The organism is Halobacillus litoralis (assembly GCF_009856415.1).
Lineage (GTDB): Bacteria > Bacillota > Bacilli > Bacillales > Halobacillaceae > Halobacillus > Halobacillus litoralis_C.
The window spans coordinates 1-57,671 of record NZ_WMEZ01000008.1 but is presented as its reverse complement, the minus strand read 5'-3'; the positions used below and the strand labels follow the sequence as shown (position 1 = coordinate 57,671).

Annotated in this window: 52 protein-coding genes (1 of these 52 running past the window's edge); 11 read left to right on the top strand and 41 right to left on the bottom strand. The window is 43.0% G+C overall.

Annotation, left to right across the window (positions count from 1 at the left end):
- A protein-coding gene (gene abc-f, locus GLV98_RS16520) for a ribosomal protection-like ABC-F family protein (RefSeq protein WP_160917176.1) crosses the window boundary here: on the bottom strand, positions 1–258 show its beginning. The gene continues 1,323 nt to the left of window position 1, outside the view; only the first 258 of its 1,581 coding nucleotides appear in the window; the start codon lies at positions 256–258; its stop codon lies beyond the left edge, outside the window.
- A 283-nt stretch (positions 259–541) separates the two neighbouring features.
- Here abc-f and GLV98_RS16515 point away from each other — a divergent pair, with 283 nt between their 5' ends.
- On the top strand, positions 542–1,075 hold the full coding sequence (locus GLV98_RS16515; RefSeq protein WP_160917175.1) for a dihydrofolate reductase family protein: 534 nt from the start codon (positions 542–544) through the stop codon (positions 1,073–1,075).
- Complete coding sequence (locus GLV98_RS16510) at positions 1,072–1,695, top strand: class I SAM-dependent methyltransferase (protein WP_202410111.1); 624 nt, start codon at positions 1,072–1,074, stop codon at positions 1,693–1,695. Before GLV98_RS16515 ends, GLV98_RS16510 begins: the two co-directional genes overlap by 4 nt.
- A gap of 15 nt (positions 1,696–1,710) precedes the next feature.
- On the opposite strand, the gene GLV98_RS16505 is transcribed toward GLV98_RS16510, so the two are convergent.
- Entirely contained in the window at positions 1,711–1,890 is a 180-nt protein-coding gene (locus GLV98_RS16505) for a hypothetical protein (RefSeq protein WP_160917174.1), read from the bottom strand.
- A gap of 129 nt (positions 1,891–2,019) precedes the next feature.
- On the opposite strand from GLV98_RS16505, the gene GLV98_RS16500 reads away from it, so the two are divergent.
- Positions 2,020–2,997 (top strand): S66 family peptidase, encoded by a 978-nt coding sequence (locus GLV98_RS16500; protein ID WP_160917173.1) that lies wholly within the window; start codon positions 2,020–2,022, stop codon positions 2,995–2,997.
- A gap of 32 nt (positions 2,998–3,029) precedes the next feature.
- Here the strand turns inward: GLV98_RS16500 and GLV98_RS16495 are convergent, their stop codons facing one another.
- Positions 3,030–3,788: a (S)-benzoin forming benzil reductase gene (locus GLV98_RS16495; RefSeq protein WP_160917172.1), complete on the bottom strand. Its 759-nt coding sequence runs from the start codon at positions 3,786–3,788 to the stop codon at positions 3,030–3,032.
- Between the two features lie 139 nt (positions 3,789–3,927).
- Here GLV98_RS16495 and GLV98_RS16490 point away from each other — a divergent pair, with 139 nt between their 5' ends.
- Positions 3,928–4,563 (top strand): YczE/YyaS/YitT family protein, encoded by a 636-nt coding sequence (locus tag GLV98_RS16490; RefSeq protein ID WP_160917171.1) that lies wholly within the window; start codon positions 3,928–3,930, stop codon positions 4,561–4,563.
- 20 nt (positions 4,564–4,583) lie between these two features.
- Here GLV98_RS16490 and GLV98_RS16485 read toward each other — a convergent pair whose 3' ends face one another.
- The 6 genes from GLV98_RS16485 to GLV98_RS16460 form a co-directional block, all read right to left on the bottom strand.
- Positions 4,584–5,021 carry a hypothetical protein gene (locus GLV98_RS16485; RefSeq protein WP_160917170.1) on the bottom strand — a complete coding sequence of 146 codons (438 nt, stop codon included), beginning with the start codon at positions 5,019–5,021 and terminating at the stop codon, positions 4,584–4,586.
- Positions 5,022–5,298: 277 nt separating this feature from the next.
- Positions 5,299–6,189: a D-amino-acid transaminase gene (dat, locus tag GLV98_RS16480; RefSeq protein ID WP_160917169.1), complete on the bottom strand. Its 891-nt coding sequence runs from the start codon at positions 6,187–6,189 to the stop codon at positions 5,299–5,301.
- 105 nt (positions 6,190–6,294) lie between these two features.
- On the bottom strand, positions 6,295–7,035 hold the full coding sequence (pyrH, locus tag GLV98_RS16475) for a UMP kinase (RefSeq protein ID WP_160917168.1): 741 nt from the start codon (positions 7,033–7,035) through the stop codon (positions 6,295–6,297).
- Positions 7,036–7,159: 124 nt separating this feature from the next.
- On the bottom strand, positions 7,160–7,696 hold the full coding sequence (locus GLV98_RS16470) for a hypothetical protein (protein WP_160917167.1): 537 nt from the start codon (positions 7,694–7,696) through the stop codon (positions 7,160–7,162).
- Positions 7,697–7,869: 173 nt separating this feature from the next.
- Complete coding sequence (locus GLV98_RS16465; protein ID WP_160917166.1) at positions 7,870–9,279, bottom strand: SpoVR family protein; 1,410 nt, start codon at positions 9,277–9,279, stop codon at positions 7,870–7,872.
- An 84-nt stretch (positions 9,280–9,363) separates the two neighbouring features.
- Entirely contained in the window at positions 9,364–9,861 is a 498-nt protein-coding gene (locus GLV98_RS16460) for a GNAT family N-acetyltransferase (protein ID WP_160917165.1), read from the bottom strand.
- 203 nt (positions 9,862–10,064) lie between these two features.
- Between GLV98_RS16460 and GLV98_RS16455 the strand changes: the two genes are divergently transcribed.
- Positions 10,065–10,778, top strand: coding sequence for a class I SAM-dependent methyltransferase (locus GLV98_RS16455; protein ID WP_160917164.1), 714 nt, complete (start codon positions 10,065–10,067; stop codon positions 10,776–10,778).
- Between the two features lie 19 nt (positions 10,779–10,797).
- Here GLV98_RS16455 and GLV98_RS16450 read toward each other — a convergent pair whose 3' ends face one another.
- A complete protein-coding gene (locus GLV98_RS16450; RefSeq protein WP_160917163.1) occupies positions 10,798–11,340 on the bottom strand; it encodes a YhcN/YlaJ family sporulation lipoprotein in 543 nt (180 codons plus the stop codon).
- A 125-nt stretch (positions 11,341–11,465) separates the two neighbouring features.
- Entirely contained in the window at positions 11,466–11,936 is a 471-nt protein-coding gene (locus GLV98_RS16445) for a hypothetical protein (RefSeq protein ID WP_160917162.1), read from the bottom strand.
- Between the two features lie 184 nt (positions 11,937–12,120).
- Between GLV98_RS16445 and GLV98_RS16440 the strand changes: the two genes are divergently transcribed.
- Positions 12,121–12,357, top strand: coding sequence for a YhdB family protein (locus GLV98_RS16440; protein WP_160915315.1), 237 nt, complete (start codon positions 12,121–12,123; stop codon positions 12,355–12,357).
- Positions 12,358–12,413: 56 nt separating this feature from the next.
- On the opposite strand, the gene GLV98_RS16435 is transcribed toward GLV98_RS16440, so the two are convergent.
- Positions 12,414–13,139: an SDR family NAD(P)-dependent oxidoreductase gene (locus tag GLV98_RS16435; RefSeq protein WP_160917161.1), complete on the bottom strand. Its 726-nt coding sequence runs from the start codon at positions 13,137–13,139 to the stop codon at positions 12,414–12,416.
- 14 nt (positions 13,140–13,153) lie between these two features.
- Positions 13,154–14,716: a GNAT family N-acetyltransferase gene (locus GLV98_RS16430; RefSeq protein WP_160917160.1), complete on the bottom strand. Its 1,563-nt coding sequence runs from the start codon at positions 14,714–14,716 to the stop codon at positions 13,154–13,156.
- Positions 14,717–15,409: 693 nt separating this feature from the next.
- Here GLV98_RS16430 and GLV98_RS16425 point away from each other — a divergent pair.
- Positions 15,410–16,027 carry a TetR/AcrR family transcriptional regulator gene (locus tag GLV98_RS16425; protein ID WP_160917159.1) on the top strand — a complete coding sequence of 206 codons (618 nt, stop codon included), beginning with the start codon at positions 15,410–15,412 and terminating at the stop codon, positions 16,025–16,027.
- Between the two features lie 51 nt (positions 16,028–16,078).
- On the opposite strand, the gene GLV98_RS16420 is transcribed toward GLV98_RS16425, so the two are convergent.
- The 8 genes from GLV98_RS16420 to GLV98_RS16385 form a co-directional block, all read right to left on the bottom strand.
- Positions 16,079–17,500 (bottom strand): dihydrolipoyl dehydrogenase family protein, encoded by a 1,422-nt coding sequence (locus tag GLV98_RS16420; RefSeq protein ID WP_160917158.1) that lies wholly within the window; start codon positions 17,498–17,500, stop codon positions 16,079–16,081.
- Complete coding sequence (locus GLV98_RS16415) at positions 17,490–17,891, bottom strand: DUF1499 domain-containing protein (RefSeq protein ID WP_160917157.1); 402 nt, start codon at positions 17,889–17,891, stop codon at positions 17,490–17,492. Before GLV98_RS16415 ends, GLV98_RS16420 begins: the two co-directional genes overlap by 11 nt.
- Positions 17,892–17,962: 71 nt before the next feature.
- Complete coding sequence (locus GLV98_RS16410) at positions 17,963–19,177, bottom strand: anti-sigma-I factor RsgI family protein (RefSeq protein WP_160917156.1); 1,215 nt, start codon at positions 19,175–19,177, stop codon at positions 17,963–17,965.
- Positions 19,174–19,911, bottom strand: a complete 738-nt coding sequence (gene sigI, locus GLV98_RS16405) for an RNA polymerase sigma factor SigI (protein ID WP_160917155.1) — start codon at positions 19,909–19,911, stop codon at positions 19,174–19,176. Before sigI ends, GLV98_RS16410 begins: the two co-directional genes overlap by 4 nt.
- Positions 19,912–20,278: 367 nt before the next feature.
- Positions 20,279–21,112, bottom strand: coding sequence for a S1C family serine protease (locus tag GLV98_RS16400; RefSeq protein ID WP_160917154.1), 834 nt, complete (start codon positions 21,110–21,112; stop codon positions 20,279–20,281).
- A 32-nt stretch (positions 21,113–21,144) separates the two neighbouring features.
- Entirely contained in the window at positions 21,145–23,172 is a 2,028-nt protein-coding gene (locus GLV98_RS16395; RefSeq protein ID WP_160917153.1) for an ABC transporter ATP-binding protein, read from the bottom strand.
- Positions 23,169–24,917 carry an ABC transporter ATP-binding protein gene (locus GLV98_RS16390; protein ID WP_160917152.1) on the bottom strand — a complete coding sequence of 583 codons (1,749 nt, stop codon included), beginning with the start codon at positions 24,915–24,917 and terminating at the stop codon, positions 23,169–23,171. Before GLV98_RS16390 ends, GLV98_RS16395 begins: the two co-directional genes overlap by 4 nt.
- 856 nt (positions 24,918–25,773) lie before the next feature.
- On the bottom strand, positions 25,774–26,793 hold the full coding sequence (locus GLV98_RS16385) for a TIGR00341 family protein (RefSeq protein ID WP_160917151.1): 1,020 nt from the start codon (positions 26,791–26,793) through the stop codon (positions 25,774–25,776).
- Between the two features lie 129 nt (positions 26,794–26,922).
- On the opposite strand from GLV98_RS16385, the gene GLV98_RS16380 reads away from it, so the two are divergent.
- Genes GLV98_RS16380 through GLV98_RS16370 form a run of 3 tightly spaced genes read left to right on the top strand, consistent with a single transcriptional unit; the run spans position 26,923 to position 30,634 of the window.
- On the top strand, positions 26,923–28,404 hold the full coding sequence (locus GLV98_RS16380; RefSeq protein WP_160917150.1) for a spore germination protein: 1,482 nt from the start codon (positions 26,923–26,925) through the stop codon (positions 28,402–28,404).
- Entirely contained in the window at positions 28,401–29,507 is a 1,107-nt protein-coding gene (locus GLV98_RS16375; RefSeq protein ID WP_160917149.1) for a GerAB/ArcD/ProY family transporter, read from the top strand. The genes GLV98_RS16380 and GLV98_RS16375 overlap by 4 nt, the downstream gene beginning before the upstream one ends.
- Entirely contained in the window at positions 29,504–30,634 is a 1,131-nt protein-coding gene (locus GLV98_RS16370; protein ID WP_160917148.1) for a Ger(x)C family spore germination protein, read from the top strand. Before GLV98_RS16375 ends, GLV98_RS16370 begins: the two co-directional genes overlap by 4 nt.
- A 120-nt stretch (positions 30,635–30,754) precedes the next feature.
- On the opposite strand, the gene helD is transcribed toward GLV98_RS16370, so the two are convergent.
- From helD to GLV98_RS16350, 4 genes are all read right to left on the bottom strand, one after another.
- Positions 30,755–33,037: an RNA polymerase recycling motor HelD gene (gene helD / locus GLV98_RS16365; protein WP_337193767.1), complete on the bottom strand. Its 2,283-nt coding sequence runs from the start codon at positions 33,035–33,037 to the stop codon at positions 30,755–30,757.
- Positions 33,038–33,283: 246 nt separating this feature from the next.
- The gene (locus GLV98_RS16360; protein WP_160917147.1) at positions 33,284–33,637 is read right to left on the bottom strand and encodes a hypothetical protein; all 354 of its coding nucleotides are present in this window, start codon (positions 33,635–33,637) and stop codon (positions 33,284–33,286) included.
- Between the two features lie 5 nt (positions 33,638–33,642).
- The gene (locus tag GLV98_RS16355; RefSeq protein ID WP_160917146.1) at positions 33,643–34,065 is read right to left on the bottom strand and encodes an ATP-binding protein; all 423 of its coding nucleotides are present in this window, start codon (positions 34,063–34,065) and stop codon (positions 33,643–33,645) included.
- Between the two features lie 197 nt (positions 34,066–34,262).
- Positions 34,263–35,339 carry an undecaprenyldiphospho-muramoylpentapeptide beta-N-acetylglucosaminyltransferase gene (locus tag GLV98_RS16350; protein WP_160917145.1) on the bottom strand — a complete coding sequence of 359 codons (1,077 nt, stop codon included), beginning with the start codon at positions 35,337–35,339 and terminating at the stop codon, positions 34,263–34,265.
- A gap of 110 nt (positions 35,340–35,449) precedes the next feature.
- On the opposite strand from GLV98_RS16350, the gene GLV98_RS16345 reads away from it, so the two are divergent.
- Positions 35,450–36,811 carry an MATE family efflux transporter gene (locus GLV98_RS16345; protein WP_160917144.1) on the top strand — a complete coding sequence of 454 codons (1,362 nt, stop codon included), beginning with the start codon at positions 35,450–35,452 and terminating at the stop codon, positions 36,809–36,811.
- Between the two features lie 629 nt (positions 36,812–37,440).
- Here the strand turns inward: GLV98_RS16345 and GLV98_RS16340 are convergent.
- The 16 genes from GLV98_RS16340 to yhbH all read right to left on the bottom strand — a co-directional run bounded on the left by GLV98_RS16340 (position 37,441) and on the right by yhbH (position 56,934).
- Positions 37,441–38,865, bottom strand: coding sequence for an aldehyde dehydrogenase family protein (locus GLV98_RS16340; RefSeq protein WP_160917143.1), 1,425 nt, complete (start codon positions 38,863–38,865; stop codon positions 37,441–37,443).
- A 132-nt stretch (positions 38,866–38,997) separates the two neighbouring features.
- Complete coding sequence (locus GLV98_RS16335; protein WP_160915352.1) at positions 38,998–40,185, bottom strand: NupC/NupG family nucleoside CNT transporter; 1,188 nt, start codon at positions 40,183–40,185, stop codon at positions 38,998–39,000.
- A gap of 268 nt (positions 40,186–40,453) precedes the next feature.
- Entirely contained in the window at positions 40,454–41,446 is a 993-nt protein-coding gene (locus tag GLV98_RS16330) for a FecCD family ABC transporter permease (protein ID WP_202410110.1), read from the bottom strand.
- Positions 41,443–42,453 carry an iron chelate uptake ABC transporter family permease subunit gene (locus GLV98_RS16325; RefSeq protein WP_160917283.1) on the bottom strand — a complete coding sequence of 337 codons (1,011 nt, stop codon included), beginning with the start codon at positions 42,451–42,453 and terminating at the stop codon, positions 41,443–41,445. Before GLV98_RS16325 ends, GLV98_RS16330 begins: the two co-directional genes overlap by 4 nt.
- 111 nt (positions 42,454–42,564) lie before the next feature.
- Positions 42,565–43,521, bottom strand: a complete 957-nt coding sequence (locus GLV98_RS16320; protein ID WP_160917142.1) for an ABC transporter substrate-binding protein — start codon at positions 43,519–43,521, stop codon at positions 42,565–42,567.
- 126 nt (positions 43,522–43,647) lie between these two features.
- On the bottom strand, positions 43,648–44,271 hold the full coding sequence (safA, locus tag GLV98_RS16315; RefSeq protein ID WP_423785019.1) for a SafA/ExsA family spore coat assembly protein: 624 nt from the start codon (positions 44,269–44,271) through the stop codon (positions 43,648–43,650).
- A 144-nt stretch (positions 44,272–44,415) separates the two neighbouring features.
- Positions 44,416–44,913 carry a hypothetical protein gene (locus GLV98_RS16310; protein WP_160917141.1) on the bottom strand — a complete coding sequence of 166 codons (498 nt, stop codon included), beginning with the start codon at positions 44,911–44,913 and terminating at the stop codon, positions 44,416–44,418.
- A gap of 81 nt (positions 44,914–44,994) precedes the next feature.
- Positions 44,995–46,116 carry a Ger(x)C family spore germination protein gene (locus tag GLV98_RS16305; protein ID WP_237417170.1) on the bottom strand — a complete coding sequence of 374 codons (1,122 nt, stop codon included), beginning with the start codon at positions 46,114–46,116 and terminating at the stop codon, positions 44,995–44,997.
- Complete coding sequence (locus GLV98_RS16300) at positions 46,113–47,279, bottom strand: GerAB/ArcD/ProY family transporter (RefSeq protein WP_160917140.1); 1,167 nt, start codon at positions 47,277–47,279, stop codon at positions 46,113–46,115. The genes GLV98_RS16305 and GLV98_RS16300 overlap by 4 nt, the downstream gene beginning before the upstream one ends.
- Positions 47,203–48,843, bottom strand: a complete 1,641-nt coding sequence (locus GLV98_RS16295) for a spore germination protein (protein WP_237417169.1) — start codon at positions 48,841–48,843, stop codon at positions 47,203–47,205. Before GLV98_RS16295 ends, GLV98_RS16300 begins: the two co-directional genes overlap by 77 nt.
- A gap of 769 nt (positions 48,844–49,612) precedes the next feature.
- The gene (locus GLV98_RS16290) at positions 49,613–50,908 is read right to left on the bottom strand and encodes an NCS2 family permease (RefSeq protein ID WP_160917139.1); all 1,296 of its coding nucleotides are present in this window, start codon (positions 50,906–50,908) and stop codon (positions 49,613–49,615) included.
- A gap of 128 nt (positions 50,909–51,036) precedes the next feature.
- On the bottom strand, positions 51,037–52,533 hold the full coding sequence (locus GLV98_RS16285) for a PH domain-containing protein (RefSeq protein WP_237417168.1): 1,497 nt from the start codon (positions 52,531–52,533) through the stop codon (positions 51,037–51,039).
- Positions 52,526–53,005 (bottom strand): PH domain-containing protein, encoded by a 480-nt coding sequence (locus tag GLV98_RS16280; protein WP_160917137.1) that lies wholly within the window; start codon positions 53,003–53,005, stop codon positions 52,526–52,528. Before GLV98_RS16280 ends, GLV98_RS16285 begins: the two co-directional genes overlap by 8 nt.
- A gap of 91 nt (positions 53,006–53,096) precedes the next feature.
- Complete coding sequence (gene proC, locus GLV98_RS16275) at positions 53,097–53,912, bottom strand: pyrroline-5-carboxylate reductase (RefSeq protein WP_160917136.1); 816 nt, start codon at positions 53,910–53,912, stop codon at positions 53,097–53,099.
- 214 nt (positions 53,913–54,126) lie between these two features.
- Positions 54,127–55,632, bottom strand: a complete 1,506-nt coding sequence (locus GLV98_RS16270; RefSeq protein WP_160917135.1) for a potassium/proton antiporter — start codon at positions 55,630–55,632, stop codon at positions 54,127–54,129.
- A gap of 138 nt (positions 55,633–55,770) precedes the next feature.
- Positions 55,771–56,934 carry a sporulation protein YhbH gene (gene yhbH, locus GLV98_RS16265; RefSeq protein ID WP_089653080.1) on the bottom strand — a complete coding sequence of 388 codons (1,164 nt, stop codon included), beginning with the start codon at positions 56,932–56,934 and terminating at the stop codon, positions 55,771–55,773.
- Positions 56,935–57,671 lie beyond the last annotated feature (737 nt).

The following is a 57,671-nucleotide window of genomic DNA, read 5'->3' as shown; positions in this document are numbered from 1 at the left end:
TTTTTCTCCACCACTCATTGTGGAAGTTTTCCATTCATCTTCATTCATCTGTTGCAGCCATCCGTATGAAGTGTGCCATTCCACTTTCGGCTCTATGTCAAGTTTCCCTAACAAGTATTGCAACAAAAGACTTTTTCCTTCTCCGTTTCTACCTACTAGACCAATCCGCTCCCCTTCATGAATCCTCAATTCTTTAATATCAAGAATATCCCGGCTCCCGATTTGATACTGTATATTGACTGCACGCATGTTCAACATAAATAAACCTCCCTGAACCGTTCCAGAGAGGTTTGAGCCTGCCATCGCTTTTGGGTACACCACGACATAGGTAAAGGGTGAAGTTAAAAGCAATAAAATCCTTTTTTAAAAAAGGACAGACCAATCCTGTATCTGGAACGAGTGTTATTTCTTATTCTCATACTCGTTTAGCAACAGGATTAGTACTTCATTGCTTTAAACGTCAGTCCCTTCTTTTTTTGTTACGTTTATTATATGATGAAGTGGCTTGGAAATACAAGACAAAAACGAACGGAGGAGTCTTATGGGTAAAGTCATTTTATTCATTGCTCAAAGTGCCGATGGTTATATCGCAAGAGAGGATGGCAGCATTGACTGGCTGCGGGATGGTGCAGATGAAGATTATGGATACGAAGAATTCTACCACACAGTCGATACCGTATTTTTGGGGAGAAAAACATATGATCACATCTTCGAATTAGCTGAAGAATTCCCTTACAAAATGAAGGACGTTTACGTGGTCAGTAACACGCGCGAAGGCCATGACGATTATGCGACATATCTACAACCTGAACAAATCCTCCCTCTCGTGAACATGCTGAAGAATGAACAGAACAAAACCATATGGGTCGTCGGAGGAGCAAGTCTGATTCACTATTTTATTTCCGCTGGATTGATTGATGAATACCGGATCTTCATGCAACCAACGTTGATTGGCAGAGGCATTCCACTTTTTCAAAAACATGACCACGAAGAAGAACTGCAGCTTACAAAAACCAATACCTATGAAGACGGCATGCTCGCGATTACTTACCAAAGAAAGGAGCAGAGCCATTGATTCCAGAAGATCTAAAAAAGAATCTCTCTGAAGCGTATGACCGGCAATCGACACAACGTAACCAAACCCAGACACAAGATTGGAAAATTCATGAACGGGAAGCTTTTCTACAAAGATTGAAGGGTGAGAAAAAACAATCGCTGCTCGAAATCGGGTCCGGGCCGGGAAAGGACAGTCTTTTCTTTTCACAAAAAGGATTCGACGTTCATGCAACAGATTTATCTGAGGAAATGGTACAACGCTGCCGTGAAAAAGATTTAAAAGCAGACGTCATGAGCTTTGATGACTTACAATTTCCAGAAGAACATTTTCATGCTGTCTGGGCATTAAATTGCCTGCTCCATGTACCCAAAAAGAACCTTCCTGAGATTCTCAGAGGTATTCATAGTGTTCTAAAAAAAGATGGACTTTTTTATTTAGGTGTTTATGGCGGTATCAACCACGAAGGAATTTGGCAGGGAGACTTTCATGATCCTAAACGCTTCTTCTCTTTTTATGAAGACGATACTCTTGAATCCATCCTAACCAGGGAATTCAAGCTCGAAACGTTTCATAAAATTCCAATGGAGCAAAGTGAAGATGGACCCACTCATTTTCAGGGAGTCATTTTAAGAAAGTGAAGCAGGAGACCCGATTCACTCTCCTCCCCCATCTCCACCGCCATCCGAATGGTCGAACTGATGAAATCCAGGCTGCCACGTTGTGTCATCTTTTTTAGAGGCTATACTGCGACTGCTCGTTGATTGTCCTACGAACCTGAAGACAAGAGCTAAAAACACAACGACAAGGATCAGACCAAAAATCGTTGGGAACATACCATACCTCCTTTCTCATACATACGAGTGAATTTGAAAATAGTTTCGGAATTTTCTTAAAGTCATAGACGAAAACATGCTTATTTGGTATAGTGATGTAATTTACCAAATAAGGCAGGAGGTAAGCCCATGATACCCGATAAATTGAAAAAGGGAGATGAAATTCGAGTGATCTCTCCCGCTAAAAGTTTAGCGATTGTCGCACCTGAACAGCAGGATCTTGCAGTAGCGCGATTAAATCAGGCGGGATTCAACGTCACATTCAGTACATATGCTAGAGAAAGCAGTGATTTCATCTCGAACCCCGTCCATCACAGAGTGGCTGATATTCACGACGCTTTTTCTGATCCTCATGTCAAAGCCATCCTGACTACTCTCGGAGGATATGACAGCAACCAACTGTTGAGCCATCTGGATTTTGATCTTATCCAAAAGAATCCAAAAATCTTCTGTGGCTATTCTGACATAACGGCTCTGTCTAACACGATCTATAAAAAGACAGGTTTAGTCACCTATAGTGGTCCTCACTTTTCCTCTTTTGGTATGGAAAAAGGAATCGGCTATACGTTCGACCATTTTATAAAAGTGTTCACTGAAAAAGAAAGGCACAGTATTCACCCAGCAGGTGATTGGAGTGACGATCGCTGGTATTTGAATCAACAGGAACGACAATTCCATTCCAACCCCGGCTATGAAGTGTTCCATGAAGGAGTGGCTGAAGGAATCTCCATAGGTGGAAATTTGTGTACATTGAATTTACTCCAGGGGACGGAATTTATGCCATTTCTAATGGATTCAATCCTATTCCTTGAAGATGACCTATTATCAGATCCCTCTACCTTCGACCGTGATTTACAATCATTGATCCATCAACCTGCCTTCAACGGCGTGCGGGGAATGGTCATCGGCCGCTTCCAAAAAGAATCGAACATGGATGACGCTACTCTTCTACAGATTCTCAAATCTAAAAAGGAACTCGAACTTATACCGATCATTTACAATGCAAGCTTCGGTCATACCACACCGATCTTTACTTTTCCTATCGGGGGTAAGGTAAGAATGGAAGCAAACAAACAATCCCCAACGATTGAACTTTTGGAATATTAAAAGGAGCCCTGTACATCACTGGGCTCCTTTCATCACTTTCCTACTAAATCATAAAGCTTATACACCTGACCATTTTCGATTTTATCCTGTTTCTCTAATAGGGTCATTAATACACTTGCTACCTCATCAGGCGAGCGTAACTCCCCTTCTTCTTTCAATTTCCGGAATTTCTCCACATCGGCAAAAGCGTCTTCTGAAGAGGAACGGATTTCCCCCTGCATATCTGTGTCAATAACACCAGGACTATAGGCAAGAATGGTGTGACCCTTCCCTTCCTGCTCGAGAGCCAGCGTTTGTGTAAAACGGTTAATGGCTGCTTTGGAGCTGCTGTATGTACTCCAGCCATGAATCGTCTTCTCTGCCGCACCTGAGGTAATGTTGATGATACCAAGGGGGAGGTCTCTTTCATTCGCTTCTTTCACAAAACGGTTCACGATAAGAATAGGTGCCGTTACATTGACTTGCATATGCTTTTGCACAGCGTCTGCTTCCAACTGACCAACGGTTTCAATAGGATCGATGACACCTGCATTATTGACGAGATAAACATAATGAGTGTCCTTGTGAAAAACAAGACCCACGATTTGATTGAGCCCTCGATTTAAATCGTCCATATCACTCAAGTCACAGTTGACATGATGAAAATCTACTCCTTTTTCATCTGCCAATGCTTTCAATTCTTCATTACCTGAGCGCGAAACGGCCACCACATTCACATTCTTTAAAATGTATTGACGTGCAATTGCTTCTCCTAAGCCACGAGAAGCCCCTGTTACAACGGCATATTGCATACCTATCATCCTTTCTTTCATTCTCTATTTTGCTTTCCCTTTTGAACAATCGGCAAACGCTCTGTTCAGAAACTTTACATCAAAGAACCCAAACGATATGATTAACGGAGCACAAGTGGACACATAAAGGAGTCTACCTATGAAATATTTATTTCTGTTTATCATCTATGTTGCAGGACTTGTCGTTTCAAGTCTTGGCCTTGCGCTGATCATAAAATCTGGTTTAGGAGTCGGTCCAGGAGACAGTATTGCTGTCGGCCTCTCCATGCACTTTCCTGTCACTGTCGGAAGCGTCATGATCGTCGCTTTTGTCATCCTATTACTTGTCAATGCCAAGTTGGAACATAAGCGCCCCCAATTCGAATCACTAATTCCGATTATCATCCGTGGAAGAACGTTGGATATCTTCCTTTACGGAATGCTTGAGAATATGGAGTATGAAGCATGGTGGGCTCAATGGGGCATTTTCTTAATCGGCCTTTTAGCCACAGCTGTAGGAATCTCTGTTTATTTACGAACTCCATTTCCACGTATTCCTCTGGATCACTTCATGATGATCATGAATGAAAAAACGAACCAATCAAAAAGTACAGTGCGCATTTTCTCCGAATCCGGAATGGCTCTCATCGGATTTTTGTTAGGAGCCCCCGTCGGCTTTGGAACATTGATTGTCGCCTTGCTATTAGGGCCGCTCATTCAATGGTCGTTCCAGTGGGCCCGGCCGATTGCAGCACTTTGGACAGAACCGAAGAAAAAAATGACTCAAAAAGCGTGATGCTTCCATCACGCTTTTTTTCATTCCTCAAAGGAGAGCTTTGTCACACCTGTCTCTTCAAGCTTTCGACCGATTTCTTCCTCTACGGCCAGTCGTTTTTCCATTTGTTCTTCTGTCAGCTTCCCATCGATGGGACCATAAATTTCCGTCATCTCTTTTTCAGCGAGTTTCTCGACCAGCTTATCCCAGAAGCTGAACTCATCGTATTCTTCTACGTGTGTATCTAATAGTTTCGATTCATAATCCACATCAAGATCATGGACACCGATTTGTTCCTGATAAGAAACCTTGTCCTCAAGATTCCCTTCCTTATATTTTGACAACACAAGTTCCCGGACATCTTCGAATTGTTCATCCAGCTCCAACTTTGTCGAATTGACCATCCATGTCCCTAAAAACACCATCTCAACCAGTGTTTCATATTGTTCTTTTGTCATTTCAAGTTTTACATTACCCATAAAAGACCGCTCCTTTCCTCTTTTCCTTAGCATTATAGCATATCCCCGAGCCTCTATTTATTATCCCGCTTGCTCCCATTTTCGTGATGTCCCGCACTATGGCTTACCAGGTACAACGGCCTTCCTTTTCGGTACCTGGTACTTCAGGCGGAGACTTGTCATCACTTTGGTACCTGGTACTGCCTGAAGTCTTACGGGTGTCGGTTATGATGCTCACTATTTCATAAAGTAGCGATTAATAAAAAAACCGGTAGCTATATAGCTACCGGTCTTCCAGTTATTCAGCTGCTGTCTGGCTTGTAAAGATCGAGTCTTCCTCGTTAATATGAGCATCTGCTTCATAACATTTTTGCAATTTTCGTGTAAGGGCACCAGGACGGCCATCTCCAATCGTTTGCCCGTCAACCCTAAGAATAGGCATAATTTCTGAGGTGCTGCTGGATAAAAACAGTTCATCCGCATAAGCAAGGTCTTCTACTTGGAAGGCTTCCTCAATAAAATCAATATTCTCTCTTTTACAGAACGCTTCCACCCTCATTCTTACACATCCATGCAAAATGTTCTTCTTCGCAGGATGGGTGTACACTTTCCCCTGGCGCACAAAATAGACGTTGGAAGAACTGCATTCTGTGACTTCTCCATTTTTATGGAGGATCGCCTCATAACACCCATGTTCTTTGGCTGTCTGTTTAGCGAGTACATTCGGAAGCAAGTTTAAACTTTTGATGTAGCACCAGTCCCAGCGGACATCTTCGTGAGTAATGGCACTTACGCCATCACGTAAGAATGTATCCGGACGAGGAAGGTCTTTCACATAGGCATATAAATTGGCTTGTGTTTGATCGGGAAAGGCATGATCCCTCGGTGCAGAGCCTCTGGTAATTTGCAAGTACACTTTGGCATCTCCATCGATCCCATTTTTTTGGAGCAGATCATCCAATCGTTCATACATGTCTTCCTTTTTATAAGGAACATCGATTTTAACAGCCGCCGCTGAACGGTACAGCCGATCAATGTGTTCATCGATTAAGTAATAGTTTCCATTATACACGCGGATGACTTCATATATCCCGTCACCGAACTGAAGCCCCCGTTCCTCAAATGGGTATTTCAATGTATCCTGTTTCACAAAATCATTTTCTGTCAAAATGTGGTCATGAATCGTCATTGCTTTGCCTCCTCAGGTCATCTCTAGGTTTAACGAATAGTTTATCAGAAAAAAGGCCTGGGATGGACCCTCCGTTCGAAAACTTTTTAAATGGCGTCGTTCGACCTACTCCAATGTTTGAAGCTTGGAGGGTCTATGTGAAATCAGAGTACCCTCATCTGTCCCCGTACAAACCCTCTTCATAAGCCCCGGATGGTCAAAATTGAAAATGTGGACGGGCAGCTTAAAATCTCGTGCAAGAATGAGAGCGGACTGATCCATGATCTGAATGTTATGAAGGAGAATATCATCATAATTTAACCGGCCGTACATTTTTGCTCCTTTATGTTTGGCAGGATCTGACGTGTACACACCATCCACTCCCTGCTTAGCAACAAGGATGGCATCACAGTCCAATTCAATAGCCCTTTGTACCGCAGGATAATCGGTCGTCACGAACGGCTGCCCGTTCCCTCCCGCCAAAATGAGAACCATTCCTTTAGCTAGGTGGTGCAAAGCCTTCAAACGAATATATGGCTCCGCTACACTTGCCACCGGAATAGAAGTCATGACCCGTACTTCTTTTATTGATTTTTTCTTCAGCACACCTCTTAACATCAGACTGTTGATAATCGTGCCGATTGTCCCTATGTTGTCGGCCTCTACCCTCTCTATCCCCCAGTCTTCAGCGGTTCTACCTCTGAAAATATTGCCTCCTCCGACGACGACCGCAACCTCCAGTCCACTTTCAAGAAGGGAGAAGATTTCGTTTGCGATATGCTCCAGCCGTTGATTGTCGAAGCTGTCCCTGCTATCTCCTTTCAAGGCACCACCACTAATTTTAAGTAAGACACGAGAATATCTCATTAGGAGTCCCCTTTTCATCGACCATTGTTTATTAGAAAAAAAGAGCCTAGACCTGTGTCTAAGCTCAAAACGAACCTTACCTCTAACTTTCTTTCCTGTTATCTTATGCTCTGGCAAGCTTTGTTCATTCCACTTCCACCGTGGTTTCTAACCAGGGATGCTCGTAGGGGACGCCCCCCTTGCCGTCATCCATCATAGGATAGAAAGCCAACTCAAGCTCGTCCAGTTCCTTGTCAAAGCGGAAGTCATCAAATTGGATATAGCGAAAAGTAGTGAACGTCCCTTCCTTGGTGCCAATTGTGTGTCCATTATAGGTAGTGCCATTGGAATCGACAGCTTTAACTAAAAATTCGATGTGACCTTTCTCTCTCAGCCAATCCTCTTCCTTATTTTTCATCACAGCATTTCTGTCTCCATACCACATTCCGAGATACAGTCCTTTTGCATCGTTCCGGCTGTAAAGCTTGGTCAAATGGACTTTGGTGTTCCCAATTTCCTGAGAAGAAACCGTAATGGGTTCGGGGTGTTGTCTGGGATCTTCCACCATCGGATAGGTTTGATTGTTTTTCAGTGCGTTGACTTCCTTGTTATCCACATAAAAAAAGACAGCGGCAATCAATACAGCAACCAAACTGAATATAGCCGTGCGCACCTTTTTCATCCGTCTCACCTCTTTGTTATAGGAAGGTTAATCGTACCGCCATTATATCAAATTCCTTTTCCCAACATTGTCAAATGAGGGGAGAGTTTTTGTCGATTTCTTACCGATTACGTCTCTGACATTCTTAAATGCACAAAAAAACTGCTCTTTCTTTTAAAAGAGCAGTTTCCATCCTATAAATACTTCTTCTGTACTTTTTTACCGCCATAGCTGAAAACTACATCCCGTCCCTCGACTTTCGTTTCTATGTGAACATTCCGTCCCCACAACTGATAGACATATGGCAATGTTTTCTCCAAATACCCGACATCGAGTTCAACGTCTTCGTAGTGGTGTTTCAAATAAAGTTCTCCGCCCTTCACATAATCACCATCTTGGACAGTGATATACGGGAAGCCCCCATTCACCCTCATGGTGACAAGCTGATCGCGGACCGCTTCATGATCTTTATCGGTAATTTTATATTTTTGCCCTTGTTTTTGGAAAAGGTATAAATCCTCTCTCCGAGCTAGTTCTTTCGTTAAATAATTGCGGATGAAGCTTTGATCGGATTCGATTTCCCGGACTTCGAACATTTTCTCTCTTCCCGAACCTGGTTCGACCCCATGTTTGATCATTTCTTCCGTCGGGTTGTCATACCGATCTTCAATATCCTCAAAAATCTTCAACCCTAGATAATACGGGTTAAGCTGGGTCTTACTTGGCTGCACAACGCTTGCATTCAGTTTGGCGAATTCAATGGACTCATCGCTCGTCAAATCCATTTCCCTTAAAATTCGCGCGTGCCAGTAAGAAGCCCATCCTTCGTTCATGATCTTCGTTTCCAACTGTGGCCAGAAATACAACATTTCCTCCCGCATCATCGTCAAGATATCCCGCTGCCAGTCCTCAAGTTCACGGCTGTACTGTTCAATAAAAAGCAATAAATCCTTCTCAGGCCTTGGTGGGAATTTCTTTTTCTTTCTAAACCTTGGTTGTTCTTCGGAAGATGATTCATCGATCTTCCAGATATCATCATATTCTGTTTGAAGCGGCTTTTCTTCACTTTCTTCTTCGTCCATGGACCAGGCAAGCTTAGGGCGGACCAAAGATGGATCAATATGTTCCTGAATAGCAAGGACAGCATCAAGGAATGATTCGACCTCATGTTTGCCATATATTTTATCGTAAGTAGCGATTCGTTCTGCCGTCGCCGCCATACTTTCAACCATGTCCCTTTTCGTATTTTGGAAACGGGCATTATTCTTAAAGAAATCACAGTGAGCCAGGACGTGAGCAACAATCAGCTTATTTTGAATCAAGCTGTTTGAGTTCAGCAAAAAGGCATAACAAGGATTCGAGTTGATGACGAGTTCATAAATCTTGCTTAATCCTAAGTCATATTGCAGCTTCATCTTGTAGTATTGCTTTCCAAAGCTCCAGTGGGAAAAGCGTGTCGGCATCCCGTACGCTCCGAATGTATAAATAATATCATCAGGACAGACTTCGTAACGCATTGGGTAGAAATCAAGCCCGAAACCTTTAGCGATTTCAGTTATTTCTCTGATCGCATATTCGAGCTTCTTTTGGTCATCTGGTCTCAAAGATGCCCCCTCCTTCGATTTCGCTTATTTTACTATATGAGGGTAAAGCAGCGAACATGAAGGTTCAGACCATCTTCTTGTCCTCTATACTAGAATTTTAGCCATGAGGTACTCATCGACGGGCCTTCTATTGATGATGAGGGACTGTCTCTTTACTCCTTCTTTTTCAAAACCCATGCGTTCATAAAAGTGGACGGCCCTTTCATTATGGACCATAACCGTAAGTTCAAGCCTCGTCACTCCTTTTTCTTCCGCCCATTCGAATAGATGAAAGAAAAGCTCTCTAGCGACTCCTTGGCCGTGGAAATCCTTCAATACTCCCGTAATAACGCTAGCTGTATGTAAAACTCTTGGTGCACCGCCGCCAAAGACGGTCACATGTCCATTAACTTTTCCGTTTAATTCGGAAAGGAAGATCGAGGAGTTTTCCTCCTTTTTCACCTTTTGAATCAATCCTTCCACTTGTTCTACAGTGGATTTCCTTTCCCCTTTACCAAACAATAAATAATCGGATTCTGCCTCCAGTCTCTCAATGAGATTTTGATAGTCTGCTGCATCAAAGACCTCCGCTGTTCTAATCATCGTGGCTCCCCTCCCCTTTTCCCACATTTTATCAAAATACTAAGTGCCTATGTATGAAGTGAAAGTTATCCCATATTTATACTCTTTTTAACCAACCAAAAATAAGTATGGGTCTACTTCAAATGAATGAAAATGGATTTTTGTTAGAGTTGAACCATTTTCTGGGGTACACTGAAATACATAAGAAAAAAAGGAGTTTTTAAATGAAAAAGAATGTACTTCACTCCTATGAGCATTTATCTTCGCACTATGAGTTCGATGTCGACCGAAAGCCGTACAATGCTTACCTTGAACGTCCCGCTATGGTCGATCTCCTACCTGATCTTCAAGGAAAAAAGGTGTTGGATGCTGGCTGTGCAGCAGGATGGTATGCACGCTACATGGCTGATCAAGGATCAGATGTCACAGCGATCGACCTCAGCCCTTCGATGATTGCCGCAACCAAGCGGAGAGCAGGAAATGCCAAGGTTCATGCTTTCGTTCACGACTTGATGGACCCTTTGCCAATGAATGATGAATCTTTTGATATCATTATCAGTTCACTCACTCTGCATTACATAAAAGATTGGACTCCTATTTTTGAGGAGTTCCATCGCACATTAAAACCAGGAGGCACCCTTCTCTTCTCTACCCATCATCCGTTCATGGATTATATGAACCATGATGTGGATACTTATTATGGCTGTCAGCAAATTCAGGAGGAATGGACGGTGGACGGAGAAAAAGTTCCAATGACTTTTTATAGGCGTCCGCTTGAGGAGATTATTTCTGCTGTGACGGATCGTTTTCGTTTCATTCAACTTACTGAACCAAAACCAACCCCGGAATTTGAAGAAGTACATCCAGTAGGATTTCATAAAGTTTCAACAAAGCCGAATTTCATGATTCTAAAAGCTGAAAAGCCAGGACCTAAATAAAAGGTCCTGACTTTTTTTATTATGAACGTTGGTCAGGGAAAATCCGGTCAACCATTTCTCCGAATTCACGGAAAAATCCTTCGACAGGTTCGCCATTTTGAGCATCTTCCACATAATTGTTCGTCAAATCAACAAAATCTGGATTTGTTGAAATGTAAACATTATTTATATCTTGATCCGATGCTTTGACCGCTTTTTTGATTTGCTTTTCCATTTCATCAGAGACTTCGTTCTTGTCTCCTTTTGGATTATCTAGCTCTGCCGCTACATAGGCATTATCACGTGTTTTCAACACGTATACATTATCCACGCCATCGACATTCTTTTCGATACGGTTAGCTGCATCTTTGGCCACTTTATAATTCGTGTTATGAACCATTCCGCGATCATTGTCATACTGGTTCGCATTTTGACCATTTTCGGACATGTCATCAGCTGTACGTTCGAAGCTTGTATTTTCTACTCCATTGTAATTGCCATTGTCCCCAGCTTCTTGTTCTGCCTGGCAGGCAACAAGAGATCCAGCTGCTAAAAGACCGATGGCTAATACTTTGATTTTCATGATGTTCTACCTCCTTCCATCCATGTTTACGGTTAGTATGTGTGGTTGGAAGGCAAATATGCGATTGCTAAAAACAGGAAAAGTCTCGGACATAAAGAAAATCCTCAGTCGAAAAGAACTGAGGATTAACGATTCAGAAACGGGATGCTCCACCATATTTGAATGAAAATTAAATAAACGAAAAAAATAGCGTTAATAAATAAAAGGAAAGCAGAAACAAGTTTATAATGACCTTCCACTTTTTTATAACCGATCCGAATAAAGATAAAGCCAGCGATAAGAAGAATATACAAGCAAATAAACCATATCCAAGTATAAGGTGTTGCAGCATCAAACCCTACTTCGTACCCGATCCCATACAACAACCAGGGAGCTAAAAAACATACGATGGATAAGGGGAGATACCGTTGATCACTTTTTATGTAAAAAAGAGAAAGAATGGCAGCAACCAGGGTTATTCCTCCGATGATTTCCGAAATAAGAATCATCACCTGTTGGGCGCCATCAGCTTCGGCTGTTACAAAGCTGAGGAATAGTAACAGCCCAAATGAGATGACACACCCCACGTTTGCATAAAGAAGATTTTTTTCAGACATCACGAAGACTCCTTCCGTCAAAAGCAAAACTTTTCCATACTATCATAACAAAATTTCCAATACTTTGCGGAAGAAAAAAGCAAAAATGTGTCGGCATTCCCAGAACTGTGACGAACTCTCTGATTGAGCATGAACACTCACGGGGATAATAAGACCACTCCTTTCATAAAGGAAGTGTCATACAATGAGTCACTATGATTACGACAAAGCCCTGCACTTTATGATATGGGGGCAATGGGACGACCTACTCGTCCTCATGGTACGCACAAGGGATGAATTTCTTTCTAAAAAGATCGAAACATTCCTTCACTCGGCTTACTATCCGAGCAAACAAAGTGAAATGCTGGAATCTCATGAAGCCTTGTTAAGTTATATCGATCATGCCCAAGCAACTACACTACAACCCAACTTTTTCACATAAATAGACAGACCAGGTCATCCAATTTCTGGATGACCTGGTCTGCATTTATTTTCTATTTATACCCGCGGGTAATCTTGGATGAGTGGGTGCAGGTGCATTTCATCAATAACCATATGTTTAGGCGCGAGCGCCATATAAACGACAGCTTCCGCAATATCATGAACCTTGAGCCACTCCGACTTTTCAGGGTCTCCCTGAGTCCCATTCGCAAAATAAGTATCCACCATTCCCGGATTAATCGTACCTGCCCGGATGCCATCTTTTCTCACTTCCTGAGCGAGGGAACCCATAAATCCTTGAACCGCATATTTTGTGGATGTGTAGAGAGCTCCACCTTCTGGAATCGTATAACGGGATACATCGGATGCAACCGTAATGATGGTGCCGAACTTTTGTGACTTCATGATAGGCAGAACAGCTTTAGTCGCGAGAAATACGCCCTGTACGTTGATATCGTATGTCCTGCGCCATTCTTCAACAGTCACTTCTTCGATTGGTTTGAAGTCTCCAATACCCGCATTGTTAACAAGAATGTCTACTTTGCCGTACGCCTTTTTTGTTCCTTCCACGACCTGATCCACTTCGTTTTCATCACTGACATCGGCCGTGTAAGCCAAAACGTTTGTGTACCCTTGCTTTTCTAACTCTTCCTTCGTATGATGAATTTCTTCAGAGCTGCCTATGATGGATAAATAGGCCCCTTTTTCAGCAAGTTGAAGAGCAATTTCTTTTCCAATCCCTCTTGAAGCTCCTGTCACAATAGCTACTTGTTTGTCCAACACAAAAAATTCCTCCCTTACGTTCGTTCTGGTTTTTCTACTGTGTCTAATTTAAATCGTAAATCAAATAAATCCCGACGTCTGTCTCTTAGCTGCCGGACTGTTCCTGACTTCCGTTGTCTTCTCAGTATTTCCAGATCAACATCTCCAACAACGACCGTTTCCACATTGGGATTACATTCACCAATAATTCCATCGCGGGCGAACTCAAAATCAGATGGAGTAAAGATGCCCGATTGTGCATACTGAATATCCATATTCTCCACTTGCGTTAAATTTCCTACCGTACCTGCAATAACGGTGTAGACCTGATTTTCCACTGCACGAGCCTGAGCACAATAACGTACGCGTAAGTATCCTTGTCTGTCATCTGTACAAAATGGGACGAATATGATGTTCGCTCCTTGATCGACCGCATAGCGAGCGAGCTCAGGAAACTGGATATCATAACAAATCTGAATCGCGATTTTACCACAATCCGTATCAAAGACCTTGACCGCATCTCCAGGCTGAATGCCCCACCATGTTCGTTCGTTCGGTGTTACGTGAATTTTGTATTGCTTTTCAATCGTACCATCGCGTCTGAATAGATAAGATATGTTATAAATTTGCTCTTCTTCCTCCACGAAGTGGGACCCGCCGATAATGTTCACATTGTATTTCACAGCAAGGTGCGTGAACATTTCAATATATTCTTCGGTGTATGCACTCAATTTACGAACGGCTTGGGACGGCACTTTTTCTTCTAAGAAGGACATGAGCTGGGTAGTGAAAATTTCGGGAAATACGGCAAAATCAGATCCGTAATCAGCAGCAACATCTACGTAATACTCACATTGCTTCGCAAACTCTTCAAAGGAATCGATATTTTTCATCATATATTGAATAACCATGATTCTCACTGGATGACTTGTCTTAAAATAACGCTTTGTACGGGCACGATAATCAATATTATTCCATTCCATCAACGTCGCATACTTCAAAGACTGCTCGTCATCCGGAAGGTAATCCGGGTTGATCCGCATGACAGTAAAGCCATTCATGATTTGGAAAGTGAGAACAGGATCATAAATGTTTTGATTTCGGACTTCCTCCACATATTCCCGAGGGGTCATTTCATCTTCGTACTTGTGGTAATTCGGAATACGCCCTCCGATGATGATACTCTTCAAGTTCAACGCGCGTGCTAATTCTTTCCTTGCTTCATACAAACGCCTTCCTATTTTCATGCCTCTGTATTCAGGATGGACCATCACCTCAATTCCATACAGGTTGTACCCGTCTGGATCATGATTTGTGATATACCCTTCATCTGTGATGTCATCCCACGTATGTTTATCATCATATTCATCAAAATTAACGATCAAACTGGAACAGCTTCCTATGATTTCCCCATCAAACTCAACAACAAACTGACCTTCTGCAAAGTGTGTCAAGTGGCTCTCCAGATGTTCCCTCTTCCATGGATCCATATCAGGGAAACAAACGTTTTGCAATTTAAAAATCTGTTCAATATCTTTATCCTGCATGTTTCTAACAATCATTTTCTTTTCATACTGAGTCAGATCAAGTTTCGACATCTTATCTTCCTCTCCTCATCATGATCATTCAACCACTTTCATCGTACTCAACCTCAATCCTTCTTGTCTAGTTAAATAGAGAGTTATTCAAGTATATGGCAGCATTGTAGAAGAATCGATTTCGAGACTTTTGTTGAGTGGGTGGGGCTGCGGGGAATGACTCGCTTTCCGCAGGAGCGCGGTGAGCCTCCTCAGGCTGACGCCTTGCGGGGTCTCCCCAAGCACTCTCTTCCCGCAGGAGTCTCGCCACTCCCCTCCGCCCCTTTGCCATATCAGTGTCTCGAAATCACTTCACGAAACAACACATTGCCAACTTAATGGATCTTCCTGTGTACAGCAAAGGGATAATAGAAGGCCTCCCATCATTGTATAGCGGTTCGTTTCTCTCCGATATCGAATGGGGTGGTTGGGAAGCTGCGAGACTCCCGTGGGAATGGATTGGCTGGCGAAACCCCACAGAGCGAAGCTCGAGGAGGCTTGCCGTCATCCCCACAGGAAAGCGAGTAGCTTCCCAACCACCCCTGACGCTCAATCAGGCAACGAACCCCGAAAACATCTTGAAACAGAGTCTTAAAGAATCGGGAGCTTATGTGGAACATTTGTGCGATAAAGTATGGGGTGTTCAGAAATGAAATGTATGAATTGAATCGGTTCATAACTTCGTGTATGATGGTGTAAGAAGAGGTGTAGACAATGAACGGATTTGAAAGACGGAAAGAACGGAAAAAGCAAAATATCTTGAACGCCTCCCTCAAGTTATTCTCCGAATATGGGGTGCAGAAAGTCAGCATCCAGGAAATTGCAAAAAAAGCACAAGTTTCTCAAGTCACCATTTATAATTATTTTGGCGGCAAAGATGAACTCCTATTCGAGACGGTCAAAAAATTCATTTACGAACGATTGGACCGTTTTCGTGACGTCGTCCACAATGACGATATGGACTTTAAAAATAAGATTCGCTTTGTGATTCAAGATAAAAAAGAAAACATCCTCCATATGGACCCTGGATTTCTTCAAACGGTGATGAGGGACCAACCTGAGTTACAGGAACTGATTCAGACCTTCACAGAAAAAGATGCGGTTCCTTTACTGATGGAACTCGTGGAACAAGGAAAAGCCCAAGGGTACGTTCACCCAGATATCTCTTTCCGCTCCATCATGTTTTATATAGAAATGTATTACCAGGCGATGCGTTCGAAGGAGGATTTCTTCGATCATTCTTTGCCGGAATTAAGTGAGGAGATTACCCATATGTTTTTCTATGGACTGATGGGTAATCAGGATGAGCATTTACACAAAGACAAAGAATAGCCATGAAAAATGCGTAGAGATTATTTCTCTACGCATTTTTTTACCCTTTGTTTATCTCCATTTTCTCACATACCAACGAATAAGATCGTTCCATTTACTTCCGAACAGTTTCTCTCTCCAATACTGGTCTGCGGTTTGAGAGACGACATTGTTTTTCGCAGGATAAGGGTGTACAACATTCGAGATGCTTTGAAACTTCTTATTGAGTGCCTGCACGGTCCCAACTTCCTGCATCCATTCTCCAGCCCCTTCTCCAATAGCATGGGCTCCTACAATTTTCCCTCGGTTCGTTGTCAAAACTTTTACAAGCCCCTCTTTTTTCCGTTCCGCCATAAAACGATCGTTGTCAGCTAATTTTGTTTTGAAGGTTAACAAGTCCTCCCCATACTTCTCATGAGCTTCTTCTTCGGTCAAACCAAGGTGATAAATCTCAGGGCTTGTGTAGAGAACCCATGGAATCTTTTCATAGGAAGCTTTTCTGGAAAGGCCCAGAACTGCGTTAGATACAGCGATTTTCCCTTCCATTCCTGCGACATGCGTGAAAGGCATCGAGCCATTACAGTCTCCGACAGCATAAATATGTTTCTTATTGGTTCTTAAAGTCGCATCCACCTGGATGGAACCTTTTTCACTCCTAATACCTGCCTTGTCCAGCCCAAGCTTTCCGATGTTCGCTTTCCTTCCAGCCGCCACAAGGATCGTATCCGTAGTAATGCTATTTGAAGACCCATCTTTCGTATAGTGGATATGAATCTGATCCCCGTTTTTCTCCACGCGTTCTGCCTTTGTATTCGTTAAAATATTCAACTCTTCCGATAACAAACGTTTGGACAGATTTGCAATTTCCTTATCCTCTTTGGATAAAATTTGTTCACTGCCCTCCATTACTGTCACATCCACACCTAAACGACTCATGGCCTGAGACAATTCCACTCCAATAACCCCTCCACCAATAACCACCATAGAAGAAGGCTTTTTATTCAGTGAGAAAATGGTTTCATTTGTTAAGTAATCCACTTGATCCAAACCATCGATCGGAGGGATAGCAGGGGAAGATCCAGTGGCTATGACAAAGCGTTTGGCTGTAATTGTCTGTTCCCCTACTTGCAATGTATGTTCATCTAAAAATGTCCCTTCTGCTTCATAAATATCAATACCAAGATTGATAAAGCGCTCCTTTGAATCATGTTCTTGGACGTCTCGTAAAGCATCTGCCACCCGTTCCATCGCTGATTCAAAAAAACTCCTGTAATCATCTTCCGTCCATTCAGCGTATTTGGAGGCCTCTTTCACCTCTTTAGCCGCTTGAATCAACGCCTTCGAAGGCATGCATCCATAATGAAGACAATCCCCACCAAGTTCGGTTTTTCGTTCAATAAGAGCTACTTTCGCTCCAAAACTCGCAGCACCTGCTGCTACCGTTAAGCCTCCTGAACCGCCACCTATGACAGCAATTTGATAATCAAACGTCATGGGATTCTCTCCTCATCGACTCATAATGTTCGGAAATGGCTTGCATTCGTTTTTTATTGACTCCAAAGTCGGAATATCCCATTCTTGAAGCAGACCTGAAATGCACAACCTCTTCCTTCTGGTCAAGATAAAACTCGACATCGTCCTTGAATTTCATCCACTTCGATTCGACCACGGCATGAATATAATTTTCGTTTTCTGTTTCAACCGTTGTCCTCGGTCTCTCATTTAAAATCTCTTTAATCAAGGACTTTGTAGTCTCCAAATCCTTGGAAAAGAGCAGGGACTCCATTTTCTTATCTTCTTGATCTGTTTGAGTACTGACACAGTTTGGAGACTTCGGGCAGTCAGAGAGTCTCCCATTCTTAACACCTATATAAGGTTTACTCATCATTACTCCTCCTTTTCTACACGATACCCTTATACTCACTGAATCTTCAACAAAAAAGCACTCCTAACTGTCTAGGAGTGCTTTCCATTTGAAGAATTTCCATTACCGCGAGGAGGTTTCTCTTTTCCGTTCGACCCTTTCCCTTTGTTTTGGTCATCCTTCTTATGTTGGGAACCAGAATGCTTGTTCTTCTGTTTCTTATTTTCTTTCTCTTTGGATTTAGAAGAAGGTGGTTCAGATTTCCCCTGTTGTTTACCGTTCGCTTTCTTATCTTCTTTTCGTACCTGTTCATTTACTTCATGTTTTTTCTTAGTATCTTTCTTTTCTATGTGCTTTTTCTTGTTGCTTTTCTTTTCTATGTGTTTTTCCCCTTGCTCAGCCTTTTTTTTCTGCTGACCAGGAGCTTGGGCTTTCCCTTTGGAACGTGCTGCTTCGGGTTCCCGATTTTTTAAATCCTGCTTTTCAGGCTTTACATTAACGGCAGGAGGGACCACTGGTTTCACATCAGAATCAAGCCATTCCTCTTGTTCTTTTTCAGATGAATCTTCTTTATAAAAGGATTGAATAATTTCTCGGTCATCATCTTCAACATGAACAGGTAGTTCTGATTCTCCTGTTTGGTCCATTTCTTCATTCTTTATTCTGTCTGCAACCATTTCATTGACCGACGCCTTTTGATCAATGGCTTCTCTCCTTAGATCCTTCGGAACCATGAAGGTAGCAATGCTTATATTCTCAGCTTTTTCCATGAGAAACGTTTCAATCTCTTCGGTGTAATTCTGAGCCGCTTCTTCTTTTAAATAACTGATACCAATGAGGACCTGATTCGCATCATTGACATACCCATTTTCTTGACTTAATTCGATTAACTCAAAGGTTATTTCCGAGGCATCTTTCTTTTTCCAATCCTTCAATGAAGAAACAATTTCTTCAGCTTCCTCATTTTGAGGGATCATATCTATGACTTGCATCTTATCATTCAATTCAAGTTCAACACTAGGATTTATATCAATATTCATATAAGCAAACGCTTGGTTGCTTCCATACCAGGAAAAGACAGGAAACACCATCAGTAGAAAAATAATGGCTACCATCGCTGCACGCATATGGTGATTACGCAAAAGCTGAGTCCATTGATACAGGACTTTACGCTCATCGGCTGTCCTAAATTGGACTTCCATCCCAATATCTGCATGGTCTATCTTCTCAGCTCGATGAAATTTGCCATCACTGGTCATGACAATCATATATTCATTCTGCTGTTCCATGACAATACCTTTTTTCACATACCCACCCCTTTCAGATAATCCTTTAGATATACGTAATCCCCGTTCAGGATGAGAACTAATGCAATGATGAATTTCCGGTTTCGTTCTAACGTTTTCTTACTAACATCGACACGATCGACCAAGTCTTTGATAGGTAATCGCCCTTTGTCAATGACTTGCGAACATAAATATTCATCTTCATAAACGAGCCTAGCTACCTGAACAGCAGATTCTCTAGCATCTCTATGTTTAGGAGATGCATCAATCAGCTCATCAAAGGATAGCTTATACTTTTGCAGCTGGGCCTGAAATTCCAGAATTTCCTCTTTACGATGCCAAGCTTCTGTTTCCAATTGAAACTTTTCCTTGGCCGCTGAAATTTCTACAGGATTTTCCATTTGTTCTTCATCATGGAAATCCTCATCAAGCGAAGTGACTTGCACACGTTTCTGCTCATTACGAATGTAATCAATCACTTTCCGCTTGATTACAAGTCTTGCAAAAGAAAGGAATGAACTTCCTTTATCACAAGAATACGATTGGATGGCCTCATTGAATGCAAGCAAACCGATACTGAACTCATCATCTTTTTTAGGGTCTATATATCTTTTACAAACTTCAGAAACACTTTTGGCGATGAAAGGTTGATACTGTTTCAGCATTTCATTACGTGCATCATCATCTCCCTGTTTGGCTGAAGCTACTTGTTCATCCAGGGAGGGATCTGCTTTTTGAAAAAGACGTTTGATCAACCTTTATCACCTCCAGCCTATTAATGTTTTCGATAATGGCTTTTATTTTTTGGGTGTCTTTTTTAAGATTATTTCAATTATGTTACAAAATCGTATCAACCAATATTTCTGAAGTTTGCAATAAACAGGTCAGGTAAAAAGGTATTGTCCTTGACCATGACCATTTTACTGAACAACGCCTGGTCGGTCTACTTCATTGGGGTTACATTTTATTAAATAACCATTTCAAAAAATAAGACCTAAGACTCTTCCGTGGTATACAAGAGGCTATAATTAATGATAAAGGTTATTTTTTAGGTAAAATTACTCACAAGAGTGATTCATCGCGCCCCATTTGATAGTAGGGAGAGAAAAACAAAAAGGAAACCTAAGGGAGGTTTCCTTTTTCAGTCTGTTCATAATAATAATCTATAGGTACCGCGAGGCCGACCCGTCCCTCTTCATCGTCATGGAGAGTGGCGAAAACCACACCAATCACTTTTCCTTGATCATTGATGACCGGGCTTCCTGAGTTACCACGGTAGATCGGGGCATCTAGCATGAGAACTTGTTGGTCCCAATCAGACAACTGTTTATAGCCAATTACATTTCCCTCATTAGCAATCCCTGTAAACTTGAGCGGATTCCCGATGAAGTACACATGTTCACGCGCATCAAAAACCGCTTCATCCGCTAGTTCTAAATGAGGGAGGTTTTCTCCTTCCACATCAAGAACAGCAAGGTCGACTTCAGGATAAGAGGCTACTACTTCCGCCCCGAAGAGCCCATCATCCGGAAACCCAACAGAAATTCTTTTTTCATCTTCTATGACATGATGGTTCGTAAGGATATAACCATCTTCGGTAAAAGCAAATCCGGTTCCTTTGCTTTGTCCAGCCTCCACCACTACGACGGACTCCTTATAAGTCTGCACCTTTTCATTTGTTGAAAGTTTTGCAGAAGTGGTAAGGAAATCAATCGCTGGAATAGAAAATGTATTTGGAAGGACGGCGACGATATTCAACACCATCATAAAAGCAATCAACCAAAATATCCACTTAGGGAAAGGACGTTTCTCTTTTTGCTGTTCTTTCTCCATCCTTTCCCGTTCATATGCTTTTCTCTTCTCTTCCTGAACGAGTTCATACAATTCTTCGTCATCTATTTCTTCATACAGGTCATCATCGATGATGTCTTTCTTTTCGTATTCTTGCTCATGCATGAAACCTGCCTCCATGTCAGCAGTTTTGAGACCTATACCGCTTCTATACCTACAGCGCCCTGCTGCATCTGGTACATACGATAGTACTCACCCTTGCTATGAATCAATTGCTGGTGGGTCCCTTGTTCCATTATTGTACCATGATTCAGGACAAAAATTTGGTCCGCTTGTTGAATGGTTGACAGTCGATGAGCAATTACTAAAGTTGTTCTTCCTTCCTTCAGTACTTCCAATGCTTTTTGTATCAGTTGTTCTGTTTCTGTATCAATGTTAGCTGTCGCTTCATCCAAAATTAGTATAGCAGGATCAAAGGCTAACGCGCGGGCAAATGAAATCAGCTGTCTTTCTCCCATTGACAAGGTATCGCCTTTTTCATGAACTGGTTCATCATATTTTCCGGGTAATTTTTCCACAAAGTGATCAGCTCCGACAGCTTTCAATGCTTGTATAGCCATTTCCCGGGAAATACGCTGATCATTCATGGTCACATTCGACAAAATCGTCCCACTAAAGATAAAAGGATCTTGAAGGACAATGCCCATGTGGCTGCGAACTTGTTGTCTGGACCACTCGCTGGTTTTCTTTCCATTAATCCGGATTGTCCCCTGCTGTGGGTCATAAAAGCGGAATAACAGATTCATAATGGAGCTCTTTCCTGAACCCGTATGACCAACGAAGGCGGCAGTCTCTCCAGAATTCACCTTGAATGATAGATCCTTGAGCACCTCATTCCCCTTTTCGTAGGCAAACGTCACTTGGTCAAAATGAATATTCCCCTTATAACGTTCAATGGGTGTATCATCGACAGGCTCTCCACCTTCATTTAAGATTTCAAAGACACGTCCCGCCGCTACACGGGCTTCTTCGAGCTGCGGCAATTGGTTGACAAGATCTGTTACCGGCTGGAAGAGTCTATTTAAATAATCAACGAATGCATAAAGAACGCCGGCCGTAACGATGCCTTCCGGACCAATGGAACCTGCTCCGAAGTACCAGATGAATGCTACGAAAGCCAGATTTCTCAGTACATTCACTAGATTAAATGATGTTAAAGCATTTAACCTGATCAATTTCCTCTGATAGGTGAAGTGACGGGCATTCAGGCTTTCAAAATCTGCTGACGTTTGTTTTTCCTGCCGAAAGGATTGGATGATTGACATTCCTTGTATCGCTTCATTAATATTCCCGTTCATGTCACTGACAGTGGAACGCACAACTTCGTTATACCTTCCCGCATACCCTTTGAACAGCTTCATCCAAACAAGCAAAATCGGAATTAATAATAAGCTCAACAAAGCTAGCTTCCAATCCAATAACAGCAAGGCAATATAAATACCACCCATATAAAAGAAACTCGTCACGAATGTCGCTAACACTTTTACATACAACTCACGGATCGACTCTGTATCATTCGTCACGCGAGCGACCACCTTCCCTGCCGGCTGATCGACAAAGAATTGCATCGGCAGTGTCTGTATGTGTGCGAAGAGGTCATCTCTCATCCTTCTTATAATCCTGTTTGAAGACTTTTGCAACAAGAAAGTATGCGAAAATTGAAACACTGATGCGATGAGCAATAACCCTACGTACAAACTTAGGAGCCAGTAAATGGACTTCATCTCAGGCAGGAAAAAGCGATACAATTCCTGAAGCTCCAATTTATCAGCACCTACTGCATACGTTTGATCTGACGTTTCAATCGTCAAAACTCCGTTCTCCCATTGACGACTTCCCGCAACGGGAACTTGTTCTTCCGTGATGTAATAGTTTCGACCAACTTGTAAAATCGTACGCGTCTGAAGAATTTCATCCGACTCTTTTTTTCGATCGGAGCGTATATAGATATCCCCTCTGTACGTAACCGTATGTTCATCCTTGGTCTCGACCTGATGCCATTGATTTTCTATTCCAATGATATGCTGATCAATTAGCCTTTTGGCAATGAATGGACCGGTGAGTTCTAAAGCGACGGCGATGATTAAACAAACCAAACCAATGAATATTCGTTTACGAAACAACCATGCATACTGAAACAGTTGTCTTTCGGTCGATTTTTTCATGGTCCCACCTCCCCGTTTTCCAACTGTTGATGCTCATACTGCTGTTGATACCACCCGTGATTATGAACCAATTCATCGTGCGTCCCCTTTTCGACAACTCTTCCATCGTCGAGGACTAGGATTTGATCTGCATGGGTTACGGCTGAAAGTCGGTGAGCGGCAATGAACGTCGTCTTTCCTTGCCGTTCTCTTCTCAAGTGTTGTAGAATTTCAGCTTCCGTTTTCCCATCCACGGCTGACATGGCATCATCCAGTAATAGAATTTCTGGATCCATGATGAAGGCTCGAGCGATGGAAACCCTTTGTTTTTGTCCACCCGAGAGCGTAACACCACTTTCCCCGACCTTTGTGTCCAGACCTTTAGGTAGGTGTTGAATATCATTTGCAAAATGAGCAAGTTCCAACACGCGGTTAATTTCCTGGTCGGATGCACCAGGTTTACCAAATTGAATATTTTCTCTGATGGTCTTTGAGAACAGCACCTGATCCTGTGGCACATATCCGATCCAGGCTCTTGTCTGATCAAGACTAAGGTCCTCTAAAGGAACACCATTCATCTCCAGACGTCCCGAAGCCCCTGGATATTCGCGAAGAAGCTGACGGAACAACGTAGTTTTCCCTGCTCCTGTTTTCCCAACAACCCCAATGGTCTCCCCTTGCTGCACTGTTAAATGAATGTCTTCCAGACTTTTCTTATCTGCCTCTGGATAAATGAAGGAAAGCCCTTTGAACACAATCCGCTTCGGTTCTTCTATGAAAGCAGGTGACTGAGGGTCCTTCACGTCCGGTTCATAATCAAGCGTAGACTGTACACGATCTAAGGAGGCATTCCCACGTTGTAAAACATTAATCAGTTCTCCAACGGCGAACATCGGCCAAATCAACATCCCTAAATACACATTGAAGGAAACCATTTCTCCTAAAGTGATTTGATTTTGAAACACGAGGTTCGCTCCATACCCTAATCCGATGGTATAAGAAAGACCAACCAGTATTTTTATCGTTGGTTCAAATAACGCATCAATCTTCGCTACTTCTATGTTCTTATCGTAAACATCCGTAGTCATCTTGTTGAATGACTTTTCATCATTTTTTTCTTGCACAAAAGCCCGAATGACACGAACACCTCGAATGGACTCAAGGACTTGATTGTTCATTTCTCCGAAAGATTCCTGTGCTTCTGTAAAACGCTTATGAATCACTTTGCCGTAACGGTTCATGACAAGAGCCATAATCGGCAAAGGAATCAATGCCGCAAAGGTCAAAGGCCAGCTGATCGTAAAACCCATCACAGCAATAATCATCATCATGAACACGGTCGAATCGACCAGGGTAAGGATACCGAAACCCGCTGTCATCGTCAGAGCTTTCAGATCATTCGTAGCTCTAGCCATAAGGTCCCCTGTTCGGTTCTTTCCAAAGAAAGTCGGACTCATCCTCAGAAAATGATTCATCAAACGTGACCTCATCGTTTTCTCCATCATCATCGCACCACTAAAAAGCGTATAATCCCACAAATAGGAAATGGTATAACTCGCGATGATAATGACCCCATAAAGGAGTAACAATTCCATTAGGCGTTCTCTCGTAAAGGAATTGAACTGTATTTCATCAATCGCTATTCCCACAAGTTTCGGAGGGATCAGATCAATCATACTGACAACGATTAAAGCAATAATCGCTAATGTGTAACGCTTCCAATAAATTTTAAAAAACCAACGCAGCTTAAACAATACACTAAACATTATTTATCACCCTCTCTTCCAAACAGTCGCTAACCGCTTTCTTTCCAATCTTCGTTCCATTCTTTCTTTTCCATGTAGTGAACCATTTTAACTCCTCCTCTAACATTCATTGATTTATATAAAAATCGGTCCTGTAACCGATTTCTATCCAAACAAAAAAAGACATACGTCCTTTGACGTATGCTTTCACACATAAAAAAAGGCACGTACCTACGTGACCTTGTTCCTTCTATACGTTTTTTATAAAGTCAGATAAACAAGCGGCTTTCAGTCACGATCGATATGAAGTTGTCTTTATATTGAAGACGTTGCTTTTTCATCATCGTGACCTCCTTTTTGTATCAATGATTATACATTATATATTTTTCTGAATTTTAAATCAACCATTATTTTCAAATCATGTTTATTAAGCAATATGGCAGGATTGTTAAAAACTCAGTTTCGAGATGCTTCCGGGGTTCGTTGCCGTGTTGGGCGTCGGGGATGGGAAAGCCACTCCATTCGATCAGTGTAAAAAACGAACCCCCCTATACATAGAAGGAGCGACTTCCAACCTCCTTGTCCAGTAGTCATAATGCGCGCTGTAACAGCATTTCAATGGGAGGCCGCAGATTCGTAACATCTCCACAGATATTGGAAGCTCTGCTATTTGTAAAAGTGGATTCGAGATACTGATATGGCAAATGGGCGGAGGAGAATGGCGAGACTCCTGCGGGAAAATAGTGCATGGTGAGACCCCATAGGACGCAGTCCGAGGAGGCTCACCGCGCTCCCGCGGAAAGCGAGCCATTCCCCGCAGCCCCAATCCACTCAACAAAAGTCTCGAAACTGAGTCTTAGAGAATAGGGAGCGATCGTTAGATAAGGTTCTGACCTTCCAGGATGACGAGGGCTAGGATGAGGACGATAATAATAACGAATACGATGGAAAGCGGGCGGGAAACGTTCGCTCTTTGGACCTCCTCCCAGCGAACGGGACGTATTCCGCTGAGCGAAAAGATCGATACGGCAGCCAGAAGGATGGACATGATGTTTACCGTCACTAATAAGAATGCACCATACGCTGCAGTCATCGATCCATCTCCGATCGACATCCCCATAGCGACAGACGGTGGAAGCAATGCTACAGCTACCATCACACCAACCAAGTTCCCAGATAAACGGTTTAAAAATGCAAGTGCTCCAGCTGCTCCAGAAGCAACCCCCAACGGAATATCAATCAAAGTAACCTTCGTTCTATCCAAGTATTGAGCGTTTTCCATCCCGACATCCGTGAAATAACCGAAGGCTATAGAAATAAACAATACAATCGCTACACCATATAAAGAACTAACAGCTGATTGTCCAAGCCCTTTATAATCACCAAGAATAGCAAAAAAAGCAACGGAGATCACCGGACCAATCATCGGTGCAATGACCATAGCCCCGATGACAACCGCTTCACTATCTTTAATAATCCCGACAGTGGCTACAATGGCTGATAATAAGATAAGTAAGGAATAATTCATTGTAATATGACTACTTTTTTCAGCGGCATTCATCAATTCATGCCGACTCGCTCGAAGCAGGCGGGACTTCTCCTCCTCGTCCTCTTCCTTCTCCTCTTTTTCTTTGGTTTCTTCATGAATAGTTTCCTTAGAGAGATAGGTTTGCACCGGTATTAACAAGGTCTCAAATCCTTCAACTACATTGGAAACTCCCTCTAAATAGTTGAGGATTTCCTCCACCTCACTCTTTTGGACGAGGATCCGTACAAGCATACGTTCTTCAGATTCACTGGAAACCCAATACGAGCGATGATCATATTTTTTTAACTTTTCATCGATGGATTCGAAGTGTTGGTCAGGTATATACACTTCAATCAATTGTAAGTTCATGCGTTTCACCTCTCTTCTACTATTCTGTACAAAAGCTGAAGAACCATGGATTTATCGAACCGTCTTCATAATGTCTCCTATTTTTCACATACTAATTCTACTTAGAGAAGAAGAGAAAGGGGGTTCTGTATGTCTCTCCTACTACCGATGAAGAAGGAAGAATTTCTGTCGTCATCCAAAGATTTGCTTAATCAAAGCCCGGACCTCGTCCAAAAAGTGTTTAACCATGAGGGGCGGCTCATTATTGTCCAATTCATTCATTATCAAGTAAACAAAGACCAACTAGAAGATGAAATCTTAGAAGTCATCACAAAATCCACTAGTCCTTGGACAAATGATGAGTTTATGAATAAAATCCCTATGGCTTCGACGAAACAAGAGAACAAGATGGATTCAATCATTGAGCAGATGATTCATGGAAGTGTCTGTATTTATCTTGAAGGTGAAAAGGAAGCGACACTTTTCGCTCTGCCTCAGCAAGAGCATCGTTCCTTAAACCAAGCAGAGACAGAATCGCTGGTCTTCGGTCCTCAGGTTTCATTCACTGAATCTCTCATGACGAACCTGAATGTCATACGCTGGCGTTTAGATACACCAGATCTTGTTACGGAAAAACTGATTGTCGGCGAGCGGATTAAGTCGGAAATCCGAATCGTGTACTTGAAATCCCTTGCCAATACAGAAAATGTAGATACCATGAGGCAGCGGATTAGTGATTTACAAGTCTCTGAAGTAGAAGACACGAGCGTCCTAGGGCAATTAATTGAAGACTCATCAAGTACCGTTTTCCCACAGCTGATTTTCACAGAACTGCCAGATCGCTTTTGCAATGCCATTTCTAAAGGGCGCGTAGGGGTAATGGTAGATAAAAGCCCGACCATGTTGATTGGCCCGATGAACCTCTTCAGTTTTTTCGAGTCGACGGAAGATTTGTATATGCGCTGGAATATGGGAAGTTTCATAAGGTTGCTTCGTTTCATTTCTATGGCTTTGTCCATCATTTTGACACCGATGTATGTTGCTGCGCTGACGTTTCACTATGAAATCATTCCAAGTACTCTCCTTGTATCCTTAGGTCAATCCAGGTCGACGGTTCCCTTCCCTCCCGTATTAGAAGCCCTTTTATTGGAAATATTGATTGAATTGCTGCGCGAAGCAGGAGCCCGCTTACCTACGAAGGTCGGGCAGACCATGGGTATCGTTGGAGGGATCGTCCTCGGTCAGGCTGCTGTAGAAGCTGGATTCACAAGTAACATTCTTATCATTATTATTGCTCTTAGTGCCCTGGCTTCCTTCACTGCCCCTAGTTATTTAATGGGTACAGCGATCCGGATCATCCGCTTCCCCATGATTCTTCTAGCAGGTGCCTGGGGGATCATTGGCATTGTTTTCGCTCTATCTTTTCTGGTCATCCACTTATTAAAGCAGAAATCATTGGGACGTCCATACTTGTCCCCCATTTACCCGTTGCAGTGGAGTGACTTCAATGAATCCATATTCCGAGTACCTTTTCAAAAAAATGCAAAACGGTCTAAAGCCCTTATGACCAAAGACGAATCCAGATATAGTGAATCAAAAGCGACTGAACGAAATGATGTGGATCGACTATGAAGACCAATATCCCCTTCCACCCTGATCGTGCTGTCCAATCTTTCTACCTTTTCTTTATCATTCACACCTCTCAAATCGGTGCTGGGTTAATGGGTGTGCCCAGAATTCTTGTCCTTGAAGCAGGGGTAGATGCCTGGATTTCCGTTTTAGTCGCGGGCCTTTACCTTCATTTTATTATTTTCATCATGCTTCAAATATTGAAGTCTTATGAAAATGCGGACATCCTTGGGATCCAACAAGATTTGTTCGGCATATGGATCGGAAAAGCGCTTGGCACCGTGTATGTCCTCTATATTTTCATGCTCTTGTTGACGGTAATTAAAAATTACATTGAAGTTGTTCAAGTGTTTGTCTTTCCAGAGATGCCGATCTGGCTTATGGCTCTCTTTTTACTCTCACTCATGGTTTATAGTATTTTAGGCGGGTTCAGGGTGGTCGTAGGTACGAGCGTCATTTTTTTCTTCCTTACCATCTGGCTTGTCTTTACGATCTATAAACCGATTACCTATATGGATTGGGAACACTTCTTACCAGTCTTTCAAACACCGGCTCCTGATTTACTTAAGGGCGTGCAGCAAGTCACCTTTTCCGTACTTGGACTTGAGATCCTCTTCTTTGTTTATCCGTTTATCCAGGACAAAAAAAGAGCGGCGTTACCTGCACACGCGGGTGTATTCTTTACAACTTTCCTTATCCTGTTAGTCACGGTTGTTTCTATCGGTTATTTCAGCCCTGATCAATTGAAGGCGACCGTATGGGCCACTTTATCCTTGTTTAAAATCATTAGTTTTTCCGTTTTAGAACGGTTTGATTTTATTGCAGTAGCGTTATGGATGATGGTCATCATCCCGAATATCGTCTTATTTGGGTGGATGATTGTCCATTCCTTGAAGCGACTGTTTAATGTTCCTAAGAAACCCACGCTATATGGGTTGGCGTTCCTTTTATTCATCACTTCAATAACGGCTGAAAAAAGGGTCGCCTTGAACGAGCTGACCAATTGGACGGGGCAAATCGGGTTTTGGATTGTTTTTGTCTATCCACTGTTCATTTACATGATGGTTCTATTAAAAAAATCATTGAAAAAGAGGAATGCTTCATGAAATGGTCCTCCATTTTGATTATCGTTTTCATACTCGCCGGTTGTATCCCGAAGTCTTATATCGAAACATTAGGAATCATTACAGCGGTCGGGTATGATTTGACTGAAGACCAACGCATACGAGGCACTCTTGTCATGTACCAGTTCGATACGGCTGAAGCGAGCACCTCACAAGTCGTTACAGGAGAAGCAGATACATCAAAAGGAATCCGGTTTGCTACAAGCCGGCTTACCAGTCATCAGCTTGTATCCGGTCAAGTGAGACTTGAAATATTCGAAAAAGAGTTGGCCAAACGAGGAATGATGAAGTATATGGACACACTTCAAAGGGATGCGGCCATATCAGATATGGGTTATTTAGCTACAAGTGAGGTCCCATCAGAAGAACTGCTGAAGTCTGGAAATGACGAAGATCGTCCCAATACAGGGAATTATATTCAGGAGCTGATAGAAAAAAGCATTAAAGAAGAAGCACTCCCTAATGCTGTTCTGACAAGCTTCCTGCACGACTATTACGATGTCGGCAAAGATCCCGTTCTTCCATCTCTTACCCTTGAAGATGATAAAGCAGTGATCAATGGGATCAGTTTATTTCAGGATGATCGTTACGTTCATACCACTTCCCATGAAAATACGTTCTACATTATGTTGATGAAACAAGAGTTCGATCACGGGCAATTTCAAGTCCAACTGGCAGATGATGCTTTAGAGAAGTATCACAAGAAGGAAAGCATCGACAAACCAGGTGAAGGGGCCCTGCATGTATCAATTCATGAACTCAAAACAAAGCATGACATTCATCCATCTAAAGGAGATCCGACAAACCAATCACTCACAATTAAGATGGAAGGTCGTTTGTTGGAAATCACGCAGGACATCGACTTGAAAAGTAAAGAAGCTGTCGAAGCTTTGGAAAAGCAAATTGAAAAAGAAGTCAAACAACACCTTCAAGAAACATTGCAAATCCTCATCGAACACCAGGTTGACCCGGTGGGATTCGGCGCTAAGTATAACACCCAAAACAGAACCAATCGGGTGACCAAAGTGAATTGGCGCGAACAAATTCCAAGTCTTCAAGTTGATTTTGATGTATCGTTTAAACTCCTCCGCTATGGCATTTCAGAATAAAGACAAAAAACCCTTGGGAATAAAGGTACTCCTTTTCTTCCCAAGGGTTTCCATCATTATACAGTCCTTCAGACCGTCATGGTGGGCATGAATCGCTACCCGCTCCTTTCTCAAAAGCCCTTAATAAGTCCAAAGTCCATCCTTGGCTGTTAAGAGAAAATCCTCAGGCTGCCTGCCGATCATATATAGACGATGGAGAGGTCTTGTCATAGCTACATAAAGCATTTTCAAATCCAGTTCATTTTTCTCATAAGAATGTTCATTGCAATAGAGAAAAACGACATCAAACTCCAGGCCTTTAGCGAGGTATGCCGGTAAAATGACACGATCCCCTAACACATCCGCATTCTCTTCCATAATCTCGAAAGAAGGAAGTTCATGAGCCAGCTGCTCCGCCTCTTGTTTTGTTTTCGTAACGAAAGCGAAATTGTTCATCCCTTTTTGAACTAAATCTTGAATCAACTGATGGATGTTCTTTTTCCCATGGTCATCCCTATAAAGAAAAGTAGGCACATCCCCATGGCGGACAACAGGTTCCGCTTTCGGAAGTGCATCTGGCATATCGTCTAAAAGGCTATTGGCTAAGTTCATGATTTCAATGGTCGTCCGGTATGTCTTTTGCAAAGTGAGGTAGTTCGCTGTTGGGAAGATTTCGTTTTGCAGGGTTTCCCAATCCTCCAACCCTCTGTAATGATAGATGCCTTGAGCCAAGTCTCCTACGATGGTGAACAAATCCGTTTGAAAAGCCTTCCTCAAACTGAAAATTTCCATAAAACTATAATCCTGCGCTTCGTCAATGACCACTTTCTTTGCACGGTCCTCAGGGTCTAACCCTGTGATAAAAGTCTTCAAATACAAAAGAGGAGCCAAATCCTCCGCACAAAGCTTCCCGCTTGCGTGAACTTCTCTTGTATTCTTTCTCATTTGTTCCCAATCATATGAATCTTCTGCATGAACCGGTGAAAAGGCTCCCTCCTCAAAGAGCTGCTGATAAATTGTCCATACATCCACTCTCGGGTACTTCTTCATGTAACGATTCACCGCTATCCTGGATGCTTTTTTTATTTCGTCCAATCTTTCCTCTTTCCTTGTGATCAAGAAGCTGACGCGGATTTTCCGTTTTTCCGCATCCTTCATCCCATAAAGCGCATCATCCAGGGCTTCATCATATTTAGCGGCCATTTTGTCCAATATTTGCTTCTTTTTTCTTCTTAATTCACTTTGTAATACGGCTTTTATTTTTTGGACGCGCACTTCGTAAGGAAAATAGCTGTATTCCTCAAAAAACAGACGATTGATGGCTTTAGCACTTTTGATCTTGAATCCTGCGAGCGTAAAATCACCCGCTACCTCGTAAGACTTTTTCCATTTTTGCAGATAGCGATCCAGAATTGCCTTGAAGGATTTCGATCCTTTTATCCGTGCACTCTGAATGGAACTGTGATCCGTAGATTTTTCCACCACATTCATGAGCACCTCATGCTGAGAGATGACAGGCAAGTGAATACCTGTAGCTTGTTGTACAAAATCGGTAAACGTTGTTTGTCTCGCTCGATCCACCCCAAGTTCCGGCAAAACTTCAGATATGTACTGAATAAACAAGCGGTTGGGGGCAAGAATAAGCATTTCTTCCGGATGGAAGATTTCTTTCATCGTGTACAGAAAATAGGAAATCCGATGAAGAGCAATCGTTGTTTTCCCACTCCCCGCGGCGCCTTGCACGATAATCGGCTTTCGTAAGTCTGCACGGATGATTGTGTTCTGTTCTTCTTGAATCGTTGATACAATTTCAGTTAAACGCTTCTCTGCGTTTTGAGCTAATGAATCCTGAAGCAATTCATCCTTGGTCGTAAGATCGATATCCCGGTAATCCAACAGTTCTCCATCTTCGATCTGATACTGTCTTTTTAAAGAAACATCCCCATCATATCTTTCTCCAAGAGCTTCATAACTCACTTCTCCCAGACGGCCTTCATAATAAACATTCGCTAGTGGGGAGCGCCAATCCAAAATGATAGGAAACTGAGTTTCGCGGTCAAATAAAGACGTCTTACCAATATAAAAAATTTCTCGATCGGGCTTTTCTTTTTGGTGAAAATCAATGCGGGCAAAGTATGGTTTGTTTCGTAGATGTTTGAGGTTCTCCAGCTGTTCTTTTGACATTTTCATGAAATTCGCGTGAGAAAGCATTTCTTGATATCTCAGACTGCTGTCCTTGAAGCTAAGGTTCTCAAGGGTGTCTTCCTGGCGCTTCTTCAGTGATTCCTGACCTGTTTCCTGTGAGGTGATCAGTCTGTCCATGTAAGTTTTCGTAAATGATAGCCGGTCTAGTTCTTTATCAAATTCCGGATGCCGTTCCGTCATTTGAGCCATTCCTCCTTCTTTTCGTTCTGCAAGGTTCACAGAACTTCTTCCTAATGGAATGACGCGTTGAGCGCTGGCCCTTCATGCAGTTTTTCAAAGCAACGAATAAATAAGATACCACAACCACGTTGGAAGCGCAAACATTATTTGAAACATCTCACACACGCTCCCTTTTGTTGAAGATTTTGATTCGATTAGTGAAAAGAAAATGAAAAGCAGTTTAGTTTAAGTGTGCGCTTTTGTTTTGCGCTTACACCTAAACTAAACTGCTATCGAAAGGGCATCCTATGGTCTGTTTTTGTTTTCCACATATTTCGGCAGATGCATCTCGAATATGAAGAAAGAAAGAATACGTAAAAGAACAGGATATAAGGCCAGGAATCCTACCAAATCCCCGATCCCTCCAAGAAGATCGGTAAAAAGAAGAACAATCGCCAGAACAAGCATAAGTAAAACCGTCACAAGCCCTACTCTGCCATTGATAGGTGTCCAGGCTCCTGCGATTGTTTTCGTATCCTGTTCTAACAATTCAAAGCAACGGTAGTGATAAGGACGTATTCTGAACCAGTTGGATGCTGTGACAAGCTCATCACGGTCCTGAATTTTTTTGAAACAATACCGACAGATGTTTGTGTTCACGAAATCTACTCCTGATTGAGATATTTTTTCATTAGCAAACACTCGTTGCCCTTTTCATTATATCGCAAAATATCCATAACTCTAAGCATTAACGTAATTCCACGCCCACTTTCCTCCAAGTCTTCCACACTTGGGAACCAGTGCTTCACATCACTTGTCACCTGGTAAGGCCTCCAATCAAATCCGTCTCCATGATCATAGACCCTGACGAGTAATCGTGAATGAAGAAAGTGAATTTTTAACAAGACGGGGTAATCCGTCTGCTCATGATGGCCATGCACCCATGCGTTCCATACGGCTTCGGTGATGGATGCGTCTACAAGAAGTTGGTCGTTCCCGTAGTATTTGGCCAGATATGGTGAATATTTCCGCCGGACATCTCTTAGTTCTCTCGGATGTCTGATATTGGCTTCTATAGATGCCTTCATCATTCAGCCTCTCCTCTTCTAAGTTGATGATATAGAATCATCTTTCTTAGTAAATGGATTTGTTCACTTTCCTATTCCCTTTATCCTAAGCACTTAAAAGGGGGAGGGGTAAATTTTTCATAAAAATGGAAAACGATGAGGCTACATTTAAGTTGGGCTAGTGAGCCATCGCCCTCGCCTAAGAGCAAGAAGATCCCTCACTTTCTTCTTTCATGACTTTGTATGATATCCATCACTTTTTCTTTGGTCCGTTCACTTTGATAGCTTTGCATCGATTCAAGAATCTGGTCATGTTTGTGAATGAGTTGACGAAGATCTTTTAATAATGTTTCATTTGTAAGCTCTTCTTCTTCTCTTTTCATTGCATATCCCTGCTTAACGAAAGAGTCTGCGTTCAAGATCTGGTCTCCGCGACTTGCTTTTCTTGATAATGGAATGAGAAGCATGGGTTTTTTCAAAGCCAAGAATTCAAAGATCGCATTTGATCCTGCTCTCGAGACGATATAATCTGTGGCAGCAAACAAATCCTTCAGCTCATCCTGGACATATTCGAACTGGGCATATCCACGCTTGTTGATGGACGTGTCTTTGTGCCCGTGTCCACAAATGTGCACGATTTGGACTTCCTGCAGCAATTCATCTAAATTGTCACGAATGGCATCATTGATTCTTTTCGACCCTGTACTCCCCCCCATCACCATCACTACAGGTTTCTGTTTGTGGAATTCACACAAGGCTAAGCCTTTAGAGCGGTCTCCTTCAAACAGTTCTTCCCGGACAACGGCTCCGATATATTCGCCCTTTCCTTCCGGCAGGTGTTTCATTGTTTCTGGAAAAGTGGCCAAGATTTTTTTTGCAAAAGGGAAGGAGAGTTTATTGGCCAGACCTGGCGTATAATCCGATTCATGAATGACTGTCGGAACGCTCTTCAGGCGCGCAGCCATGACGACTGGCACGGAGACAAATCCTCCTTTTGAAAAAATGACTTGTGGTTTCCGTTTTTGAATGATGCGGAGAGATTGTGCTAATCCTTTCAGCACCTTAAAAGGATCCTTGAAGTTTTCCTTGGACATATACCTTCTCAGCTTCCCTGTGGAGATGGCATGGTAGGTGACGCCATCTAAAGGCTCGATCAATTTTCTTTCAATCCCACTGTAGGATCCGATGTAATCGACAGTATATCCTTGTTTCTGGAATTCTGGAATAAGCGCAAGGTTCACGATGACGTGTCCAGCTGTTCCTCCACCTGTAAATAAAATTCGTTTCTGACTCATATGTTAATCAACGTCCTTTCAGAGGGCTTCTTAAGTAAGTCTGGATGTGTTACTATGCTATAATCCTCATATTCCTCTAAAGAGAATTGTACCAGAAAAGAGTGTGGCCTATGTATGAAACAAAAACTTTAAAAGAAAAAATCAAGTTGTTCGGCGTCATCCTCATTCCTATCCTGATCACACAAATCGGGATGTACCTCATGAATTTTTTCGATACGATTATGGCTGGTCAATCCGGTCCTGATCAACTGGCAGGAGTAGCGATAGGGTCAAGTATCTGGATGCCTGTATTCACAGGACTGAATGGCATCCTCATGGCTATTTCCCCAATTGTTGCCCAACTAAAAGGCGCAAAGAAAGAAAATGAAATTTCTTATTCCGTTAAACAGGGGATTTATTTATCCATCGTCTTAGCAGGGGGGATAGGGACGGTCGGCTTCTTTTTATTGGATCCTATCTTGTCTTTGCTGGACATCACTCCAGAAGTCCGGCACGTAGCGAAATATTACTTAGTGACACTAGGAATCGGAATCATCCCCTTGTTTGTTTTCAACATCCTTCGGTCATTTGTCGATGCTCTGGGACAAACCAAAGTTTCAATGGCTGTCATCCTGATGACGCTGCCCATCAATGTACTCTTCAATTATATGTTCATCTTCGGTCGATTGGGTGCTCCTGAACTTGGGGGAATCGGAGCGGGAGTAGCTTCTGCTCTTACCTATTGGGTGTCATTAGTCATCCTTGTTACCATCATTCACAAAATACGACCACTAAGAACCTATAAGATTTTCCAATCATGGATTTCTCCCGAATGGAAAGAGTGGTGGGCACAATTAAAAATTGGCCTTCCCATCGGTTTTGCCATCTTTTTTGAAACGAGTATTTTCGCCGCCGTCACATTTTTCATGACGGCTTACGACACGAATACGATCGCCGCCCACCAGGCAGCCATCAATTTTGCCTCCCTTCTCTATATGGTCCCATTGAGTATCGCCTTCGCGCTTACCATTGCCGTTGGGTTCGAAGTTGGGGCAGAAAGACACAAAGATGCGAGAACGTATTCCTATTTAGGAATTGCATCAGCTGTAACGATGAGTGTCTTCGCAGGTCTGATTTTGTTTTTGTTTGATGATACGATCGCAAGACTTTACAGTACAGATCACAGAGTGATTGAATTGACTAAGAATTTTATTATCTATGCCATTTTCTTTCAGCTCTCAGATGGATTCGGCGCGCCTCTGCAGGGGATTCTTCGTGGCTATAAAGATGTGAACATTACGCTTGTCATGGCGTTCATCTCTTATTGGGGCATAGGCTTGCCGAGCGGGTACTGGCTTGCGAACTATACGGCCCTCGGGCCTTATGGATACTGGTTAAGCTTGACAATCGGCTTGACCGCAGGAGCCATCACGCTACTCATCCGTATGGTATACATCCAAAAAAGAAACACCCAAGTCAGTACCACTTCCTAAAACTATTATTAAACAAATTGGCAGGATTGTGGAAGACTCAGTTTCGAGGCTTTCATTGAGTGGATGGGGGCTACGGGGAATAGCTCGCTTTCCGCGGGAGCGCGATGAGCCTCCTCAGGCTGACGCCTTGCGGGGTCTCACCTAGCACTCTTTTCCCGCAGGAGTCTCGCCATTCCCCTCCGCCCCTTTGCTATATAAGAGTCTCGAAACCACTTCCGGAATAAACAGCTATTCAGTTTGATTGGAGTATAAGATTAAAACTCCCATGCCTGGGTACTTGAACTCTCAAAGCTTGATACAGAGCGTTTTATGCTTTTAACAATCCGCATAGCAGAATATAATCCTACTTGGAAAGGGGTTCGTTCCTCTCATACATCGAATGGAGCGGTTGGGAAGCTGCGAGACTCCCGTGGGAGAAGGAGATAGGCGAGATCCCGCAGGACGCAATCCGAGGAAGCTCGGCGCTCCCCCACAGGAAAGCGAGTTGCTTCCCAGCCACCCCTAAACGTTCAACCAGGCAACGAATCCCGGGAAAGATCTCGAAAGTGAGTCTTCAACAATCGGGAGCATATCTTGAATATGAAAAGAAGCGTCCGGTGAAGATGGACGCTTCTTTTGTTTATTGAAAGTTATTGGTTTAAGTTAAGGACGATTAAACGTTCTTCTGTCATGTCCTCGATTGTGTATTTCGGACCCTCTTTGCCCCATCCACTATCTTTCACACCACCATAAGGCATGAGGTCGACACGGTATTGGGAGGAATCATTGACCATTAAGCCTCCAACTTCCACATTCTTGGCTGCATAAAAAGCAGTATCGATATTTTGTGTGAAGATACCACCTTGAAGGCCATATGGGGATTCATTTACTTCTTCAATACAGGATGAAAGGTCAGAAAATGGAATGATGCTCACAACGGGAGCAAATATTTCTTCGCAGACGACTTTCATATCTGGTTTTACATTTGTTAAAACCGTAGGGTGAAATAGAGCGGCTTCACGATTGCCCCCGTGGATGACTTGGGCTCCTGCTGCCTTCGCTTCCTCCACCCACTCTTCGGCACGTTCGGCTTCTTCCTCGCTGATCATCGGACCGACATCGGTATTTGGATCGTTCGGATCCCCTACATTCAACTTTTCAATTGCTTGAATGAACTTGTCCTGAAAATCTTCACGAACACTTTCATGCACATACAATCGTTGGACGGAAATACAAACCTGCCCCGCAAAGGCATAACCTTTAGCGGCTACGTTTTCTGCAGCTGCATCAAGGTCCGCCTCTTTGTCGATGATGACTGGTGAGTTATTTCCAAGCTCCAGGACGAGTTTGTTCAGGCCTGTATTTTGTTTCAACTTCAACCCGACTTCTGCACTGCCTGTAAATGTGTACAGGTTGATTCGCTTATCCTTCATCATTTGATTTCCTACTGTAGATCCAGAACCAACAACCACATTGAGAAAACCTTTCGGGAGTCCTGCTTCTTCGAACAATCCGGCTAATTTCAGCGCAGATATCGGGGTCTTACTTGCAGGCTTCAAAACCACCGCGTTCCCGGCCGCTATTGCGGGGGCGATTTTATGAGCGACAAGGTTAACCGGAAAGTTGAACGGACTGATAGCTCCGACAACTCCGACAGGCACCTTAATGGTAAAAGCCATGCGATTTTCGGACCCAGGTGCTGCTTCTACGGGAACTCCCTCGCCATGAATGCGCTTCGCCTCTTCAGCTGCCAATTCAAAAGTCTGGGCGGCCCGTTCCAATTCGGTTAACGCCTGTTTGATCGGCTTTCCGGCTTCCATCGTTATGACTTTTGCCATGTCCTCTTGGTTCTCTTTTAATAATTCACTCACACGTTTCAATATTTCAAAGCGTTCATAAGGAGACATGGCACGCTTCTTATACGCATGCGTGGCTGCTTCAATGGCTGCATCGACTTCTTTCTCAGAAGCTTTAGCCACTTGTGCAAAGGTTTCCTGTGTGTATTTATTCCATACGTCCAGTTGATCATTGGTGTCTATCCATTCTCCATTAATATAGAGCTTATGACGATCCATGAACCTCTCTCCTTTGAAATAGAATCTACGGCTTTTCCTATTCCCTTATCCACGGTTGGATAACACGCACGTATGCTTAAAAACAAAAAAAGCCTGAATGGAGGAAACCCTCCATTCAGACTTTTCGGCACTTTATAGGAATAATCCTGCAATTGTTGCAGAAAGCATAGATCCTAGAGTCGCACCGATAAGAAGCTTCATACCGAAACCAGATACTCGTCCACCTTTTTCCGCATCAATACCCTGAACAGTACCAGCAATGATACCGATAGAGGAGAAGTTAGCGAAACTTGTAAGGAAGACTGTTACAATACCAACGGTTTTCTCAGATACACTGTCAAGCATGTTAGAGAATTCAAGCATCGCTACGAATTCGTTCGTTACGATTTTCGTACCCATAATCGCACCAGCATCAACGACTTCAGCTGCTGGAATTCCCATAAGCAGACCAATTGGTGCAATGATATAACCTAGAAGTTCTTGAAGCGTAAAGCCATTGAATACCGCGCCGAACACCCAGTTCACAAGTTCAAGAGAAGCGATGAAAGCAATCAGCATAGATGCAACAATCAAAGCGATTTTACCACCATCAAGGGCACCGTTACCCATGGCTTCGAAGAAGCTTTTCGCATTGGATACATCTTGAATATCAACTTTGTCCTCTTCTTTAGAAACTTTAACCGGTGCAATGATGGATGAAACGATCAAAGCACTGAACATGTTTAATGGAAGAGCAACAAGGATATATTGACTTGGTAGCATACCAAGATACGCACCTACGATGGATGCAGATACAGATCCCATAGCGGAAGCACTGACAATATACAAACGGTTATCATTCAAGTTGTGGAACTGTGATTTGATAGCAATCAAAGCTTCAGACTGACCGAAGAAAATACTGTTGACTGCGTTGAAAGATTCAACCTTCGGCAAACCAGTAATCTTAGATAGTCCCCAACCGAGATATTTAATAATGAATGGCAAGATCTTCAGATATGTCAAAACAGAAAGAATGGTTGCGAAGAAAATAATGATGAGTAGAACGTTGAAGAAGAACACACCGTTTTCTCCTACCTCTACGCCACCTAGTACGAAGTTAACACCGACCGTTCCAAATTCAATCAATTTGTTGAACCCTGCAGAAATCCCGTCAATGATGAGTTTTCCGATGGTCGTATTGAACATGAAAGCCGTAATCAGTAACTGAACGACAATCATAACACCTATACCTTTGTAATTAATGTTCTTACGATCGTTGGACATCAGAAAAGCGATTCCAAGAATGATCGCAACAGCAAGAATTCCTAAAAGAATACCCACAATAAGTCCTCCCCTAATTGTTAAATAAAGTATTTATGAAAATGCTTACATCAAGTAATTCCACTTTGGATTTTATCAGGTTGTCAGACGTCATGCAAGGTTTATTTGTATGTAATAAATAACAAATCATGACATGCTAGTGACCTTATGCTCTAATATGCCTTTATTCCTAAGGGTTTATCCTCTTTTAAAGGTCTTAATAAATTTTTGTCACATGGGTATACACATGTACACAGCAAAAAAGAAACGCCGTTTGGCGTTTCTTTTTTTATGACTTTTGCATTTTTCTCAATAAGAACAAAAAGTACGGAGCTCCAATAACAGCAGTAAAAATTCCTGCCGGGACTTCTGTAGGTGGAAACAAGCCGCGGCCTAGATTGTCAGCAACCATCAAGAGTAACGTTCCCGTTAGCGCTGAAACCGGCAGCAGATAAATATGCTTGTTCCCTACCAATTGGCGGGCAATATGTGGAGCAATTAACCCGACAAATCCGAGTGTACCCACAACGGCTACTGAGGCACCTGCAAGAATCACCGCTATAATCAGTAATAACAACCTGGCTTTTCTGACGGGTTCACCCAGCCCTTCTGCCACGTCGTCTCCCAGACTAAGTACATCAAGCTTTGGAGCTAGGAAAAGTGTGATTGGAACCACAATGACAATCCAAGGCAATAACAGCCACACATCTGTCCAATCTTTTCCCCATAAACTGCCTGTCAGCCAGACAAGCGCTGCATTGGTTTCCAATGGGAATTTAACCGTCAAAAATTGAATTCCTGCCTGACAAATCGCTCCTAGAGCTATCCCAACGAGAGCAAGAGTCGCTGGCTGGACACCTCTTTTAAAAGCGAAGATATAGAGGCCGAGCGTGACGAGCCCCGCTCCTATGAAGGCGGCGATTGGAAGGCCGATGACAGGCAAAGAAGGAAAGAGGATGATTACAGCGGCCGCTGCAAATCCAGCTCCCTTGGTAATCCCAATAACATCCGGTGAAGCCAGTGGATTACGGATAATTCCTTGTAATAAAGCTCCAGATACCCCCAATCCAGTTCCTACCAACAGGCTCATAATAATTCGTGGCAAACGAAAATTGTCGATAATATACCCACTGCCTCCTGCGTCTCCTCCAATAAAGTAGTGGAATATGGAACCAGGCGGGATCCACACAGCACCGACACCAATGGAAAGAAAAGCTCCTAAAAAGACGAGTATAGAAAGGGAAACAATCATCGTCATGGGATGCATCTTTTTCAAGCTCATGCTGCTCGTCCCCCCCTGCTAGCAAGATATAAGAAAAATGGGGCTCCTAGTAATGCCGTTACGATACCCACTGGGGATTCTGCAGGAAATGAAATAAACCTTGACAGTACATCAGAGATTGTTAATAATGCCGCGCCAAAGATGGCTGACACCGGAAGTACCACGCGGTAATCTGACCCCATAAGCTTTCGTACAATATTCGGTATAATCAAACCTATGAAGCCGATTGGACCAGCAACGGCTACAGAAATGCCGGCCAATAGGATGACTAAGATGGCTGAAGAAGCCCGGATCCATCCAATCTTCTGTCCCAAACCTCTCGCGACATCGTCACCTAATCCCAGGATCGTCAACCCCTTACCTAGGAATAATGCACCGATGAGGCCCGTCAGCGACCATGGAATCATTAATTGGACATCGGCCCAATTTCGACCATCGATGCCACCAGCAAGCCAAAAAAGAACATCCTCCGTTGATGTTTCATGAAAAAGGACGATACCTTCGATTAAAGAAGATAGAAACAAGTGGACAGTAATCCCTGCCAAGGCCAATTTGACCGGCGTCATCCCTCCACCTGTAGAAGAGAGCGAATAGACAATCGCTCCTCCAACGGCTGCACCTAGGAATGCGAAATATACGAGCGTTGAAGAACCAAGCCCCGGAAAGAGAACCACACCGGCGACCACCATTAACGAAGCCCCTGCATTGACTCCGAACACTTGAGGGGAGGCTAAAGGGTTGTTCGTAATGGCCTGCATGATTCCTCCCGCAATAGCTAAACATGCACCGACAATGATTCCTACAAGGGCCCTGGGTAAGCGGATGGTATGAATGATGGAAGCAGCTTTCCCCTCATCAGGGGAAAACAAAAGTTTTACCACATCAGAAAAAGGAATCGCATAGGCACCAATACTTAAGCTCGCAATAAAACTTGCAATGAGGATGAAGAGCCCTAACAAAAAAATAAGGGCCCATTTATATTTAACTACAGATGATTGTTCAGATATATGCTGCACTTGAATTCTCCTATCTATATACTCTTTTCACCATACCACAAACGATAGGAAGCGTCCTTTGGTAAAAAGGAAAGAGCGAAGGGCCTCCCTCCGCTCTTTGAATTATTTCTCATATAAATAGTTGATGGCGTCTTCCAGAATTTTTTCAGATGAAATCAACCCCCGGAAACGGGACCACATGTTACGATCCACTTCGTGGACCTCTCCATTCTCCACAGCTGAAATACCCTGATATAAGTCATTGCTTTCCCACTCGTCAACGACCGTTTGATCTCCAGCCACCATATGGAACATCACATCTGGATTAAATTCAACGACCTGTTCCAGGTTGATCTTGTTGTAGCGCTCGTCTCCACTCTGGATGGCGTTTTTCAAACCGATGGATTCTAAAAGTGAACCCGTGTAGGATTCCATGTTGTGGGCGAAGTAACCACTATCCGCTACCACCGCAGGAAGGACTGTACGCTCCTCGTCCTCGGGCACCTGAGCACGAAGCTCTTCCATTTTCGCTTTATGATCCGCTAGTACTTCCGCCCCTTTTTCTTCCATTCCCATCGCTTTTGATACAGTCTCAAAGCTTGAAATGATTCCTTCATAATCAGCAGCTAGAGAAGGAAGAATGATCGTCGGAGCAATGTCAGACAACTGATCATAAATATCTTTGTGTCTTTTCATGTCTGCAATAATCAAATCAGGTTGCAAAGAGCTGATGACTTCTAAGGAAGGCTGCTTTCTCGTACCTACAGAAGTATAATCACCGATTTTCTCACGGATTGGTTCAATAATGCGTTCGGAATCATCATCATCTGCGATGCCGACAGGGGAAACACCTAAAGAGGCAAGGTTGTCCACAAAGGAAAACTCCAGAGCAACAACCTTCTCAGGCTGGCCTGTAATTTCCGTCTCTCCCATTTCATGTTCAATGACTCGTGTATCTTCGGTGGCTTCATTGCTATCATCCTTGGAGTCTTCTGAAGTTTGATCTTCGGAAGAACTTCCACACGCACTTAAAACAAGAATAAGAGCGAGCATGAGGAATGAAAATAAGCTTTTCTTCATATGTAATACCTCCATCGTTATTGATAATCATTATCAAATGCTTTATTCATCATACTTAAATTCGAGATGATTGTAAAGGGAACAACAAAAGGACTGCCGCATCCATCAGAGCGACAATCCTTTCATTTATTGCGAAATGAACATCTGGGTCCAATAATGACCGTAACTTCCACCTTCTGCGTAACCCACGCCAATTTGTCTTAAATTCGGATCTAAAATGTTCTTCCTATGTCCAGGGCTATTCATCCATCCATTGACCACTTCCTGTGGTGTTCGTTGACCAGCAGCAATATTCTCTGCTGCACGATTGTAAGAAATATTGAAATCTCTCATCATATCAAATGGTGAACCGTAGGTAGGAGATGTGTGGGAAAAGTAAGTTTTATTCGCCATGTCTCTAGACTTGTACCTGGCCACGCGTGATAACTGCCAGTTCGCTTTCAAGGCAGGGAGTCCATTTTTCGCTCTTTCTTGGTTCGTCAAATCAATGACTTGGCTTTCAACTGATTTGATGTCCCCTTTCAGAGGAATCGTCACCCTATCTCCTGGATAAATCAGATCAGGATTGTAGAACTGTGGGTTTGCATTGATGATTTCCCTCAAGCCAATTTTGTATTTTTTCGAGATCTTCCATAATGTATCCCCGCTCTTAACTGTGTAAGTATCCGTTGCTGCAAGGCTCATTTGAGGGGCTTGCACAAACAACACCGCAGCAAAAATGATGGCGCCTAACCACATCCATACTTTCAAGTGCTCTCACTCCTTTTTTAGTGTCAGATGTAGTTTGGCTCTTACTGATAAAATTATGTATGTAGAGGAAAAGTTTAGGAACTAAAAACGCACCCACCGGTGGTCAGTCGGTGGGTGCTATACCATAGGGGAGGTATAATCATTTTATGAATGAAACGAGCGGGCCACTTCAACCAATTGTTGTCGTGTCACACTCTGTTCATTACCTTCTTCAGGCGCCACACTGGTGCGGTAAGTCATCAAATAAGTCACTCCATCTTTTTCCCAGGTCAATTTTTTGGAAAAGCGATTATCTTCGTAAACTCCGTCAATATCATCATTGATGGGAAGCTCTTCCGGATCCATCCACGGAGTATCGATTTCCTCTTGGGAAAATTGTATAGTCAACAAATCATTATCAGGAGTATAAAAACTCAAGTCCATCAATTCTGAACCATCATCCTGGTAGATGTCTGAGACGACACTGATCATCGGTACAGGAATATACTCAGGTAAATCTGGTTGAAACTCCAATTGTTCAACAGCCGAAGATACCTTCTCCAAATTGTAGGAATGGTACCCACTAGGAACCGCATGGGTTTTACTACCACAAGCACTAATCATCAACAAACTGAAAAATAAAACACCAAACCTTCTCCACACGCTACTTTCCCCCGTCTTTCTATGTTTCTAATATAGAGACGAGATGACTCCCAAAAAGGTTTCACGTATGAGAAAAAAATTTTAATTAATGATTCCGTGCTGAATAATTTCTACTTCTACCTTTGGTGTAATTGATATCTCCGGATAGGTTTCACTCCAGTCTAATTCTTTCCATACATCCGGGTGATAAGCCTTTACTCTTCTTCCTATCCCGAAGACATCACTATTCGCTTCTTGAAGCTGATCGATAATATCTACCGACTCTTCGGTAAGTCTCTCTGAAAGCTTCTTGCCAATTTCCTCTATCCTCCCCTTTACATATAAGTGATCGGAAGGATATTCGGCGATTTTTACTCTCATATCTAAGTGAATGGTGACAGCAATCTCTCCATCTTTATTTTTGACTTTCATTTTTCGATCATTTTCAGCAATACTTACAGTGACATAATCTAAAATCTCATCTTCCCCATTATCGTCAATTTTTTCAGTCAAGCGAGCTACCCTTCCCTTCACCCCTTGCAAGAGCATATACATCGTTGTCTGTTCCGCTCCAATTTTTTCCCCGGTATAAGCTTTCTCATGAAACAATCCCATCCCGTTGAAAGTCAGCAGGCTGCCATCATCCTCTATCTTCAATAAAGGCACAGAAAAATCAATCCCTGGTTCAAGTAATTCAGCACAAAGCAGTTGCAGATTTTCACCAGTTGCATGAGTTGACGAAACTGCAGCTTCCAATAGGCCCCCGATATAATTACTGATTCTGGTCGCTCCACTATGATTCATACTTATAACATCTTTAGCCGTTCCTTCTTCAACTACAGCAAGATAAGCATTCAAGTTGCTCCGAGGGTTGCGATACATGTCATCGAGAATAGGATAGACATTTTTTTTTGCAAGATCTTCCCCTAATAGGACCACTTTTACTTTTGATGGATCATACGTTTCAGATATCATTCGATCAATTTTATCTCTTGCATGCAAGGGTGTGTTCGCAGAAGTCGATACGATTTGTAAACTTTCACTTCCAGGACCTTCGGATGCTCTGCTTACAGTAGGAATGGACACAGTCTGCATGATTTCTCCCTCTTCTCCTTGATCAAACCCGAGAGAAAGTACAAGTTTGACGTTTTTAAACTGTTTTTCGTCCCAGCATCCAGTAAGGAACAAAGCGCATACCATACATAGCAGAAAATATTTCTTCAAGACGAACTCTCCCCCTTCCTTCTGTTTTTCATGAAGTAACTTAAAGGAACCATGATTAATGGCAGGCTGACAGAAAAGATATACCCGGAATAGGTCACAACCTTGTTAAATGCTTGGATCCTTGAGAGGTCTAAACCAACGTATATGCTGATGGAAAATATGATTACACCAATAAGAATAATAAAGTGACCCTGCGACTGCCTCTTAAATAGGTCTGACAGTCCTAAACTGGCCACGTACAAATAAGTAGCGAGTGTAGTCGCCACATTGATTACCCAGATCGAAATGAAAAACAAGTCGATTCTAGCAATGATCGGCAGCGTAAAAGCCTTCAGCATATATAAAACAGGTTCTGGCACCAGTTGAATCTCACTTGTACTGAAAAAAGTAAAGCTCGCAAAAACAGTAAACATATAAAAAGTCGTAACAAACCAGTGCGCATAAACAATTGTTTTCAATTTTTGTACATGCGACCCTTCAACCTTTGAGAAAATGACGAGGGAAACGATAAATCCAAAAAAGGAAAAGATTGCTTTATTAATACCAGCAAAAACCCTTCCCCACCCCGCTTCTAAAATGGGAAACAAGTACATGAGGTGCATTTCTTTTGTAGCAATAATCATAAAAAAGATCAGTAACCCTAACAGTAAAGAAAGCATCGTGTACATACGGCCTAATACGATCAAACCTCCACTTACCATGTATATACAAACCGAAATCAACAAAAAAGAAGTAACCCATAGAGGCGTATTAGGTAACACCCACATATTAATCATCCTGCAGAACAATAAAATGATTAACGAGCCCACGCCGATAAAATATAAAATATACAAGATGGAAATCGGTTTTCCTATCCACTTTGTAAATAGTTTATCGTTTATGGTGTACAAGGTATCTTCGGGAAAGTTTTTCGCTACCACCCAAATCCCAAGAAGAATAACTTGAATAGCTAGGGCACCCAGCAGCAGGGAAATCCACCCCGCTTGCTTCGCTACGCTGTGCAAATCATAAGGGACAGAAAGGATTCCTACTCCAATTTGAGTTTGAACGATAATAAAGAAAAACTGTCTTCGCGACAACTTTTGATCATTGTTCCCTGTCTTTTGTCGAGGAGGTTCGCTCTTCTGGACTTCCTTGCTTTGATTGGTTCTGTTCATCACCATTTTTCCACTCCCTTGAAGGGTCCAAAGTTACAGGTTTAAGCGCATGGGCGTCCTTTGGTCTAAGCTTCATCATAAACATGGGCAAACGGACGAACGTATCCTTCAGATCAACGAGACTCAGCGGAGCGAGAGGGGCAAAATAAGGGACGCCAAAAGAATGAAGCCTCGTCAAGTGAGTCAGTATAATTAACATTCCAAACACAATTCCAATAAACCCGAGCGTCCCTGCGAGTATAATTAACGGAAAGGTTAATAAACGAAGAGCTGTGCTCAATTCATTAGAAGGGACTACAAAAGAAGCTATGGCTGTCAACGCAACCACAATGACCATTAAATTTGAAACAAGGCCTGCCCTTACCACTGCGTCTCCAATGACGAGACCACCGACAATACCAATTGTCTGACCAATCGGGGCAGGAAGCCGTATCCCCGCTTCCCTGATCAGTTCAATGATGATGACCATGACAAGGGCTTCTAAAATGGGTGGGTAGGCAATTTCATTGATTGAAGCTTTTACTGGAATAATTAATTCGTCAGGAATAACTTCAAAATGAAAGCTGACAACAGCAATATAAAAAGCCGGTAGCCCTATCGCTATGATGAAACTGAACAAGCGTATCAATCGAACGAAAGTTCCGGTGAACCAGCGCATATTATAATCATCCGGGGCCTGATAAAACATGAAGAAAGTCGCTGGTGCAATAAGGGTTGTAGGACTCCCCTCCGACATAATGGCGACCCTCCCCTCCACTAAATTGGCCGCCACACGATCCGGCCTCTCCGTATTCAACATTTGAGGAAAAGGAGAGTTCGACTGATCTTCAATAAACTCCTCAACATGTCCCGGACTATGAATCATGTCCGAATCAACTGAATGCAGTCTGGTTTCAATTTCCTGGACAAGCGTAGGATCCGCTATACCATCCATATAAATTACAGATACATTCGTATTCGTCTTTTTACCAAGCTTAAAGTATTTGATTGTTAAATCCCTGTGTTCCACCCTTTTGCGGATGAGGTTGATGTTTGTCATCATGTTTTCCACAAAACCATCATGAGCTCCACGGACCACTTTCTCATTCTGTGGTTCCTCAGGGGTCCGACCAAATGAAGAAGTGACACTGAACTGGGAGATTTCCTTCTTCCCTTCTTCCATATAAATCGCATGTCCGCGTAACAGTGTTCGTACAGCTTCTTCTAAGTCGCTCGTCTTTTTTGCGTTAGGGAGTTGGAAAACATCATCGGTATGCCCCATCTCAAGTGGTGCAAAAATCTTTTCATGGATTTTTTCGTGTTCAGCTAAAGATTCAAAATATAATAAAGCCGCGTCACCTTTTTTTAAGACCCGTATCTTTAAATCATTGGTTTGATGAAAAGCATCTAAAATATACGTAACGTTCTCTGACAACCTTCTTGAGCATTGTACTTCTTTCTCACCCGAAGGTTCGGACATATGGCGATCTGCTAACTTATCACGGTTATTTTTGAAAAATCGCGTAAAGATTCCCATTTTCGCATCACCTAACCTTAATTTGCCACGGATAAATTGGAATATACCAAACAAATCCTATCCTCCCGAAATTCATTTTCCTCAAATGCTCCCTATTTTTGAAGACTCAGTTTCGAGACTTTTGTAGAGTGGATGGGGCTGCGAGGAATGGCTCGCTTTCTGAAGGTGCGGCAGGAGCCAATACCGCGCATCATTAAAGGAAGCCCTGCCTGGTTGAAATAATGAACGGGATTCGAGATGTTTGTAAGAGTTTAGAGGCTGCGGGAAAAGGTTCGCTTTGCATGGGGTGGGCGGTGAACCTCCTCAGGCTAAGCCTTCCGGGGGCTCACCAGTCCCACGCGTCCTTTTAGTTATTTGGCTCCGCCGCCTAGCGGCTAGTGAAACATCCCTGGCTTCTGTACGATAAGTCAACATCGAATCGCTACGCTCTTCGTGTTTCCTTTATCTCCGCCAGCTCAGCTCATTCCAGTCCATACGCAGCTGACCAAGGCGCATCCACACTTAAAAATAGGAGTCTCACATTTTCCCTCCGCCCCTTAACCATATGAGGTTCTCAAAATTCCTCAAACAGGAACCTGCCAAGTTCTGTATAGAAGACCTGCTCCCCCACGTAGTTACAAATTAACTAAAGATCCCCCACGAATAAGGCGTGAGAACAGGGTCTGGGAAAGTTCCGCATGGAGAGCGAACGGAGACAGACACATGTGTGTTTTTCTACTGACTTCAAAACACTGCAAATCGTCTTTTCCCTGACCCTATATCCACGGCCAGGAAATTATGTACAAAAAAGTCCTATGGCTTGAGAGCCATAGGACTTAAAGGATTAATGGCCCGGGAAGAAGACCATTTGTAGTATGAAAATAACAGCAAACATATACAACATCCAGTGCACTTCTTTTCCTTTTCCAGTAACCAGCTTTAACAATGGGTAGGTGATAAAGCCAAAAGAGATTCCTGTTGCAATACTGGAAGTCAGTGGCATGGAAAGGATGATGATAAAGGCTGGGAAAGCATCATCAAAACTACCCCAGTTCACCTTTGCAAGACCCCCCATCATAAAGCAACCAACAATGATCAATACAGGAGCTGTGATGGCTGGTAATCCGGAAACTGCTCCAACAACAGGTGCGAAAAACATGGATAGAATGAACAATAGCGCAACGACTAAAGTCGTTAATCCTGTCCGGCCTCCAGCTGCTACACCTGAAGAGGATTCAATATAAGCGGATGAAGGACTCGTTCCGAACATCGCTCCAACAGTTGTAGCTGAAGCATCCGCCATCAAAGCCGCACGCGCTCTTGGTAGACTTCCATCTTTGCGGATGAAGCCTGCTTGTTCGGCCACACCAATCATTGTTCCTGTTGTGTCAAAAATCGTGACAAGAAGGAAAGCGAAAATGACCGTGTAAAGACCATTGCTGAAAACCGCTCCAAGATCCATATCCCAGAAGACAGGAGCTGGCGGTGCATCGATGAATCCTTCAAGCTGGAGCTGACCTGTGAATAATCCAATCACTCCTGTCACAAACATGCCGATGAACAATCCTCCCGTCACGTTTCTAGCAATCAGGACCAACGTAAAGAAAAGTCCGAATACAGTCAACAATGGGCCTTTTGCCGTCAAGTCACCAAGCGTAACCAGCGTCTCTTCACTAGGCACGATGATTCCTGACATTCTTAATCCGAGAAAGGCTATAAATAAACCGATTCCTGATGTGATTCCATATTTCAAGGAAGGAGGAATCGCTGTAATTAATGTTTTACGTAAGCTTGTCAAACTAAGCAGGACAAATAATATCCCAGAAACAAAAACAGCTCCAAGAATAACGGAATAACTGACATCCTGTTGGACGACTTCCGTAACAAAGTATGCGTTCAATCCCATACCGGGAGCAATGGCGATGGGGTAATTAGCGGCAAATGCCATAATCAACGTACCAACGACTGCCGCGATAATCGTTGCCATGAACACTTGGTCGAATGGTACACCTGCACTGGAAAGGATTGCTGGGTTTACGACAACGATATAGACCATCGTCAGAAATGTCGTCACTCCTGCAAGCAGCTCTGTTTTAACATTTGTATGATTTTCATTTAATCGGAACCATTTGTTTAACATTCGGAAACACCAAACTTTCAATAAGAATTACAACGTGTATTATAATATTATTTTTACGAACAAAAATCAATAGAAACAACAAAAATGTTCGTTTTTATTGATTCTACAGAAAAAAACCGTCCAAGGAATTATTCCTCAGACGGTTTTTCACCTGCTCGCTTGACTCTATACCATTCCATCATTTCTTCCGTGTCCTGTTTCTCCAGGTAGTAGCAGGAAGCGAGTGACCGGCCTCCTCCCGACGTCAACATGACCTCTATGCTTGAGAGATGAGCCCTTTTCTGAAAATACGTCTGCTTTTCGTAAGAGGCCTGGATCCGGTACTTTTTCATCAAATACGTCTGTTTGATGATTCCTCTCGAACGCAAGGTCAACTGGTCCCCAAGAATATTCCATCCTGCATCATGGAAGGCAAGCCAGCCAAGGGCGGCTAAGAAAAATCCTGCCACAATGGATAGGAGACCATAAGGAAAAAAGAAAATGCTAATGGGGATTGCCGCTAAAAAGCCGAACCATGAATGACGCAGAATGTAACGGAATAACGATCGCCTGGGTGGTTGATGAAACTCATCCACACCATCATAATCAGGCAGCACTTTTTTTAGAACTTCCCCTACTTCTGCTTTTTTGATCATTGGCAGCAGTCGTAACTGATGCTCATCATTTTTCAGAACCGAGCCTCCTGCACTGATCAACGTGACGGAAGCATACCCTAAAGGCTGACGGATTAAGTTTTCTTCCATTCGAATGCCCTGGATCCTATTCAAAGGTATGGTCATCTGCTTTTTTTCCAGCCATCCACGGGTAATGATCAAGTCGTCTTCGTCAATAAAAACAGAAAAGTTCGCATACCTCAGAATCGTCAACACAATCGATATCCCATAAGCCACTAACACAATCATCAGAGCGGTAAAAGCGATGACCAGCACACCAATTTGAATCCAATCAAGAATTTCATTGTAAATCGTTCCTACGGGTAAAAGATCCATGAATTGTGAGAAGAAGACAGCTACCCCGGAGATGACTACTCCTGCTCCTCCAGAAGTGATGGCCATCATTACAATCTCCTTCATCGACATGGCATAGACCTTTTCACGCTTCGGTTCCTCCACGTCAGATTGGACTTCTTCAGTATCCCAAGTTTCGTCATTCTGTCTCCCGTTTCTTCGTTTCTTCTCCTGGAAAATGGCTTCTTCCAAAGAATCCGCTTCTTCTCTTCGGATCGCAGTAAGTTCAGCTTCTGCTTTTTCATTTCCTGTGGATCCGGCCGTCTCCACCGAAACTTTCACGAGATTTAAAGGGCGGTGAAAAATGCCCTCCGAGAAATCAAGACTCTGGATGCGATCGATAGGGATATACCTCTTTTTACGAAAAATCAGTCCATATTCAATCCGCAGCTCTCCCTCTTCCATACGATAGGTAAAGCGCAGCCAGCGAATGATTCCTGACCCCAAAACAAGGAGGAGTACACCAAGCCATATGAGCAATGGGATCCAATCCACTTCTCCACTGAAGATGTTTCCATTTAAAACGATCACAATAATCAATGGCAGCGCCGCATCTTTCAACGTCTTCACGAAGTTGATAATCGCTGAAACTGGGTGAAGTCTTTTAGGTTCAAACATCATCTTCCGCCACCCTTGCTAAGGAAGAGATGGACTGACGTAAACGCTCGGCTTCCTGTTCATCCAATGCTGGGATTTTATGTACCGTCGCAGCCGTCGAAATGCTGATGGTGGATAAACGGAATTTCCTTAGTAATGGCCCCTGTTCTGTATCGACGTGTTGAACTCTGACCATAGGTACCAGCGTACGCGTCACGATAAATAATCCATACTGCAAATCGATCTCCGTTTCAGTGACATCATACCTCCACCTCTTCCACCGTAAGCTTGGCACGAGCCAGACAAATGAAATCACTTCCAGCAAAGCAAGGCCGAGCCCAATCAAGACAATCCACCATGGCCAATCCCAAAGGAAGACAGTGACGGTTAAGCCGATGGTCACCAAAAGGATGATTCCTACTTGAATCCACCCGTAAATGCGCCATACCGTTAGTGCTCGCTGTGATATTCTTTGTGTCGGTTGCTGCTCCATTCTTCCACCCCCTGTGTATGATTACGATTGAACGATCGATATGTTTCATTATTTACAAAAGAAGCCGGACGCAACAGCCCGGCCATTCCTTTTATTTTTTTCCTTCTGATAATGCTTTAGACTTTTCTGTACATGCGGTCATTCCTTGAATGACCGCATTCCTGAAGCCAGCTTCTTCAAGCTTCGTTACACCCGCAATGGTTGTACCTCCCGGAGTGCAAACGGCATCCTTCAATTCACCAGGGTGACGGCCGGTCTCTTTGACCATTTGAGCTGCCCCTTGGACAGTCTGGGAGACCATTTTATAAGCTTTGTCTCTTGGAAAGCCTTGTTGCACAGCCGCATCTGCCATTGCTTCGATGAGCATGTAAATAAAAGCTGGAGAAGAGCCGCTTACAGCCGGAACGGCATCCATCAATTTTTCTTCTACGATTTCAGCTTCACCAAAGCTTTCAAACACTTCCATCACTTCTGCTAATTCTTCTTTTGTCACAAAATCGTTCGGACATAAAACGCTCATGCCTACTCCGACAAGCGAAGGGGTGTTCGGCATGGAACGAATCACTTTCACATTGCGACCAAAAGCTTCTTTCATTGCATCAAGTGTGATTCCGGCAGCAATGGTGACGACTACAGTATCCTCGGGTACTTCATCCTTAATTTCCTGGACGACCCCTTGGTACACATAAGGTTTCACCGCTAAGAAAAGCAGGTCACTTTCTCTTGCCACTCGTTTATTTTCATTGGAAATGTTAATTCCATATTCATCCGTCACGAAATCAATCGTTTCATCGGATAAAGCCGTCGCAGCGATATCACGTGCCTTTACAAGACCTGCATCAATCATGCCTTGAATCATCGCCTGCCCCATCTGACCACAGCCGATAAAACCTATACGTTTGTTCACCGTACATCCCTCCTTGGTGATTCTTATTGTATAGGAAGATTGTCGAACGTACAATTCCATATTGGATTTCCCTTGTTTCTCTAGTAAAAATTACATGTTTTTTCTAGAAAAGGTTTACAAAGCCTTATATCTTACCTATAATAATAACTGTATTCTTCATATCATAGTGAAACGCCCAAAATATCATAGCTGCTACGAAAAAAGCCGAGCTGCCTTAAGCTCGGCTTTTTTCGTGTTCGACTTCTTCTTCTTTAATTGCTTCAAGCAGCTTCTTCACTTCTTTTTTATTTTTTCTCGCTACAAGGATATACAGCGTATCCCTAGCTTTAATTTCTGTTTGACCATAAGGCGTAATTACATCCCCGTCCCGGATGATGGCATTGATCAATGCTCGATCCGGCAATTCCATATCTTCTAAAGTCTGACCAACCACAATGTTTCTTTCCGTTACATCGAACTCAATCATTTCAACGTTCGCTTTGCCTATGGAAATCAACTCAAGGGAATGAATCGGATTTCCAAGCTTATCGGATACAAGTTTGAAACGTTCAGCAATCCATGTGATAGAAGAACCTTGTACAAGAGCTGAAGTCAGGACAGTAAAGAAGACGACGTTAAAAATGAGCTGGCTGTTCTGAATGCCGGCAAGCATTGGGAAGATGGCAAGGACGATAGGTACAGCCCCGCGCAAACCAGCCCAGGATAAAAAGTACTTTTCCTTCAGCGTAAAGGAAAAACCGGCTAGGCTTAAAAGGGTGGCTACAGGTCTTGCAATAAAAATGAGCACAAGGGCTATTAACAGACCATCCACCATTACGGACCATGTGAAGACCTCTGTAGGAGAAACGAACAACCCTAGTATAATGAACATAAGGATTTGCGCCATCCAACCAAACCCTTCATGGAAACGCAAGATGGAATAACGATACGCAAGTTCAGCATTTCCAATGACAACAGCTGTCACGTACACAGCTAAAAGACCACTCGCTTGGAGAAGTGAACTTGAACTGTATGATAAAAAAGCGAAACCAAGGGCGAACAAAGGATAAAGTCCACTGGAATCAAGGTTGATTCGATTTAGCGATAAGCTCGCCAGATAACCGATTCCAGCACCAACAACGAGCCCAGCCCCCATCTGCCAGAAGAAAGATCCCACCAACCCGAACAGGTTGACTTGATCAAGCGTGAGCAATTGAATAAATGAAATCGTCAAAAACACAGCCATGGGATCGTTTGTACCCGACTCCGCTTCCAGTGTGGCCTCGAGCTTTGGGCGAACATTCTTGCCTTTCAGAACGGCAAATACAGCAGCCGCATCTGTAGATCCTACAATGGAACCAACAAGGAAAGCCTCAATCCAACCGATATGTAAAATGAATTTGGCAGCTAAAGCTACGATGGATGTCGTAAGCACGACCCCGGCTGTTGCTAAAGAAATGGAAGGAGCCACTACAGGCCTTATGTCTTTCCACTTTGTCAGCATACCACCCTCGAACAAAATAACAATCAATGCGATGACACCGATCAACTGAGCAATTTCAGGGTTATCGAAGTAAATGAATCCAAGCCCATCATTCCCCACGACCATTCCAACCGCTATAAACAAAACAAGGGATGGGACCCCGAGCCTGGAAGAGAATTTTGTAACGATGATACTGACAATAAGTAATAGAGCCATCAGCATGATGAATTGGTTCGACTCTAAAATTTCCTGAATCATAAACGATACTCCTTTTCTTATCTATATAGAGACATTATAACAAGGAGATCTTAGGTTCAAGTAATAAAAATACTCGTCCAGCTTTTTAAAACACAAAAAAGGCCAAGCAACAAGATGTTACTTGGCTTCTTTGCAACATCAGCTTAGCATCTCTTCAACTTGTTCACTGAAGAACTGTTTCATAGCATGGAACACATCTGCTTTTCTTCTCAAAATGTAATAACGGAATTTCGGGTGATCGATGGACTTGTAGGCCTGCATTAAACTTGAGGAACGATTGTATTGGTTGACTTCACCATAGCCGAACATTTGTGAGACTTCAATGAGTTGTTCAATTAATCCCAGGCAACGTTTATTATCGGATGTTAAATTGTCCCCGTCGGAAAAGTGGAACGGATAAATATTGTAACGCTCCGGCGAATATTTCGTCTCAATCAATTCTAATGCCTTACGGTATGCTGAGGAGCAGATCGTGCCCCCACTCTCTCCTTTGGAAAAGAAATCATCCTCACTGACAACTTTTGCTTGTGTGTGGTGAGCAACAAATTCAATTTCCACCGTTTCATAATTCCTGTTCAGGAACCTGGTCATCCAGAAAAAGAAACTTCTGGCCATATACTTTTCCCATTGCCCCATAGAACCACTTGTATCCATCATCGCAATAACGACAGCTTTTGACTCAGGCTTAGTTTTCTCATTCCACGTTTTAAATCGGATATCTTCTGGATAAATCGGTGCAAATGAAGCTTCTCCGCCCAGAGCGTTTCGTTTGTACGCTTCAAGCATCGTTCTCTTCTTGTCAATGTTACCGGTCAATCCTGTTTTCCTGATATCACTGAACTCGATATCGGTGTGGATGATATTATCTTTTTCCTTTTCATCCAAATTCGGTAAGGTCAATTCCTTAAACAAGGCTTCCTCTAACTCTGCTAATGAAATCTCTGCCTCATAATAATCTTCGCCAGCTTGATCACCGGCTCCATCTCCATCGCCAGGCTTACCTTTCGATTGTTGCGGCGCTTGAGCAACGACATCTCCGACTTCACTATCTCCTTCACCTTGTCCTGCATGCTTATTCTTCTCGTGATTATAACGGATCTTATATTCATCAAGTGAACGTATTGGAATCTTAACGACACGCTTTCCATTCGACATCACAATATTTTCTTCAGTAATGAGATCAGGTAACTGCTTGCTCATCGCATCCTTTACTTTTTCTTGATGTCGCCGCTGATCGTCGTAGCCTTTCCGATGGAGGGACCAGTCGTCTTCGGCGATTACGAAACTCATCTCTTCATCCATGTAATTCCCTCCTAATCGAGTATTACTCTATCGTATGCAGGTCCACGGTAAGGGATGAAAGATATTGAGATATACATGGATTATTTGTTTCTTTCGCCTATATTGTCTACCTTTTCACAATCAGATTGATAGTCCATGCTGATAAATAAGTTATTCAAGTATATGGCAGGATTGTGGAAGACTCGATTTCGAGATGTTTCGGGGTCCGTTGCTTGGGATGAGCGTCAGGGGTGGCTGGGAAGCTACTCGCTTTCCTGTAGGGGAGCGCCGAGCTTCCTCGGACTACGTCCTGCGGGATCTCGCCTATCTCCTTCTCCCACGGGAGTCTCGCAGCTTCCCAGCCACCCCATGCGTCGTATGCAAGTTACGAGCCCCTTACACCGGGGGAGACTGTCTTCCACTATCCTGGTATTATACGTATAAAACGCTCTATAGCAAGCTTTACACATCCGAAATATCCACCGTGGGAGTTTTTTTCTTCTGTTTTTAGTGGGGTAAAAGCTGTTTATTCTGGATGTGGTTTCGAGAAACTTATATGGTAAAGGGGTGGAGGGAAACGGTGAGACTCCTATGGGACGTGTGGGACAGGTGAGACCCCGGAAGGCGTAGCTGAAGTGAACCCCAATAGTTGGACACTTATCCAACCAAAAGGGGGTACTTGTTTTGAAAAGATTTTCGAATGACGAGAAACATCAAGCTGTGCGTCGATACTTAAACGGTTCGGTCGGCTATGGTCA

Bases quoted from the DNA above. Each gene is read 5' to 3' on its own strand.
- GLV98_RS16460 (WP_160917165.1), bottom strand. From the start codon at position 9,861: ATGATTAGAACAGCGGAGGTCTTTGATGCAGCAGACTATCAAAATCTC.
- GLV98_RS16505 (WP_160917174.1), bottom strand. From the start codon at position 1,890: ATGTTCCCAACGATTTTTGGTCTGATCCTTGTCGTTGTGTTTTTAGCT.
- GLV98_RS16350 (WP_160917145.1), bottom strand. From the start codon at position 35,339: ATGAGTCAGAAACGAATTTTATTTACAGGTGGAGGAACAGCTGGACAC.
- GLV98_RS16375 (WP_160917149.1), top strand. From the start codon at position 28,401: ATGAAGACCAATATCCCCTTCCACCCTGATCGTGCTGTCCAATCTTTC.
- GLV98_RS16415 (WP_160917157.1), bottom strand. From the start codon at position 17,891: ATGAGTAAACCTTATATAGGTGTTAAGAATGGGAGACTCTCTGACTGC.
- GLV98_RS16455 (WP_160917164.1), top strand. From the start codon at position 10,065: ATGAAAAAGAATGTACTTCACTCCTATGAGCATTTATCTTCGCACTAT.
- GLV98_RS16470 (WP_160917167.1), bottom strand. From the start codon at position 7,696: ATGAAAAAGGTGCGCACGGCTATATTCAGTTTGGTTGCTGTATTGATT.
- GLV98_RS16495 (WP_160917172.1), bottom strand. From the start codon at position 3,788: ATGCAATATGCCGTTGTAACAGGGGCTTCTCGTGGCTTAGGAGAAGCA.
- GLV98_RS16395 (WP_160917153.1), bottom strand. From the start codon at position 23,172: ATGAAAAAATCGACCGAAAGACAACTGTTTCAGTATGCATGGTTGTTT.
- GLV98_RS16300 (WP_160917140.1), bottom strand. From the start codon at position 47,279: ATGGTGATGAACAGAACCAATCAAAGCAAGGAAGTCCAGAAGAGCGAA.
- GLV98_RS16400 (WP_160917154.1), bottom strand. From the start codon at position 21,112: ATGCATGAGCAAGAATACGAAAAGAAAGACATCATCGATGATGACCTG.
- GLV98_RS16485 (WP_160917170.1), bottom strand. From the start codon at position 5,021: ATGGGTAATGTAAAACTTGAAATGACAAAAGAACAATATGAAACACTG.
- GLV98_RS16370 (WP_160917148.1), top strand. From the start codon at position 29,504: ATGAAATGGTCCTCCATTTTGATTATCGTTTTCATACTCGCCGGTTGT.
- GLV98_RS16390 (WP_160917152.1), bottom strand. From the start codon at position 24,917: ATGTTTAGTGTATTGTTTAAGCTGCGTTGGTTTTTTAAAATTTATTGG.
- GLV98_RS16440 (WP_160915315.1), top strand. From the start codon at position 12,121: ATGAGTCACTATGATTACGACAAAGCCCTGCACTTTATGATATGGGGG.
- GLV98_RS16385 (WP_160917151.1), bottom strand. From the start codon at position 26,793: ATGAACTTACAATTGATTGAAGTGTATATACCTGACCAACACTTCGAA.
- pyrH (WP_160917168.1), bottom strand. From the start codon at position 7,035: ATGAGATATTCTCGTGTCTTACTTAAAATTAGTGGTGGTGCCTTGAAA.
- GLV98_RS16290 (WP_160917139.1), bottom strand. From the start codon at position 50,908: ATGTTAAACAAATGGTTCCGATTAAATGAAAATCATACAAATGTTAAA.
- GLV98_RS16345 (WP_160917144.1), top strand. From the start codon at position 35,450: ATGTATGAAACAAAAACTTTAAAAGAAAAAATCAAGTTGTTCGGCGTC.
- GLV98_RS16490 (WP_160917171.1), top strand. From the start codon at position 3,928: ATGAAATATTTATTTCTGTTTATCATCTATGTTGCAGGACTTGTCGTT.
- GLV98_RS16420 (WP_160917158.1), bottom strand. From the start codon at position 17,500: ATGACGTTTGATTATCAAATTGCTGTCATAGGTGGCGGTTCAGGAGGC.
- dat (WP_160917169.1), bottom strand. From the start codon at position 6,189: ATGACGATTCATGACCACATTTTGACAGAAAATGATTTTGTGAAACAG.
- GLV98_RS16320 (WP_160917142.1), bottom strand. From the start codon at position 43,521: ATGAAGAAAAGCTTATTTTCATTCCTCATGCTCGCTCTTATTCTTGTT.
- GLV98_RS16280 (WP_160917137.1), bottom strand. From the start codon at position 53,005: ATGGAGCAGCAACCGACACAAAGAATATCACAGCGAGCACTAACGGTA.
- GLV98_RS16445 (WP_160917162.1), bottom strand. From the start codon at position 11,936: ATGTCTGAAAAAAATCTTCTTTATGCAAACGTGGGGTGTGTCATCTCA.
- GLV98_RS16430 (WP_160917160.1), bottom strand. From the start codon at position 14,716: ATGTCGAAACTTGATCTGACTCAGTATGAAAAGAAAATGATTGTTAGA.
- GLV98_RS16340 (WP_160917143.1), bottom strand. From the start codon at position 38,865: ATGGATCGTCATAAGCTCTATATTAATGGAGAATGGATAGACACCAAT.
- GLV98_RS16380 (WP_160917150.1), top strand. From the start codon at position 26,923: ATGTCTCTCCTACTACCGATGAAGAAGGAAGAATTTCTGTCGTCATCC.
- GLV98_RS16285 (WP_237417168.1), bottom strand. From the start codon at position 52,533: ATGTTTGAACCTAAAAGACTTCACCCAGTTTCAGCGATTATCAACTTC.
- GLV98_RS16330 (WP_202410110.1), bottom strand. From the start codon at position 41,446: ATGAGCTTGAAAAAGATGCATCCCATGACGATGATTGTTTCCCTTTCT.
- GLV98_RS16355 (WP_160917146.1), bottom strand. From the start codon at position 34,065: ATGAAGGCATCTATAGAAGCCAATATCAGACATCCGAGAGAACTAAGA.
- GLV98_RS16450 (WP_160917163.1), bottom strand. From the start codon at position 11,340: ATGAAAATCAAAGTATTAGCCATCGGTCTTTTAGCAGCTGGATCTCTT.
- GLV98_RS16425 (WP_160917159.1), top strand. From the start codon at position 15,410: ATGAACGGATTTGAAAGACGGAAAGAACGGAAAAAGCAAAATATCTTG.
- GLV98_RS16500 (WP_160917173.1), top strand. From the start codon at position 2,020: ATGATACCCGATAAATTGAAAAAGGGAGATGAAATTCGAGTGATCTCT.
- yhbH (WP_089653080.1), bottom strand. From the start codon at position 56,934: ATGGATGAAGAGATGAGTTTCGTAATCGCCGAAGACGACTGGTCCCTC.
- GLV98_RS16270 (WP_160917135.1), bottom strand. From the start codon at position 55,632: ATGATTCAGGAAATTTTAGAGTCGAACCAATTCATCATGCTGATGGCT.
- GLV98_RS16515 (WP_160917175.1), top strand. From the start codon at position 542: ATGGGTAAAGTCATTTTATTCATTGCTCAAAGTGCCGATGGTTATATC.